This window comes from Photobacterium sp. 53610 (genome assembly GCF_036409375.1).
GTDB lineage: Bacteria > Pseudomonadota > Gammaproteobacteria > Enterobacterales > Vibrionaceae > Photobacterium.
On record NZ_JAXOFS010000001.1, the window covers coordinates 1,035,171 to 1,092,841 of the forward strand.

59 protein-coding genes and 1 riboswitch (2 of these 60 cut by a window edge) are annotated in these 57,671 nt (G+C 48.5%); of the genes, 39 read left to right on the forward strand and 20 right to left on the reverse strand.

The window, feature by feature from the left end:
• From SPK40_RS04665 to panP, 4 genes are all read left to right on the forward strand, one after another.
• A protein-coding gene (locus tag SPK40_RS04665; RefSeq protein ID WP_330959599.1) for a sodium-dependent transporter crosses the window boundary here: on the forward strand, nucleotides 1-207 show its end. It extends 1,275 nt beyond the left edge of the window; 207 of the gene's 1,482 nt are visible here — the last part of the coding sequence; the start codon falls outside the window, past its left edge; it ends in the stop codon at nucleotides 205-207.
• A 2-nt stretch (nucleotides 208-209) separates the two neighbouring features.
• The gene (locus SPK40_RS04670) at nucleotides 210-308 is read left to right on the forward strand and encodes a MetS family NSS transporter small subunit (RefSeq protein WP_211648342.1); all 99 of its coding nucleotides are present in this window, start codon (nucleotides 210-212) and stop codon (nucleotides 306-308) included.
• A gap of 251 nt (nucleotides 309-559) precedes the next feature.
• The gene (locus SPK40_RS04675) at nucleotides 560-1,072 is read left to right on the forward strand and encodes a hypothetical protein (protein WP_330959600.1); all 513 of its coding nucleotides are present in this window, start codon (nucleotides 560-562) and stop codon (nucleotides 1,070-1,072) included.
• A 124-nt stretch (nucleotides 1,073-1,196) separates the two neighbouring features.
• Complete coding sequence (panP, locus tag SPK40_RS04680; protein ID WP_330959601.1) at nucleotides 1,197-2,864, forward strand: pyridoxal-dependent aspartate 1-decarboxylase PanP; 1,668 nt, start codon at nucleotides 1,197-1,199, stop codon at nucleotides 2,862-2,864.
• Between the two features lie 77 nt (nucleotides 2,865-2,941).
• On the opposite strand, the gene hutZ is transcribed toward panP, so the two are convergent.
• Entirely contained in the window at nucleotides 2,942-3,487 is a 546-nt protein-coding gene (hutZ, locus tag SPK40_RS04685) for a heme utilization protein HutZ (protein ID WP_330959602.1), read from the reverse strand.
• A gap of 23 nt (nucleotides 3,488-3,510) precedes the next feature.
• The gene (gene hutX, locus SPK40_RS04690; RefSeq protein ID WP_442957543.1) at nucleotides 3,511-4,056 is read right to left on the reverse strand and encodes a heme utilization cystosolic carrier protein HutX; all 546 of its coding nucleotides are present in this window, start codon (nucleotides 4,054-4,056) and stop codon (nucleotides 3,511-3,513) included.
• A gap of 257 nt (nucleotides 4,057-4,313) precedes the next feature.
• Between hutX and SPK40_RS04695 the strand changes: the two genes are divergently transcribed.
• The 12 genes from SPK40_RS04695 (at nucleotide 4,314) to SPK40_RS04750 (ending at nucleotide 17,135) form a co-directional block, all read left to right on the forward strand.
• On the forward strand, nucleotides 4,314-5,150 hold the full coding sequence (locus SPK40_RS04695) for a heme/hemin ABC transporter substrate-binding protein (protein ID WP_330959603.1): 837 nt from the start codon (nucleotides 4,314-4,316) through the stop codon (nucleotides 5,148-5,150).
• Nucleotides 5,140-6,222: a FecCD family ABC transporter permease gene (locus SPK40_RS04700; RefSeq protein ID WP_442957544.1), complete on the forward strand. Its 1,083-nt coding sequence runs from the start codon at nucleotides 5,140-5,142 to the stop codon at nucleotides 6,220-6,222. The genes SPK40_RS04695 and SPK40_RS04700 overlap by 11 nt, the downstream gene beginning before the upstream one ends.
• The gene (locus tag SPK40_RS04705; RefSeq protein ID WP_330959604.1) at nucleotides 6,219-7,040 is read left to right on the forward strand and encodes a heme ABC transporter ATP-binding protein; all 822 of its coding nucleotides are present in this window, start codon (nucleotides 6,219-6,221) and stop codon (nucleotides 7,038-7,040) included. The genes SPK40_RS04700 and SPK40_RS04705 overlap by 4 nt, the downstream gene beginning before the upstream one ends.
• Before the next feature lie 345 nt (nucleotides 7,041-7,385).
• Entirely contained in the window at nucleotides 7,386-8,396 is a 1,011-nt protein-coding gene (purR, locus tag SPK40_RS04710) for an HTH-type transcriptional repressor PurR (protein ID WP_330959605.1), read from the forward strand.
• 208 nt (nucleotides 8,397-8,604) lie between these two features.
• A riboswitch (cyclic di-GMP riboswitch) is annotated at nucleotides 8,605-8,708 on the forward strand.
• Between the two features lie 131 nt (nucleotides 8,709-8,839).
• A complete protein-coding gene (locus SPK40_RS04715; protein WP_248139987.1) occupies nucleotides 8,840-9,451 on the forward strand; it encodes a TfoX/Sxy family DNA transformation protein in 612 nt (203 codons plus the stop codon).
• 189 nt (nucleotides 9,452-9,640) lie between these two features.
• Complete coding sequence (locus tag SPK40_RS04720) at nucleotides 9,641-10,033, forward strand: hypothetical protein (RefSeq protein WP_330959606.1); 393 nt, start codon at nucleotides 9,641-9,643, stop codon at nucleotides 10,031-10,033.
• Between the two features lie 90 nt (nucleotides 10,034-10,123).
• Complete coding sequence (locus SPK40_RS04725; protein ID WP_330959607.1) at nucleotides 10,124-10,735, forward strand: carboxymuconolactone decarboxylase family protein; 612 nt, start codon at nucleotides 10,124-10,126, stop codon at nucleotides 10,733-10,735.
• Entirely contained in the window at nucleotides 10,732-12,951 is a 2,220-nt protein-coding gene (locus tag SPK40_RS04730) for an FAD-dependent oxidoreductase (protein WP_330959608.1), read from the forward strand. The genes SPK40_RS04725 and SPK40_RS04730 overlap by 4 nt, the downstream gene beginning before the upstream one ends.
• Nucleotides 12,952-12,964: 13 nt before the next feature.
• Nucleotides 12,965-14,155 (forward strand): ABC transporter substrate-binding protein, encoded by a 1,191-nt coding sequence (locus tag SPK40_RS04735; protein WP_256549377.1) that lies wholly within the window; start codon nucleotides 12,965-12,967, stop codon nucleotides 14,153-14,155.
• Nucleotides 14,156-14,211: 56 nt separating this feature from the next.
• On the forward strand, nucleotides 14,212-15,906 hold the full coding sequence (locus SPK40_RS04740; protein WP_442957545.1) for an ABC transporter permease: 1,695 nt from the start codon (nucleotides 14,212-14,214) through the stop codon (nucleotides 15,904-15,906).
• On the forward strand, nucleotides 15,872-16,525 hold the full coding sequence (locus SPK40_RS04745) for an ATP-binding cassette domain-containing protein (protein WP_248139978.1): 654 nt from the start codon (nucleotides 15,872-15,874) through the stop codon (nucleotides 16,523-16,525). The genes SPK40_RS04740 and SPK40_RS04745 overlap by 35 nt, the downstream gene beginning before the upstream one ends.
• On the forward strand, nucleotides 16,518-17,135 hold the full coding sequence (locus SPK40_RS04750) for a CDP-alcohol phosphatidyltransferase family protein (protein ID WP_248139976.1): 618 nt from the start codon (nucleotides 16,518-16,520) through the stop codon (nucleotides 17,133-17,135). The genes SPK40_RS04745 and SPK40_RS04750 overlap by 8 nt, the downstream gene beginning before the upstream one ends.
• Before the next feature lie 60 nt (nucleotides 17,136-17,195).
• Here the strand turns inward: SPK40_RS04750 and SPK40_RS04755 are convergent, their stop codons facing one another.
• Together SPK40_RS04755 and punR are read right to left on the reverse strand one after the other, a co-directional pair.
• The gene (locus SPK40_RS04755; RefSeq protein WP_330959610.1) at nucleotides 17,196-17,489 is read right to left on the reverse strand and encodes a hypothetical protein; all 294 of its coding nucleotides are present in this window, start codon (nucleotides 17,487-17,489) and stop codon (nucleotides 17,196-17,198) included.
• 178 nt (nucleotides 17,490-17,667) lie between these two features.
• Complete coding sequence (gene punR, locus SPK40_RS04760) at nucleotides 17,668-18,570, reverse strand: DNA-binding transcriptional activator PunR (protein ID WP_248139972.1); 903 nt, start codon at nucleotides 18,568-18,570, stop codon at nucleotides 17,668-17,670.
• A gap of 131 nt (nucleotides 18,571-18,701) precedes the next feature.
• Between punR and punC the strand changes: the two genes are divergently transcribed.
• The 5 genes from punC to SPK40_RS04785 all read left to right on the forward strand — a co-directional run bounded on the left by punC (nucleotide 18,702) and on the right by SPK40_RS04785 (nucleotide 25,119).
• Entirely contained in the window at nucleotides 18,702-19,928 is a 1,227-nt protein-coding gene (gene punC, locus SPK40_RS04765) for a purine nucleoside transporter PunC (RefSeq protein ID WP_248139970.1), read from the forward strand.
• 217 nt (nucleotides 19,929-20,145) lie between these two features.
• Nucleotides 20,146-22,635 (forward strand): putative bifunctional diguanylate cyclase/phosphodiesterase, encoded by a 2,490-nt coding sequence (locus SPK40_RS04770; protein ID WP_248139968.1) that lies wholly within the window; start codon nucleotides 20,146-20,148, stop codon nucleotides 22,633-22,635.
• A 41-nt stretch (nucleotides 22,636-22,676) separates the two neighbouring features.
• Nucleotides 22,677-23,027, forward strand: a complete 351-nt coding sequence (locus SPK40_RS04775; protein ID WP_248139966.1) for a hypothetical protein — start codon at nucleotides 22,677-22,679, stop codon at nucleotides 23,025-23,027.
• A gap of 388 nt (nucleotides 23,028-23,415) precedes the next feature.
• Nucleotides 23,416-23,652 (forward strand): YdcH family protein, encoded by a 237-nt coding sequence (locus tag SPK40_RS04780; RefSeq protein ID WP_036752522.1) that lies wholly within the window; start codon nucleotides 23,416-23,418, stop codon nucleotides 23,650-23,652.
• Between the two features lie 237 nt (nucleotides 23,653-23,889).
• On the forward strand, nucleotides 23,890-25,119 hold the full coding sequence (locus SPK40_RS04785; RefSeq protein ID WP_330959611.1) for an L-lactate MFS transporter: 1,230 nt from the start codon (nucleotides 23,890-23,892) through the stop codon (nucleotides 25,117-25,119).
• Between the two features lie 372 nt (nucleotides 25,120-25,491).
• Here the strand turns inward: SPK40_RS04785 and SPK40_RS04790 are convergent, their stop codons facing one another.
• The 8 genes from SPK40_RS04790 to SPK40_RS04825 all read right to left on the reverse strand — a co-directional run bounded on the left by SPK40_RS04790 (nucleotide 25,492) and on the right by SPK40_RS04825 (nucleotide 32,233).
• Nucleotides 25,492-26,073, reverse strand: coding sequence for an anthranilate synthase component II (locus SPK40_RS04790; RefSeq protein WP_330959612.1), 582 nt, complete (start codon nucleotides 26,071-26,073; stop codon nucleotides 25,492-25,494).
• Nucleotides 26,054-27,553 (reverse strand): anthranilate synthase component I family protein, encoded by a 1,500-nt coding sequence (locus tag SPK40_RS04795; RefSeq protein WP_330959613.1) that lies wholly within the window; start codon nucleotides 27,551-27,553, stop codon nucleotides 26,054-26,056. The genes SPK40_RS04790 and SPK40_RS04795 overlap by 20 nt, the downstream gene beginning before the upstream one ends.
• Entirely contained in the window at nucleotides 27,537-28,190 is a 654-nt protein-coding gene (locus SPK40_RS04800) for a flavodoxin family protein (protein WP_330959614.1), read from the reverse strand. The genes SPK40_RS04795 and SPK40_RS04800 overlap by 17 nt, the downstream gene beginning before the upstream one ends.
• Nucleotides 28,191-28,304: 114 nt before the next feature.
• On the reverse strand, nucleotides 28,305-29,012 hold the full coding sequence (locus tag SPK40_RS04805; protein WP_330959615.1) for a B3/B4 domain-containing protein: 708 nt from the start codon (nucleotides 29,010-29,012) through the stop codon (nucleotides 28,305-28,307).
• Nucleotides 28,996-29,298 (reverse strand): chorismate mutase, encoded by a 303-nt coding sequence (locus tag SPK40_RS04810; RefSeq protein WP_248139954.1) that lies wholly within the window; start codon nucleotides 29,296-29,298, stop codon nucleotides 28,996-28,998. The genes SPK40_RS04805 and SPK40_RS04810 overlap by 17 nt, the downstream gene beginning before the upstream one ends.
• 9 nt (nucleotides 29,299-29,307) lie before the next feature.
• Nucleotides 29,308-30,684 carry a UbiD family decarboxylase gene (locus SPK40_RS04815; protein WP_330959616.1) on the reverse strand — a complete coding sequence of 459 codons (1,377 nt, stop codon included), beginning with the start codon at nucleotides 30,682-30,684 and terminating at the stop codon, nucleotides 29,308-29,310.
• Between the two features lies 1 nt (nucleotide 30,685).
• Entirely contained in the window at nucleotides 30,686-31,891 is a 1,206-nt protein-coding gene (gene trpB, locus SPK40_RS04820) for a tryptophan synthase subunit beta (protein ID WP_330959617.1), read from the reverse strand.
• 9 nt (nucleotides 31,892-31,900) lie between these two features.
• Complete coding sequence (locus SPK40_RS04825) at nucleotides 31,901-32,233, reverse strand: cupin domain-containing protein (protein WP_330959618.1); 333 nt, start codon at nucleotides 32,231-32,233, stop codon at nucleotides 31,901-31,903.
• 278 nt (nucleotides 32,234-32,511) lie between these two features.
• On the opposite strand from SPK40_RS04825, the gene SPK40_RS04830 reads away from it, so the two are divergent.
• Nucleotides 32,512-33,177, forward strand: coding sequence for a LysE family translocator (locus SPK40_RS04830; protein ID WP_248139946.1), 666 nt, complete (start codon nucleotides 32,512-32,514; stop codon nucleotides 33,175-33,177).
• Between the two features lie 43 nt (nucleotides 33,178-33,220).
• Here SPK40_RS04830 and fliJ read toward each other — a convergent pair whose 3' ends face one another.
• Genes fliJ through SPK40_RS04870 form a run of 8 tightly spaced genes read right to left on the reverse strand, consistent with a single transcriptional unit; the run spans nucleotide 33,221 to nucleotide 41,170 of the window.
• On the reverse strand, nucleotides 33,221-33,655 hold the full coding sequence (gene fliJ, locus SPK40_RS04835) for a flagellar export protein FliJ (RefSeq protein WP_248139943.1): 435 nt from the start codon (nucleotides 33,653-33,655) through the stop codon (nucleotides 33,221-33,223).
• A 13-nt stretch (nucleotides 33,656-33,668) separates the two neighbouring features.
• A complete protein-coding gene (gene fliI, locus SPK40_RS04840) occupies nucleotides 33,669-34,985 on the reverse strand; it encodes a flagellar protein export ATPase FliI (protein ID WP_248141627.1) in 1,317 nt (438 codons plus the stop codon).
• A gap of 19 nt (nucleotides 34,986-35,004) precedes the next feature.
• Entirely contained in the window at nucleotides 35,005-35,826 is an 822-nt protein-coding gene (gene fliH / locus SPK40_RS04845; RefSeq protein ID WP_330959619.1) for a flagellar assembly protein FliH, read from the reverse strand.
• 3 nt (nucleotides 35,827-35,829) lie between these two features.
• Complete coding sequence (locus SPK40_RS04850; protein ID WP_248139939.1) at nucleotides 35,830-36,858, reverse strand: flagellar motor switch protein FliG; 1,029 nt, start codon at nucleotides 36,856-36,858, stop codon at nucleotides 35,830-35,832.
• Nucleotides 36,836-38,545: a flagellar basal-body MS-ring/collar protein FliF gene (gene fliF / locus SPK40_RS04855; RefSeq protein WP_330959620.1), complete on the reverse strand. Its 1,710-nt coding sequence runs from the start codon at nucleotides 38,543-38,545 to the stop codon at nucleotides 36,836-36,838. Before fliF ends, SPK40_RS04850 begins: the two co-directional genes overlap by 23 nt.
• Nucleotides 38,546-38,548: 3 nt before the next feature.
• Complete coding sequence (gene fliE / locus SPK40_RS04860; protein ID WP_248139935.1) at nucleotides 38,549-38,899, reverse strand: flagellar hook-basal body complex protein FliE; 351 nt, start codon at nucleotides 38,897-38,899, stop codon at nucleotides 38,549-38,551.
• Between the two features lie 16 nt (nucleotides 38,900-38,915).
• Complete coding sequence (locus SPK40_RS04865) at nucleotides 38,916-40,280, reverse strand: sigma-54-dependent transcriptional regulator (RefSeq protein ID WP_248139933.1); 1,365 nt, start codon at nucleotides 40,278-40,280, stop codon at nucleotides 38,916-38,918.
• A complete protein-coding gene (locus tag SPK40_RS04870) occupies nucleotides 40,280-41,170 on the reverse strand; it encodes a MotY family protein (RefSeq protein WP_248139931.1) in 891 nt (296 codons plus the stop codon). The genes SPK40_RS04865 and SPK40_RS04870 overlap by 1 nt, the downstream gene beginning before the upstream one ends.
• 511 nt (nucleotides 41,171-41,681) lie before the next feature.
• Between SPK40_RS04870 and SPK40_RS04875 the strand changes: the two genes are divergently transcribed.
• The 17 genes from SPK40_RS04875 to motA all read left to right on the forward strand — a co-directional run.
• The gene (locus SPK40_RS04875; RefSeq protein ID WP_248139929.1) at nucleotides 41,682-42,497 is read left to right on the forward strand and encodes a FliM/FliN family flagellar motor switch protein; all 816 of its coding nucleotides are present in this window, start codon (nucleotides 41,682-41,684) and stop codon (nucleotides 42,495-42,497) included.
• 27 nt (nucleotides 42,498-42,524) lie between these two features.
• Nucleotides 42,525-42,926, forward strand: a complete 402-nt coding sequence (fliN, locus tag SPK40_RS04880) for a flagellar motor switch protein FliN (protein ID WP_371929400.1) — start codon at nucleotides 42,525-42,527, stop codon at nucleotides 42,924-42,926.
• Between the two features lie 122 nt (nucleotides 42,927-43,048).
• Nucleotides 43,049-43,705: a flagellar type III secretion system pore protein FliP gene (gene fliP / locus SPK40_RS04885; RefSeq protein ID WP_371929399.1), complete on the forward strand. Its 657-nt coding sequence runs from the start codon at nucleotides 43,049-43,051 to the stop codon at nucleotides 43,703-43,705.
• 10 nt (nucleotides 43,706-43,715) lie between these two features.
• The gene (gene fliQ, locus SPK40_RS04890; protein ID WP_248139922.1) at nucleotides 43,716-43,985 is read left to right on the forward strand and encodes a flagellar biosynthesis protein FliQ; all 270 of its coding nucleotides are present in this window, start codon (nucleotides 43,716-43,718) and stop codon (nucleotides 43,983-43,985) included.
• Entirely contained in the window at nucleotides 43,985-44,764 is a 780-nt protein-coding gene (gene fliR, locus SPK40_RS04895) for a flagellar biosynthetic protein FliR (RefSeq protein WP_248139920.1), read from the forward strand. The genes fliQ and fliR overlap by 1 nt, the downstream gene beginning before the upstream one ends.
• Complete coding sequence (flhB, locus tag SPK40_RS04900; RefSeq protein ID WP_248139918.1) at nucleotides 44,761-45,888, forward strand: flagellar biosynthesis protein FlhB; 1,128 nt, start codon at nucleotides 44,761-44,763, stop codon at nucleotides 45,886-45,888. Before fliR ends, flhB begins: the two co-directional genes overlap by 4 nt.
• A gap of 21 nt (nucleotides 45,889-45,909) precedes the next feature.
• Nucleotides 45,910-48,003: a flagellar biosynthesis protein FlhA gene (gene flhA, locus SPK40_RS04905; RefSeq protein WP_256549376.1), complete on the forward strand. Its 2,094-nt coding sequence runs from the start codon at nucleotides 45,910-45,912 to the stop codon at nucleotides 48,001-48,003.
• On the forward strand, nucleotides 47,996-48,802 hold the full coding sequence (locus SPK40_RS04910) for a hypothetical protein (protein WP_330959621.1): 807 nt from the start codon (nucleotides 47,996-47,998) through the stop codon (nucleotides 48,800-48,802). Before flhA ends, SPK40_RS04910 begins: the two co-directional genes overlap by 8 nt.
• Nucleotides 48,803-49,265: 463 nt before the next feature.
• Nucleotides 49,266-50,147: a lateral flagellin LafA gene (gene lafA, locus SPK40_RS04915; RefSeq protein ID WP_330959622.1), complete on the forward strand. Its 882-nt coding sequence runs from the start codon at nucleotides 49,266-49,268 to the stop codon at nucleotides 50,145-50,147.
• A gap of 344 nt (nucleotides 50,148-50,491) precedes the next feature.
• The gene (locus SPK40_RS04920) at nucleotides 50,492-52,027 is read left to right on the forward strand and encodes a M28 family metallopeptidase (RefSeq protein ID WP_248139912.1); all 1,536 of its coding nucleotides are present in this window, start codon (nucleotides 50,492-50,494) and stop codon (nucleotides 52,025-52,027) included.
• 408 nt (nucleotides 52,028-52,435) lie between these two features.
• Nucleotides 52,436-53,776 carry a flagellar filament capping protein FliD gene (gene fliD, locus SPK40_RS04925; RefSeq protein ID WP_248139910.1) on the forward strand — a complete coding sequence of 447 codons (1,341 nt, stop codon included), beginning with the start codon at nucleotides 52,436-52,438 and terminating at the stop codon, nucleotides 53,774-53,776.
• A gap of 11 nt (nucleotides 53,777-53,787) precedes the next feature.
• Nucleotides 53,788-54,177, forward strand: a complete 390-nt coding sequence (gene fliS / locus SPK40_RS04930; RefSeq protein WP_248139908.1) for a flagellar export chaperone FliS — start codon at nucleotides 53,788-53,790, stop codon at nucleotides 54,175-54,177.
• Nucleotides 54,170-54,475 carry a hypothetical protein gene (locus tag SPK40_RS04935; protein ID WP_248139906.1) on the forward strand — a complete coding sequence of 102 codons (306 nt, stop codon included), beginning with the start codon at nucleotides 54,170-54,172 and terminating at the stop codon, nucleotides 54,473-54,475. Before fliS ends, SPK40_RS04935 begins: the two co-directional genes overlap by 8 nt.
• Nucleotides 54,475-55,575, forward strand: a complete 1,101-nt coding sequence (locus SPK40_RS04940; RefSeq protein WP_330959623.1) for a flagellar hook-length control protein FliK — start codon at nucleotides 54,475-54,477, stop codon at nucleotides 55,573-55,575. The genes SPK40_RS04935 and SPK40_RS04940 overlap by 1 nt, the downstream gene beginning before the upstream one ends.
• A gap of 14 nt (nucleotides 55,576-55,589) precedes the next feature.
• Complete coding sequence (locus tag SPK40_RS04945) at nucleotides 55,590-56,063, forward strand: flagellar basal body-associated FliL family protein (RefSeq protein WP_248139902.1); 474 nt, start codon at nucleotides 55,590-55,592, stop codon at nucleotides 56,061-56,063.
• Between the two features lie 7 nt (nucleotides 56,064-56,070).
• On the forward strand, nucleotides 56,071-56,799 hold the full coding sequence (locus SPK40_RS04950) for a FliA/WhiG family RNA polymerase sigma factor (RefSeq protein ID WP_248139900.1): 729 nt from the start codon (nucleotides 56,071-56,073) through the stop codon (nucleotides 56,797-56,799).
• A 15-nt stretch (nucleotides 56,800-56,814) separates the two neighbouring features.
• Nucleotides 56,815-57,671, forward strand: the 5' portion of a protein-coding gene (motA, locus tag SPK40_RS04955; RefSeq protein ID WP_248139898.1) for a flagellar motor stator protein MotA. 1 nt of this gene lie beyond the right edge of the window; the window shows 857 of its 858 coding nt (coding positions 1-857); it begins with the start codon at nucleotides 56,815-56,817; only part of the stop codon is in view: it crosses the right edge, with 2 bases visible at nucleotides 57,670-57,671.

Consider the following 57,671-nt stretch of genomic DNA (forward strand, 5'->3'; position numbering starts at 1 on the left):
TGGTTCGAAATCTGTATCCGTTTCATCAGCCCGATCATGCTGGCGATTATTCTGGGTAAAAACCTGTTGAACACAGTCGACCAGGGCTACGGCGGTTATGCAATGTCTGATCTGCTGATCCTGGGTTGGGGCCTGGTTGCAGCTATGTTCGTTGTTGCCGTTATCATCAATGTGAGCTCTAAACCACAAAACGGAAGTGAGGTGTAAGTATGACAGCTGGTGCTATTATCATGATGCTGTTTGGCCTGGGGATCACCTGGGGAGGCGCAGCCTACTGCATCTCCGTTGCCATGAAAAATAAAGCATAACCATGACAAGAGGCCTTCGGGCCTCTTTTTGTTTTACCCGCCTGCGGACCCGAACTTTTTGACACTTTTAACTTTAAGAACAAAGAATTGAGTCATGTTTCATACTCTTTACACTCGGGTCATGTTTCCTTGTAAGATTTCTTTCCTTTCGCTTGCTTCTGCCGCTACAATTTGACAAATAATCCTGATGTCACGGTACTTTATGTCAATTGTGCCGGTATGTATTACTAAAAATCATTCAAGGAAAAACCATGAAGTATTCAGCTCTTGCTCTTTCATTAGCCCTATTACCCGCTTCTGTACTCGCCGCCACAGAAAGTTGTGAAAGCGAGAAATACCACAAGTATGTTGATGCTTCTCTGAACTGGTATCAAAACCTTGTTCAGCTTGCCGTACAAAAAGATCCGAACCTGCAAGAGGTCGGTGACTGGTTTCTTGAAGGCAGAACGCATCACTTTGAACTGAAACGTGAGGCTGTAGACTGGTATCTGACCCATGATGAAAGCCATCTTGATTTGTCTCAGTCGATCGAATCGTGGCTGAAGCTGAGCCAGCAAGATATTAAAACGCTTTCAGAACAGAAAGGTGCTCTGGGAGATTACGCCAAAAAAGTTTTTGAAGATCGCCAGGGCGCACCTCATCCCAAAAATTACGAACTGCGCAGTGCATTTGCTGAGTTACTTACACACCCTGATGACATTGATAAGCCTCTGAAAGAATACAACCAACAAATGAGCGCTATTGCCTCGACTGAGTGTAAATAGTCGATTTTTCCTCACGCCGGGCGATCCTCGTCCGGTGTCGTTTTCGAATTTTCCCAAGACAATTACGCACATTTCCAGTACATTAGCTGGATTTGCCGACGTTAACTAAAAGTAACAATTCATTATGGCAGTGGAAAACAGACAAGCTGAAGCATCTCTTGAGACCCTGCACCGTATCTTTACCGTGCCAGAAGCACCTGATTCGACTCTGGGCCGGATCGAAAAAGAGATCTCCGAAAACCTCAATGCCTTTTTGCAAACGCACATTGCTGCGCAGGAAAAGCCGCTGACAGAAATTGAAAAGGATTTTTCCTCCGCCTCAGTGCCGGAAAAGCCCTGCTTTGTATCAGATCACACGCATTTTCTGCTGAATAAACTGGTTGCACAGTCTGTGCATACTTCAGCACCAACCTTCATCGGTCACATGACGTCGGCACTGCCCTACTTCCTGATGCCACTCTCTAAGATCATGATTGGTCTGAACCAGAATCTGGTGAAAATTGAAACTTCCAAAGCATTTACGCCACTGGAGCGTCAGGTATTAGGTATCCTCCATAACCTGATTTATGGTGAAACCGATGCCTTCTATCAACGCTGGATGCACAGCGCTGAACACTCTTTAGGTGCCTTTTGTTCAGGTGGAACCATCGCAAACATCACTGCGTTATGGGTTGCCCGTAATAATTTACTGAAACCTGATGGCGATTTCAGAGGTGTTGCTCAGGAAGGTTTGTTCCGGGCCATGAAACACTACGGTTATGATGATCTGGCAATTCTGGTTTCAGAACGCGGCCATTATTCACTGAAAAAAGCGGCCGATGTTCTGGGTATTGGCCGGGAATGTCTAGTGGCGATCAAAACCGACGAGAACAACAAAATTTGCACCGATGATCTGAAAGCCAAAATCGAATCTCTGAAAGCCAGAAATATCAAACCATTTGCGATTATTGGCGTTGCCGGCACAACAGAAACCGGTAATATCGATCCGTTAGACGAACTGGCTGATATTGCGCTGGCGCACAACTGTCATTTTCACGTTGATGCTGCCTGGGGTGGCGCCACGTTGATGTCAAACAAATACCGGACGCTCCTGAAAGGAATTGAACGCGCCGACTCTGTCACCATTGACGCTCACAAACAATTGTACATCCCTATGGGTGCAGGCATGGTGATTTTCAAAAATCCGGCCCTGATGTCCGCGATTGAACATCATGCTGAATACATTCTCCGGAAAGGTTCCAAAGACCTCGGCAGCCACACGCTGGAAGGTTCCCGAAGCGGTATGGCAATGTTGCTGTTTGCCAGCCTGAATATCATCAGCCGTCAGGGTTACGAACTGTTAATTAATAACAGCATTGAAAAAGCATGTTATTTTGCTGAGCTCATTCAGGCCGATGCCGATTTTGAACTGATTTCGGAACCGGAACTTTGCCTGCTGACCTACCGGTATGTGCCTCAGGAAACCCAGAAAGCACTGGCAATTGCGAATGACGAAGACAAACAGGCCATTCATGAGGCGCTGAACGATTTAACCCAGTACATTCAAAAACGTCAGCGCGAATCCGGAAAATCATTTGTCTCTCGGACCCGCCTCATGCCCGAACAGTGGGACCGACGCATCACCACGGTCTTCCGCGTCGTGCTGGCCAATCCGCTGACGACGGCGGATATCCTGAAAGATGTTCTGGAAGAACAGAAACAACTGGCTCAAACCAGCCTGCAAAGCCTGCCGAAAGTCAGAGCGATCACAGCCCGGATTCTGGCTCAGTCATCTGAAGAGATCCGCGATTAAATCTGCGTGCTGACAGGAAGCAAACATAAAAAAACCGGACATTTGAATGCCCGGTTTTTTTATTACTTCAGAACGAATTAAGCGGATTTCACATCCTGGTCCTCATTCATCCGTCGGTGACCTTCTGTCAGATGAACAAAATCGACCAGGTCATCTCCTGACACCTGGAAAGCCTGACCAAAACCTTTCACGAACAACCCTTGTGTCGGCTCCAGACGGAACAGATTAAAATCTTCCAGCCCACTCAGCCCATCCACAATCTCACCAAACCGGGCTTTCAGTGCTTCAATACCAGCCTGCCAGCGCTCAGTGTGACGTTCAACCAGCACCACATCCGCTTCAAATGTTAGTCTCATCCGTGCAAAAATGGCTTTTGATTCTGCTTCATCTTCGATCATCATCAGCGAAACCTGTGGGTTTTCAAGCAGGTTACGCGCATGACGTGCAATACGGGAAATCAGGATATAGTAACCATCTTCAAGAAGAGCGAATGGCGCATAACTGACATTCGGCTTGCCGTCTGCATCGACCGTTGCCAATTGCAGTGTCTGGCAAGTTTCACGAAATTCCTGGATCTGTGGGCCCAGGCGATTTTGCAGTCGTTCTTGTTTCTCTTGGCTCATGACGCTTCTACTCCAACAAAAGCTTATCCAACAAAAGCTTGCTTTAATGCATTAAACTTCTCGACCTGCTGAGGGATGAGCTGACGTTTCTCATCACGGCCAAGATAAATCTTAAAAATACATTCACCGTTTTCGGCCAGAAAACCAATGAAGTAACTTTCATTTCCGCGCATCGGTTTACTCACCAATACGACATCTGATACCCAGTCCAGTTTCAGATGACCATGCATCTCACCTGGTTTTCCCATCAGATTGTAAAAACCACGGGCTTCTTTACCTTTCGGAAATGGCGCCTTCACTTCAAAGATAGACCCCATTGAATGCACAATTGTCGTCATTACGCCCCACTCCGGAAGCATTTCCAGAATTGACTGTGCGTGATTTCCGCTGATTCGCGTGACAAGTTCATCAGGTAACGCCATGATGATCTCGCCTTCCGTCACTTCCAGTGTTTCAGCCATCAATACCGCATGCAGATTTGGATTTTCTTCCAGCATAGTGCCGACTTTCGTTTTCAATTCCGCAAGACTGAATTTTTCAAACACGCGCTGCGCTCCTTCCTGATCCATCACTTTCTATAGTGATGAATGAGAATTAATCTTATTTCATGAAATGATAAGGAGAGATTTGCTCTTTTGCAAATGATAATTGATATTATTTGAAAGCCATGGATAATATGCTCAAGCGATAATAATTATCACTTCCTATAATGCAATAACTTGTTTGGGAAGGCGAAGACTGTCTTTTCTACGCAATGAATATTGTTCGTTTTAGTTCATCCGGTGATAACACTGGAATTTCCCAAAATAAAAAACAAGGAGTTATCATGAGACGAGCGGCACTTTCTGCTGTTTTTCTTCTGACTGCCGCGACTGCCTGGGCAGGCGATCGACTGATTAGTGCGGGTTCAGGCATTACGGAGCTCGTTTATGCGATGGGGGCAGAAGATCAACTTGTCGCTGTTGATATAACCAGCAAGTCCTATGTTCATGATGACATACCAAAGTTGGGATATCATCGGCAGCTCTCTGCCGAAAGTATCATTGCCCTTGCCCCTGATCACCTTTTGGGCTCCGAAGAAATGGGCCCGGAGTCAGCACTTTCTCTGTTACGTCAGGCCGGCATTCAGGTCGATATTCTGAACTCAGGTGAAACCATTGCTGATCTGATGCAACGGATTCAACAAGTCGGTCAGCTGACCGGAAAAACACAAAACGCAGAAGTGTTAGCCGCTGAGGTTCAACATCGAATTTCTGTGATTGAGCAGCGACTTGCAAACCAGAAAAGCAGAAAACGTATCCTGTTTCTGACCATTCACGGCGGAAGAGCGCCAATGGTCGGTGGCAGCAACACAACGGCAAATACCCTGATTCAGCTCGCAGGCGGTTTAAATCCAGCCGCGATCCAAATTGATGCTTATAAGCCACTGTCATCAGAAGCAATGGTTGAAATGCAACCCGATGTGATCCTGCTCAGCACGCATACCAGTCAGTCAATTGGCGGCAAAGATGGCTTGCTGAAAACACTGCCGCTGCTTGCTGCAACACCTGCCGGCCAAAACAAAGCCATTATCACAGTGGATGGTACCGCACTCATCGGCGGGTTAAACCTCAAAACTCTCGAAGAAGCAGAGCGGCTGAATCAGACACTGTATGGCCAGTAAACTTATGACAACAACTTTGAACCGCAGCCGTACCTTTACCAGACAGCGTTTGCCAGCCACTGCCTTACTGCCCGCCGTTTTTGCCATGCTGTTATTTGCCATTGCCTCTTCCATCGTTGTCGGCCCCATGTCGATCAGTTACGCCGATGTCTGGCTGTCACTGCTTCCGGGACAGGATCATGTCGCAACGCACATTGCGCTCATCATTCAGCAAGTCCGTTTACCACGCACACTGCTGTGTATCGCGATTGGTGCAGTTCTGGCGCTCTGTGGCACGGTCATGCAGGGACTGTTTCGCAACCCGCTGGCCGATCCGGGCATTATCGGAGTCGCTGGCGGTGCAAGCCTTGGTGCCGCTTCGGCGATTGTTCTGTTCAGCTCAATGGCTGCATCTTTTCCATTACTTTTAACGCTGGGGACAGTACCGGTTTTTGCTTTTCTTGGCGGCGCCCTGACAACCTGGATCGTATACGCCCTTGGCACAGATAAGACCGGCACTTCCGTGACGGTGATGCTGCTGGCAGGTGTTGCAATCAGTGCACTCTCAGGTGCGGCACTGGGACTGCTGAATTTCTTTGCGGACGATCAGGCGCTGCGCGACCTGTCACTCTGGTCCATGGGTTCTCTGGCGGGAGCTACCTGGCCGGGCATCACGCTGGCATTTTCTGCCCTGGCGTTCCTGTTCTGGCAATTTGATCGCAGATCCAATGCACTCAACGCTTTATTACTGGGCGAAGCAGAAGCAAAACATCTCGGCATTCAGGTCCAGTCTTTAAAACGATTGCTGATTTTATTTTGCGCGGCTGGTGTGGGTGTCGCTGTATCCTTATCCGGCGTGATTGGCTTCGTCGGTCTGATTGTGCCGCATCTCGGCCGTATGCTGGCTGGCCCGAATCACAAAACATTATTGCCACTCTCGGCTTTACTGGGGGCACTTATCTTGCTGGTTGCCGACATGCTGGCCCGTGTTATTGCCGCACCAGCCGAACTGCCGGTCGGTATCATCACCGCTTTACTGGGAGCACCGTTCTTTATAGCTCTGCTACTGAAACAAAAAGGCCGTTTACAATGATTCATCATATCGTTCGCCCCCTTCGCCCCCGGCACGAAAAACAGCAATCACCGGTGCTTTCAGCCGAGGGTTTATCACTGCAACTTGGCGGTAAAACGTTACTGGATCAGCTGAACATCAGTTTCCGCAGCGGAGAGTTAACAGCTTTACTCGGCCCGAATGGTGCCGGTAAAAGTACTTTACTCAAAGTGCTTTGCGGTGAAATTGGTGCCAAAGGTGATGTGTACTATTTTGGTCAAAAGCACAGCGACTGGCAGCCATCCCTGCTGGCCAAACACTTGGGTGTACTTCCTCAGCACAGCAGCCTGTCTTTTGGTTTTACTGCGCAGGAGGTCGTTGAACTTGGCTGTATGCCACTTGGCCTGAAGCGCACAGATTGTCTCCGAATTACCCGGGAATGCATGACGGCTGTTGGGATCAGTCACCTGAGCCAGCGTCAGTACCCCACTCTTTCCGGCGGCGAGAAACAACGTGTTCATTTTGCCCGTGTACTGGCTCAGCTCAGCAATGCGGAAGACCAGTGCATTTTAATGCTGGATGAACCGACCTCAGCTTTAGACCTTGCCCATCAGCACAGTTGCCTGAAACTGGCAAAAGATATGGCCCGTAAAGGAGCCGCCGTCATCCTGGTCATTCATGACCTCAATCTTGCAGCTGAATACGCAGACAGACTGGTATTGCTGAATAAGGGGAAGATACAAGCAGACGGTGATGCCTGGCATACCCTGACCACTGAGAATATCAGTTCCGTTTATGGTTCCCCGGTGATCATCGAATCTCACCCCCGCGGGCACTTTCCGATCGTCCTTTCAGCCTGAACCTCCTGCAAGGGCATCGCTGAGCCGTTGCCCTTGCACAGTACTTACAATGTAAAGACTGAAACAACTTTCAAGTTGCCAGTATTCTTGAGCTGCATCAAGATTCCCCCCACATTTCAAGAGAAACGTTGCACTGTGCGTGAGTCCTTGTAGAATGTGAGCGCAAGCGATTAACCGATGAAATAAATAGCAATAGAAAGTCAGACTTCATATCGGTGTAAGGTATTGTTACCACTCGGCCTGAGCCACTCATTTCCCGCCGCTATCCTCGCAGAGAAGCGGCGTTTTAGCGTCTGGCAAATATGAAAAGACCCTGATCAGGGCCTGAAGACTAGAAGAACAATTATGGCAACCATTAAAGATGTTGCACGTATGGCAGGTGTATCTACTACCACAGTCTCACACGTGATCAACAAAACCCGCTTCGTAGCGGAAGCAACACAGAAAAAAGTGTTGGCGGCAGTTGAAGAATTGAACTACGCGCCAAGCGCCGTCGCGCGCAGCCTGAAATGTAATACAACCAGCACCATCGGCATGCTGGTGACAAAATCGACCAACCCATTCTTTGCCGAGTTGGTGCATGGCGTTGAAGAGTACTGCTATAAATCCGGTTATACGCTGATTTTATGCAACACCGAAGGTAATCTGGCCAAACAGAAGGATTACCTGCGCATGCTTTCTGAAAAGCGTGTGGATGGTCTGCTGGTGATGTGTTCTGATCTGGATGATCAACTGCTGGAACAGTTAGAGCGGCAGCCTGATCTGCCCATGGTTATCATGGACTGGGGTCCTGCACGCCCAAAAACAGATAATATTCAGGATAATGCAGAACTTGGCGGTTATCTTGCCACTCGTCATTTTATTGACAATGGACACAGTAAAATTGGTTGTCTTTCCGGCCAGAAAGATAAATCTACCTGTCGTGAGCGGCTGAAAGGTTTCCATAAAGCCATGAGCGAAGCTGGTCTGACGGTCAATGAAAACTGGATCATTGAAGGTGATTTCGAATGTGAATCTGCCGTAGATGCAGCCAATGCTTTTATTGCCATGAAAGAGCGTCCAACTGCTATTTTCTGCTTCAATGACATTATGGCAATGGCCTTAATCAGTACATTTGAACAAGCAGGGATCAATGTACCAAATGATATTTCAATTATTGGTTATGACAATATTGATCTGGCCCCGTACTTTTCACCACCTCTGACAACAATCCACCAGCCAAAACGCCGTTTAGGCAAGACTGCTGTGGAAATCCTGATGGAACGTGTGAAAGATAAAAACCATGAATTTCAGACTTTTGAGATCAATCCTGAGCTCGTGGTTCGCCGTTCCGTCAAAAAAATAACACATCCATAAAAAACGATATTAACCTACATATATTGATAAACAGCCGATATAAACACCCATATCGGCTATGTTTATATGGAATATTACTACGCTACAGAGGAATTGATGGGATAATCAGTTAGTTTCTGTAAAATTTATACGATTTTTATTGCGAAGAGTATCACAATTTTTTGTGCGATCGATATCAAATTTGTCTTATTGATATATGATTAAACAGTCACGAACAAGGCAAACCATCTGAAAGGATGGGACGCAAAGCTTCCGGCCTAAAAGCAATGACTTAGTGATAAAGTTATTACTCATGGTAGCGGGGTTGCCGATGGATGAAGTGAAGTTTATGGGACACTTTTGTCATTCTTATGACAAAAGACTCATAATCTTATGCACAATTGAATCCTCGCTCCGTTGTTTGGTGACTTCTTTTGTTGAAATTCCTAACCGAGAAAAGAAGCATGGACAAACCACTACTGAAAGATTCAATTCGTTTATTTGAGAAATTTGGCCAGATTAAATCTCGCTCAATGTTTGGCGGTTTTGGCATTTTCGCAGGTGAAACGATGTTTGCTCTGGTTGTTAGCGACAAGCTGCATCTGCGCGCTAACGCGAAAAATGAAGAAACCTTTAAACAAGCTGGCCTCAAACCGTACGTTTATCAAAAACGCGGTTTTCCTGTCGTCACAAAACACTATGCCATTCCGGAAAACTGGTGGGAAACCCCAGAAGTCATTCTGGAGCACGCTGAAGTTTCTCTCAATGCAGCTCAGGCTGACAAAGAGAAAAAAATGCAGGCTAGCCCTAACCGCATTAAAGATCTGCCAAATCTTCGCCTTGCCAATGAGCGTATGCTCAAGAAAGCAGGCATCAACTCTGTAGATCAGCTGTTTGAAGTTGGTGCTATCGGTGCTTTTCAGGCGCTGCAGGAATCTCATCACGAGTCATTGAGTCTGGATTTGCTTTGGGCGTTAGAAGGCGCAGTCAGTGGAAAACACTGGTCTGTGATTACCCCACAACGTCGAAATGAGCTCCTGTCCAAACTAGAAGTCAATTCTGGCGCTCATCACTAAGTATTCAGATTATTTTGCCAGTGCAGCGATTTGCACTGGCTTTAAATAATCTGCTTTAGCCCTGGCACCCTGTCAGGGCTGTGTAAAAAACAGACAAACCTCACAAACATTAATAACAATTCCATCAGTTAACTTTTCTTCAGCTTCGCCGCCTTTAGAATGTATGTTTTGCATCAGAAAGGAGGTCATATGCGCTCATCTACGCCGTTTCCGGGCCAGACTGACACAATTTTCAAAGATAAATTCCACAAATGGCCAAAACTGATGCGCTACCTGGTCTTTATCAGTTTGCTTCCTTCTGCCGTTCTGCTCATCTTTGCGCACACACCAACCGGCACGGAAAGTAACCTGCTTCCCTCTTGCCTGGTTGCCTCTGTAATCAACATTCTGCTGATTAGCTGGGGCCTGATCCTGAAAATCAAAGCCCGTAAATACTGGTATCGAAACTATCACATTGGCAAAACCATCCTGCTTGCCCTGTTGCCGCTCATCGCCAGTACATATCTGGTGCTGGATACCAATACTCGCAGCTCACTCACCAATCAGCCTGTTGCGCGTACTGTACAACTTTCAATCAACTGATCACAAAAGCTAAATCAATACCCCCATTTCTGAAATTTGTCCGGATCTGAACGGTCGGTATGATAAACCGCTTTCTCCGGAGAACTTCCAGTGCGTGTACCGGCAAAAAAACGCTACTCCATTTTAATCCGTCCCCTGCTCTGGCTGCAAAAACGCCATTTCGGACAGCCGCTGAATCCGGCTTTACTTTGGGGACGCCGACCCGTCTTGTTTTACCTCGTGGCCAGTTTCTTTGGTTACTTAGACAGAAAACGATCACCGTTGTCTGATGTGATGCGATCCCTTGTCTGCGTCCGTGTTTCTCAGCTCAACGACTGCGCGTTTTGTGTCGATGCCAATGGCATGAGACTGGCGCAACGCTGCCAATCAGTCGAAAAAATACAAGCCCTGACTCAATGGCAGGAAAGTCCGCTGTTTGATACTCAGGAAAAAGCAGTACTGGCCTATACCGAAGCAATGACAGTCACCGGTAATCGTGTAACTCAGCAGATGGTTGATAATCTGAAACAATGGTATGACGAAGATGCTCTGGTCGAGCTGACAGCGTTAGTCAGTTTCCAAAACCTGTCTGCAAAGTTTAATACCGCTTTGGATGTCCCTTCGCAGGCATTCTGCTCGATTCCTCTGAATCAGCAACCGGCACCGAAACAAAACGATACCAAACGCGATCAGCTCACTCACCAAGCAGATAAGCACCGATGAACCGATTCAAAAAACCTTTGTTACTGGCTTTCATTGCCGCCGCCTTTATCGCCTGGTTCGCTTTCGATCTGGGCAACTATTTCACGCTTGAACAAGCAAAAGCCTACCAGCATTCCCTGCAGGCCAGCATTATTGAGCACCCCTTATTGTCGAGTACGCTATTTTTCGCAGTTTATGTTGTACTGGCTGCCCTTTCCTTCCCGGGCGCTGCGGTCATGACTTTACTGGGTGCGGCGCTGTTTGGTTTCTGGTGGAGTTTGCTGGTCGTTTCATTTGCCAGCTCGCTGGGTGCGACACTGGCATTTCTGGCGAGCCGCTTCCTGCTGCATGACTGGGTACAACACAAGTTTGGACGACGCCTGTCTGCTGTGAACCGGGGTGTCGAAAAAGATGGTCCCTTTTATCTATTTACACTGCGTTTAATTCCCGTCTTTCCGTTCTTTCTGGTCAACCTGCTGATGGGCCTGACTCCGATGCGTGGCCATACTTTCTATTGGGTCAGCCAGTTGGGGATGCTACCCGGAACCATGGTTTACCTCAACGCGGGTACCCAGTTAGGAGAAATTGAATCTCTGTCCGGCCTGATTTCACTGCCGGTCCTGATCTCTCTGGTGCTGTTGGGGATTTTTCCATTCATTGCGAAAGGTATCATGGGTGTCATTCAGCAACGCCGCATCTATCAGCACTGGCAGCGTCCGACGCAATTCGACCAGAATATGGTGGTGATCGGTGCTGGCGCCGGCGGTCTGGTCAGCGCCTATATCGCTGCAGCCGTGAAAGCAAAAGTTACACTCATTGAAAAACACCGGATGGGCGGCGACTGCCTGAATACAGGCTGTGTCCCCTCAAAAGCCCTGATCCGCGCGGCTCACACCATGCACACCATCACCCGGGCGCCCGAGTTTGGCATTCAGACAAACACACCTCAGATCGATTTCACTGCGGTGATGCAACGTGTACATCAAGTTATCCGACACATCGAACCGCACGATTCTGAAGAACGCTACAGCAAGCTCGGCGTGAACTGCATTCAGGGAGAAGCACAAATTTTGTCGCCGTGGGAAGTGGAAGTAAACGGCGAACGCATGACCACCCGAAACATTGTCATCGCCACCGGAGCCCGCCCTGTTGTTCCGCCAATTGAAGGTATTGAACACATTAACTATCTGACGTCAGATACCCTCTGGTCAATCAGGGAACAACCCAAACAGCTTCTGGTCCTGGGGGGCGGCCCGATTGGGTGTGAACTGGCACAAAGTTTTCAGCGACTGGGCAGTCAGGTCACACTGGTTGAAATGACCGATCAATTGCTGATTCGTGAAGATGCTGATGCCGCGGCTCTGGTACATCAAAGCCTGATCAAGGATGGCGTCGAGATCAGACTGAAACAAAAAGCCACCAAATTTGGGACCAGAAAAACGGCTCAGGGAGAAACGACACAGTTTGTCATCCTGGAAGGCCCCCTGGATGAACGTCATGAAATCACGTTTGACACCGTGATTCTCGCCTTAGGCCGGGTCGCGAATGTCAGTGGATTTGGGCTGGAAACACTGGGTATCGGCGTTAACGAACGCGGAACCGTCGCAGTCAATGAGTATCTGCAGACGCAATATCCCAATATTTATGCTGTGGGTGATGTCGCCGGTCCATTTCAGCTGACCCATGCCGCTGGCCATCAGGCATGGTATGTGGCTGTCAATGGCCTTTTTGGCAAGCTGAAAAAATTCAAGGCTGATTATCGCGTGATGCCCGCCGTCACCTATACCTCCCCCGAAGTTGCGCGCGTAGGGCTCAATGAGAAAGAAGCAGCCAATCAGGGCACAGAAGTCGAAGTGACCTGCTACGGGATTGATGATTTAGATCGCGCAATTGCCGACGGAGAAGACTATGGTTTTATTAAGGTATTGACCCCGAAAGGGAAAGATACCATTCTCGGCGCGACCATCGTCGGGAACCAGGCCGGTGAGCTGCTTGCAGAGTTTACGCTGGCGATGAAGTATGGCCTGGGTCTGAACAAAATTCTGGGGACCGTCCACCCTTATCCGACGATGAGCGAAGCGAACAAATATACAGCCGGGGTATGGAAACAGGCGAACAAACCAGAACGCATCTTGGCATGGCTGGAGAAGTATCATCGCTGGCAGCGAGGTGGCTCTGCCCATGATAAGAAAAAAACAGACATTGCTGATCATCCGACGAACTTGCAGGAAAAATAAGGAAATAATCATCATGAAATTAACATGGATGGCGCTTTGCCTGACGTTGGCAGCGTCCCCGCTGATGGCAAGCGAAGCTCAGAATCAACCTGCAATGAGTGACATGAGCTGGAAAGACATTCAGCAGCGTGCACGCGGACAAACCGTATTTTTCAATGCCTGGGGCGGGAGCCAGCCTATCAACAGTTACCTGCGCTGGGTTGCCCGTGAGGTTAAAAGCCGCTATGACATTACGCTGAATCACGTCAAAGTCGCCGACATTGCCGAGACATCCCAACGCTTACTTGCGGAAAAAACTGCCGGAAAAAATACAGGCGGTAGTGTCGATATGGTTTGGATCAATGGCGAAAACTTCCGCACGATGAAAACCAACGAACTTCTGGATGGTCCGTTTGTGGCTCAGCTTCCGAACTGGAAGCTGGTCGATAAACGCTTGCCTGTTTATGAAGATTTTACGGAAAGCACTGATGGCCTGGAAGCGCCCTGGGGAGTCGGTCAGCTGGTGTTCATTCATGACAGTCAGACCCTGAGCAATCCGCCCGCAAGCTTTGCAGAACTACTAAGTCTCGCAAAAGCATTCCCGGGGAAAGTCACTTACCCGCAGCCACCAGCATTTCATGGCACCAGTTTCCTGAAAGCGGCACTCATTGAGCTGACCAATGCTGCCCCTGCCCTTTATGAACCGATCGATCCGGAAAAAGAGAAGGCAAAATTTGATCAAATCACGGCGCCGCTGTGGCGATATCTGGACCAGCTGCATCCGGTTGCCTGGCAACAGGGGAAACGTTTCCCGGGCAGTGCTACTGAAATGATGCAGCTGCTGGATGACCGGCAGCTTCTGGTCGCAATCACTTTCAATCCGAACGAAGCAAAAGCGGCTATCGAACGGGGGGATTTACCGGCCACTGCCAAAGCTTTTGCTTTTGAACAGGGCGCATTGTCGAACATTCACTTTCTGGCGATTCCATGGAATGCGAGTGCCAAAGAAGCCGCCCGTGTCGTGATTAATTTTCTGATGAGCCCGGAAGCACAGGCCCGCAAGTCCAATATTCAAATTTGGGGTGACCCGGCCATTCTGACCCCGGAAGCCTTGGGTTCTGAAGAAGAAACTCAGGGCTTCCAGCTTTATCAGGCCATTGCCGAGCCTCATCCAAGCTGGCAAACCGCGCTGGAGGCTGCATGGCAGCAGCGCTATGGACACTAATTGTGGCCAGAACCTGACTGTACATCATCGTGTTTTTGAATAAGTGACGTCGCAATATGTTGTATTTGTTGTTTATTGCTTCGCTGATCATCTGCTGTTTGCCCCTGGTGCCGGGATTGGTGGGAATTTTATTACCTGCCCTGTCCTGGCTGCCGATGGCAGGGCTGAATGAACCCGGTTTTCAGGCTTTTGGGCAGGCGTTTTCCTGGCCGGGTATTCAGTCATCGGTCTGGCTGACGTTGTTTACCGGCGTCCTCAGTACGTTGTTGGCTTTAATTTTCACGTTCCTGATCCTGCAAAAAAGCTGGGGCTCCCGCCGATGGCATACCGTTGAGTCCTGGTTATCACCCATTCTGGCTATCCCGCATGTGGCGTTCGCGATTGGGTTCGCCTTCACCTTCTCTTCAACCGGAATGATCGCCCGTCTCATCACATCACTGGGTGGCGATCCGGGCCAGTTTTCACTGCTGCAGGATCCTTATGGTCTGGGCCTGACACTGGCTTTAGCCATTAAAGAGACACCCTTTCTGCTGTTAATGAGTCTTTCCGTCCTGCAGCAGCTCAATGTCAGTCGCTTAATGGCTGTCGGCAGCGGACTGGGCTATAACCACGCGGCAACCTGGATCAGCGTGATCCTGCCGCAGTGGCTGCCCAGGATTCGGCTGCCTATTTTCGCAGTGCTGGCATACGGTATCTCTGTCGTCGATATGGCCATGATTCTTGGCCCCACCCGCCCGCCGACATTCGCCGTTCTGGTCTGGCAGTGGTTCAATGATCCGGACATCAACCTGATGCCGAGAGCTGCGGTTGGCGCTCTGCTGCTGTTATTGCTGGGTCTGGCACTGCTGGCACTGTTTCGCGTATTTGAATGGCTCATCTGCCGGGGCTGGCAGCAATGGCAGTACGCCGGACATCGTCAGCATCACCTGCCGGGCCGCCATCTTCACTGGCCGCTGATACTGGTGCCGATGATGGTCATTCCGGTGTTAATCACCTGGTCTGTTGCCCTGCGGTGGCGCTTTCCGGACTTACTTCCCAGCCGTTTCAGCCTGCAATTCTGGCAACAGGAAACAGCTTTCGTGGCAGAGCTGATTGCCACCAGCCTGCTGATCGCAGCCATCAGTACGCTGATCGCGCTGATTCTGACGATTGGATGTCTCGAGTACCGGGAAAAAACGGGGATCGGCCTCCCCGGCTGGCTCATTGCAATGCCAATGGTATTGCCACAGGTCTCATTACTTTTCGGAATTCAGGTCACCACCTATCTGATGCCGGGCCAGCATCATCTGCTCTGGGTGGTCTGGAGCCATGTGCTATTTGTGTTTCCGTATCTTTATCTGGCGTTGGATGGTCCCTGGCGCAGTTTTGACCGCCGCTATACCCAGACAGCCAGCAGTCTGGGCCTGTCTGCACTGGAAGCCTGGTGGCGAGTGAAGCGCCCCATGTTAATGCCCGCAATGTGTCTGGCAATCGCCGTCGGCTGCAGCGTGAGTCTGGCACAGTACCTGCCAACCCTCAGCCTGGGTGCTGGACGGGTGAGTTCGCTGACCACAGAAGCCGTTGCCCTGGCCAGTGGTCAGGACAGACGGGTCAGCGCCATATATGGCCTGCTGCAGGGACTGGTACCTTTCCTGCTCTTTATCATCGCAATGCTGGCAAGCCGCTATTATCAAACGAAAATGACCGCTGAAAAAACAACAAGGAATTCCGAGCCACATGTGCTTATCCGTGAAAAACCTCACTATAAATAACGGGGACCAGAGATTACTGACATCGCTGAGCTTCTCGGCAGCACGCGGGGAAATACTCACCATCATGGGCCCCAGCGGCTGCGGTAAATCGACGCTGCTGGGTGTGATTGCCGGTCACACTGCACCTGACTGTCACTATCAGGGCCAGATCAGTCTGAATGATCACCCGATTGATACTCTCGAACCGGACAAAAGGCGGATTGGCCTGCTGTTTCAGGACGACCTGCTCTTTCCTCATCTGAACGTCTGGCAAAATCTGGCCTTTGGTTTACCATCGTCAGTGAAGAAAAGTGAACGCAAAAAACGCGCTTACGAAACACTGGCAGCATTAGGCCTGACGGATCTGGCCTGCCAGAGTCCCGGTCAGATCTCCGGCGGACAGCGTGCTCGGATCAGTCTCATGCGCAGCCTGCTGGCAGAACCGGATGCAATTTTGCTGGATGAACCGTTCAGCAAGCTCGACAAAGACCTTCGGATACAGTTCCGGGACTTTGTTTTCAGCCAGATCCGACAGCAGAATATTCCGGCCTTAATGGTCACCCATGATCAGGACGATGTCCCGCCTGGCGGACAACTCCTGTTGTGGCCTGAACCACCGGGGGAGACCAGCGATGCTTGACCGTTATGCCATTCAGTTGCTCAAGGCCCCTGTCAATGGCCTTGGACGGCTTCTGGAAAAATCCCCTTTCAGTGCCAACCAAATGACCGTCACCGGTTTCATCATTGGCCTGCTGACTTTGCCCGCACTGATCTATAACCACTATCTGCTGGCATTGTTATTTATTGTATTCAACCGGATATTTGACGGCCTGGATGGTGCACTCGCCCGCCGAAGAGGCATCACAGACTGCGGGGGATTTCTCGATATCACGCTGGATTTTCTATTTTATTCGCTGGTGCCTTTCGGATTTGTGCTGGCTCAGCCGGATCAAAACGCCGTTGCCGGTGCATTTCTGATATTTGCCTTTGTCGGAACAGGCTCCAGCTTTCTTGCTTTTGCCATCATGGCAGGGAAACGGCAGATCGATAACCCGGTATATCAGCACAAGTCACTGTTTTATCTGGGAGGACTGACGGAAGGGACTGAAACGATTGCCTGTTTTGTACTTTTCTGTCTGTTCCCGGAGCACTTTGCCCTCATCGCCTGGATATTCGGATCCTTATGCTGGATCACGACTGCGACCAGAATATGGGCCGGTTACCAAACCCTGAAAACAACAGATTACTGACACAACACGTCAAATTGACCTTAAAAAAACAGCTGCTCAATTGAGCAGCTGAGGGTTCAGTTAACTGAATACCGGCAACTGTTGATTCTGTTTATCCAGCCGGCTGTGGAACTTATTAATTTCAATTTCAATTGCGTTGTAACTGCTGCTCATCAATTCCCCTAAAAAAGCAGGGGTATCCGGATGCTGACTTTGTAAAAACGCAGCCAGCAATTTGACATCATCCGGTCTGGGGCGATAGCTCAGATTAGGGAACGCGTTATAGATATAGTCGATAGCACTAGCCAACATGCCATGATTGCCTTGCTTAGTCTGTTGAGTCTGAGACAACTGATTATTCTGATTCATCATCATTGGATTACGTTGTATTGAATTTGACGACAGGCATCCTAAAGATTCTGAATGAAAGAATTATGACTTCGCACAGTGTTTATGTTGATTTTCATACCACTGCACGCATTTCAAACGACTTTGAGACTGCCCGCTCGTTTCTCCCCCTTGTAAGCGAACAATACGCTGTCAGCATTAAGTATTACCGCATCCATTCTCTGTGAAGTTGCTCACTATCTCCCAAATAATCTAATAACCAGCTCAGCGCCGGATTTAAACTCGCTTTATTCCAGGCCAGGCAACAGGGACTGACCGGTGTCGGCGTTGCCAGCGCGCGGGTGATTAATCTGCCGCTGTTTAGTTTTGGCGTGGCCATATGTTCTGGCACCACCCCGATGCCTAAGCCAGCTTCCAGGCACTGAAAAGCGCTGGACCAGTCCGGCACCATAATCCGCCGCTGATTGTTCATCAGCCAGGTGGTTCGCTTTGGCAATGCCCGGGAAGTATCTTCCAGGCAGATCGCGGGGTACCTGGCCAACGACGTTTCTTCCAGAGTAAGGTCGTGATTTGAAAGCGGATGACCCGGCGACATCACAAACAACCAGTTCAGACTGCCCATATCCCGGTAATCAAAATCCCCACTGACCGGTATTGCTGCGGTTGCACCAATCACCAGATCAGCCCGACCATCAGCCAGCGCATCCCAAACACCGTTATAAACTTCCATAGTCAGATGCAGCTCTACATCCGGAAATGCCTGATAAAAATCCCGAACCATGGTACTCACACGGCTTTGCCTGACCACTGTATCCAGGGCGACAGATACATTTTTCGCCCAGCCATTGGCCACGCGCTGGGTCTGAAGCTTGATCTGATCCATTTGCTTCAGCAGCTGACGCGCTTCTTCAACAAAATACTCCCCTGCCCGCGTCAGCGTCACCTGACGGTGCTGTCGTTCAAAAAGCTCCACCGCGAGTTTTTCTTCGATCGACCGAACGGTATAGCTGATTGCACTGGGCACCTTGTGTAATTCTTCGGCAGCTGAAGAAAAACTTCCCCGACGAGCGACGACGTCAATCACCTGTAAATCATTAAAAGAGAACATAAAAACCCCAATTTTGATGAAAAATAACTCACATCAAATTTTTTGAAACCAGCATTGAAATTTTAGCGTTTCACAGCATAAATCACCACGATTACAATATGAAACTTGAATTATTTACTGGTTATCCAACAATGACGACAAAACCAACAACAATGACGCTTGTGTGGTTTGCATTTCTCAGCATGCTGGGCTTTCTGGCAACAGATATGTACCTGCCTGCTTTTACCGCAATGCAAAATGACTTGAACACATCTTCAGGCCTGATCGGCATGACTTTGAGTATCTTCCTGCTGGGTATGGCGATCGGACAGCTGATTTACGGACCCCTGTCCGATCGGCTGGGCAGAAAAAAAGTCCTGCTGGGCGCCATGCTGTTGTTCAGTCTGGCAACGCTTGGCTGTGCCATGGCACCGAGTGTAGAAGTTCTGCTCACCTTCCGTTTTCTTCAGGCTTTAGGTGCCTGTAGTGCAACCGTTTTGTGGCAGGCCATTGTAATTGACCGTTATCAGGGAAAAGTCGCTGAGAAAGTTTTCGCCACCATTATGCCGCTGGTCGCGCTCTCACCAGCCCTGGCACCATTGGTTGGCGCAGCGATTCAGTCCCATTTCGGCTGGCGGACAATTTTCCTGAGCCTGATTGCCCTTGGGGCTGTGCTGGCTGTGATGACAGCCTGTCAGCCGGAAAGTGCTGCTCAGCAAAAAAATCAGGAAGACGACTCCCAAAATATGCTGACTGAAATGGCCGTGAATTACCGGCAGTTGCTCAAGTCAAAAAAATTCATCGGTAATATGATGATCTTTGCCGCGTGTTCCGCCGCATTTTTTGCCTATCTGACCGGCTCACCTTTTGTCATGTCAGCGATGGGTTATTCAAGTGAAGACATTGGCCTGAGCTATATCCCTCAAACCATCGCATTTCTGGTGGGTGGTTATGGCTGCCGTGCATTATTGGAACGGACAGAGGGCAGAAAACTTCTGCCATGGCTGCTCAAGCTTTTCATTTGCAGTGCGCTGGTCATTCTGGTCGTCACTATCCAGACGCAGCCGGATAATATCTGGCCGATCCTCATCCCGTTCTGTTTTATTGCCGTTGCAAACGGTGCGATTTACCCGATTGTGATCAGCAAAGCGCTGGAAGATTTCAAACATTGCAGCGCAACGGCTGCCGGTTTACTCAACTTCCTGCAAACACTGGGCTGTTTTGCAGCCAGCTCGCTGGTTGCCGCTTTTGCAGACCAAGGATTAGAGATCGTAGCTTACGGTATTGCCGGAACCTGTCTCTTTGTCCTGGCTGGTTTCGCACTGGTTGTGAAAAGCAAACATTCAGAGCCTGCCGTCGCCGCTTCATCAGCAAACTGACTTTGTCATCTGGTCTGAACTCATCAGACTCAGATTGCGCCGCTGAAATACAGGCAATTCCTGAGAATTGCCTGTATTTTTTTCCTATTGCGAAAAATCGTCTATTGTCATCCGTAATATCAAGAAATTCCTAATATGAATGAACAGTTGGCTATGCATGCCCAGAAACTCGTCACTATACTGAATATCTGGGGAGTCGCTCAGTCATGGATGATTTATGAAGAGAAACCTGATCCGTTCGTGGAAATTGCTGACTGTATTGCTGCCCGTATTCCTGATTGTCAGCCTCCTGATGACTTCTGACCTTTCCTTTTGGGGTGATACAGAGAACACCACAGCGACACCACCAGCATCTCAGCAAACCAACACCGACGCTCCCCTCCCGGCAAATGCACCAGGCCTCTCAACAACCGAGTTTCAGCACATTGCCGAACGCTGGGAAAGCGCAAATTATTTACACTCGCTACTCAGCCACCTCAGTATTAATCACTTTATCTTTAACAACCTGTACACCCTCGATAAGCTGGAAAAGTTCACGCTGTTTTCACTGGTGACATTTGGCTTACTGATCGGGTGTCTGGTTCTGGCCTGGCATCTGCATAAATTGCTCAGACATGAGCAGCGATTAAAGTCTGAATTGCACGATATGGTGAAAAAATATAGTCACGTGCTGAAACATGCCCCGGACGGTATGGTCGTTCTCAGGCAGGACAACACCATTATCGGACTGAATCAGTCCGCTTGTCAGATTCTCAATACCACGGCGGAAGAAGCCCAGACACGTCTTATTGCTGATTTAGTCGTTTATGACCAAGCCAGAGATGAACTGTCGGAATTGCTTGAACAGGTGCATACCTCGATGAGCCAGGGGGAAAGTCAGCCGATGAGCATACTCATCACCAACAAAGTTGAACCGCCTCAGCATCTGGAAATCATTGCGACGGAAACCGCTTACAATGATGGCAATGAAGTTTTACTCAACATCCGGGATGTCACCAACTGGGTCGAAAGAGAAGAGAAACTCAAAAGTTTGTCCCGTGCTTTAGAACAGAGTGATGACTCCATCATCATTACCAATGACCGGGGTATTATCGAGTACGTTAATCACAGCTTTGAAGAATTTAACGACATGAATGCCAATGATCTGATTGGCAGTGATGCCGCACATCTGATTCTGGCGACGCTGCAAAATCCTGCCGAACTGGAAAAACTGCAACACCAGCTGAGACGCGGTCACACCGTCAATCGCATCATTTCGCACCGTAAAAAAGATAACAGTCTGATGTATATGGAGAAACGGATTTCTCCGATTCGAAACAGCCGGGGAAAAATCAGCCACTATATTACGACCGGCAAAGACATCACGGAGAGAGTGCTTTTTGAAAGCAAACTCAAGCGCCTCGCTCATTTTGATATGCTGACCCAATTGCCAAATCGGCTGATGCTGCAACAGCAGATCGAGCTTTTTCTGAAGCAATCCCCGCGTCCTGAGCTGGGTTTAATGACGCTGAATTTAGACAGATTCAAACAAATCAATGATTCTCTCGGACATGATACCGGCGATCAGGTGCTCATTGCGGTCAGCAAGCGATTACAGCAAATCCTGCGTGAAAATGACATTCTGGCCCGGCTCGGCAATGATGAGTTCGCAATTTTAGTGGTTTCGGACAACCGGCTGCCCGTCCTCGAAGATCTGGCTGAACGCATTCTTCGTCATCTGAGTCATCCAATCGCTCTGGATAACAAAGAAGTTGTGGTCAGTGCCAGTATCGGGATTACTTACTGCGGAGAAGAAGAATCCACCAGCGAAGCACTGCTCCGCCAGGCCGATATCGCCTTATACAAAGCGAAAGACAATGGTCAGCAGCAACAATACCGGGTCTACAACCGGCAAATGGGGGTCAACAGCGTTAAACGCCTGGAAATGGAAGCTCAGCTCAGACAGAGTTTTGGGTCAGACCGCTATCAATTTTTCTATCAGGGTCGTTTTGAAGCCCGTACGCGAAAACTCTGTGGCGTGGAAGCACTGTTACGATGGTATGACGATGACGGTGTCCTCCAGTCGCCTTCAGAATTTGTCCCAATTCTTGAGACAACCGGCCTCATCATTGATATCGGTGAGCGGATGATTCGAAAAGCCTGCCAGCAGCTGCGCCAATGGCAGCTTCAGGGACACAAACTTCACTTTGCCATCAATATCTCGGCCCGGCAGCTGCTTAACTCTGATATCGTCAATACGGTTCAGCAAGCCATCCAAAGCAGCCATTGCGACCCAAGCTTCCTCGAGCTTGAAATTACGGAAAGCGTTGTCATGTCTGATGTGAAGCTGGCACTGAACCGGTTACGCCAGCTCAATGCACTGGGGGTCAGGATTGCCATTGACGACTTCGGTACCGGCTATTCTTCTCTGGCCTATCTGAGCCGTTTCCCGATTCAGATTCTGAAAGTCGATCAGGAATTTGTCCGTGACCTGCCGGTCAACAAAGAATCGGTCACCATCACCAATGCCATCGTTGAACTGGCCCATAATCTGAATATTCGGGTGGTGGCCGAGGGCGTCGAAAACCAGGCCCAGGCTGATTTTCTGAGCAGCATTGGTGTAGAGGAATTTCAGGGATTCCTGTATTGTAAGCCCCTGTCTATCTCTGATTTCGAATCTGCATTTTTACATTCAGAGATTGATATCAAACGCCAGTCAATGCGATGACACTGTAACAACGTCCCGTCAATCTATGTGAGGAAACCAAGATGGACTTTAGTGATTACCTGGATAACGTCCTCAAGCAGCGTCAGCAGCAGGCAAGCCAACCCGCAAAACAAAAACAACAGCCCCACTGGCTGCAACAACGCCAGGAAGACAAAACCAGCCAGAGTCTTGCGCGTGATGCCATGGCAAAAGCGCAGGAAGACGCAGCTTTACGTGCTGAACATGAAACCAAAGCGCAGCACATCAGAATGAATGGCCGCTACATGACAGAAGAAGAAGCCCAGGCAAAAGTCCAGTTACAAACTGCGGCTGCCCCTGCAAATCCTGATCGAATCGCTTACATTCAGAGCCTCAAAAAATCATTACGCAGCAAAAAGTATCGGGCATCGTAAAACAGTCCATCTGAGTGCTTTGCACCACCCGCACCGTGACAACGTCACACATGGTTTATGCTGCTCGTAGCATTTTCGCTGTCCCCCTGCTTGAAAATCACAACATTCGACTATGCTTAAACAAGGGTCAGTTGACCTTTGTGGTTCATATTTGTCCGGAATGAAAGCATTTTTACCTGGCTGCAGGACACGCCAATTCGGGCTCAGAATACATTGCCCGCAATACAGAAATGCACTTTTCACCGGAAGACATCTGATGCCACGCTTCAAACTGCCGGAAGCGCAGAATGCAGTACCGCTCTCCATACAATAAAATCCGTACAGCGTGATAGAACAACAGGAGAAAAAAGCAGGGCTTTCATTCACGTAAACCTATGGAGTGACAGATATGTTAGGTGAAAATCACGCACTCTTCATTGAGTTCCCCGAAATGCACGACAAAATCAAAGAGTTGAAGTCACAAGACGAAAACTTCAAGGCGATGACAGACAGGTACCATGAATTAGATCACAAAATACGGGGATTAGAATGTAACAACATTCCAACCGAAGACCTACACTTCACCCAACTGAAAATGGAACGATTGCAGCTCAAAGACAAAATACACAGTATCCTGATGAACTGATGGTAAAGCCACGATGATTGGCTCCCCCTCCCACAGTTCTGAGGATGGAGCCAATCACTGCCAGCAGGCTCTCGACTCCCTCTTCACCATCCATTTGTAACAAAGTTTTTCCTCACGATATTTCTTAAAAATTTATTGATAGAATCCGCGCCCTCCATAAGAAGTGCATCTTTTTTTGATTCAGATTAAGAAAAGTTTAAAAAACAAATCAAGACCGCTACGGTGTTAGAGAGGCGTATGAAAACATTCGATCGTGCTAAGCAAATCTTGCTGGCTGGCTTTTGTATAAACTTGTGTATGGGCATTCTGTATGCCTGGAGCGTCTTCAAGAAAGCGCTGGTTGTTGATCTGGGGTGGTCTAATGCTGATGCATCCCTGCCCTACACGGTCGCTATCATTACCTTTTCACTGTCTCTGTTACTGGCCGGTATTCTTCAGGATAAAATCGGTCCGCGTAAAGTCCTGCTGTTAGGAACGACGATGGTTGGGCTGGGGATGATCATTTCCAGCTTTGCAACCAGCCCGCTGCTTTTGGTCCTTACTTTCGGCGTACTGACAGGCAGCGGCATTGGCTTTGGATATGCCTGTCTGAGCCCATCGGCGATGAAATGGTTTCACCCATCTAAAAAAGGAATGGTGAATGGTTTGATTGCAGCTGGTTTCGGTCTGGCGGCGGTTTATCTTGCCCCTCTGACTGCATCTCTGATTGCTGACTTCGGGATCAATCAAAGTTTTCTGATTCTTGGCATCGCAGTTCTGGTGGTCGCTGTTCCGCTGGCATGCACTATCACAAACCCGCCGGAAGACTATGTGCCAGCCGCGCCCACTGCAACGACCGCAAAAGCTGCGCAAACACCGAGTGTTGATGTCAGCTGGCGTGTGATGATCCAGACCCCGCAGTTTTATTCGCTGTGGATCATGTACGCGTTCGCTTCAGCTGCCGGTCTGATGATCATCGGGAACATTACTTCAATCGCAGCCACACAGGCTAATTTATCTGACGCCGCTTTCCTTGTGGTGATTCTGGCTGTCTTTAACTCGGGTGGCCGGGTCGTCGCAGGAATGCTCTCCGATAAGATCGGCGGCGTGAAAACTCTACTGATAGCCTTCGTCATGCAAGCCATCAACATGGTGATGTTTGCAACTTTCGACAATGAATTCAGTCTGATGGTCGGTGCCGCAGTTGCAGGTGTCGGCTATGGCACACTGCTGGCCGTTTTCCCGTCGATTACTGCTGACTTCTACGGCCTGAAAAATTATGGTGCCAACTACGGTGTCCTGTATACAGCCTGGGGAATCAGTGGCTTCATCGGCCCTGTCGTTGCTGCTGTCGCAGTTGATATGACCGGCACATACACATTGGCGTATACGCTGTGTTCCGTAATGCTGGGAGTCGCCGTTTTGCTTGCCTTCATGACCAAGCCCGTCAATATTCAGGCACTTCAGAACAAGCTGGCAAACGCCTGATTTCAGCACGCCAGTCAAGAATAAAAGCACAGCTTTCCGCTGTGCTTTTTCATGTTCAGTACATAAAAAAAACCCGATAGCAAAAAGATACCGGGTAAACAAATAGTGGTGAAAATGTTCCTAATGGGAACAGGATATGCGCTATTGCGTACCGCTTGGGAAGACTGTGTGATTGGCTTAACAACAACCTTCACGGTACTCAGGTAGCAATAAATTAAAGCGTCCGTATTTTTACTGATATTAAATCTATGTATAAAAATATTCAGTATTGTCTGCCCCGTAAACATACCAATTGCATATTAGAATTTAATAGGAAACAAGTCTGATAAATGCATTCAGCAAATACATGAAAAGGCACAAATCATACACATATTAATTGTATAGTCCTGCATGCTTAAAGAAGTTGATTAATATGTCTGCACCCCGTTCAGTCGATATGCTTTCAGGATGAAACTGAACCCCTTCGATCGCAAACGCTTTATGTCGAATACCCATGATGTAGTTGTCATCAATAGATTCAGAGGTAATGACTAATTCCGAATCCGATTTAATATCGTCTCTTGATGCAATCAGTGAATGATATCGGGTGACTTTTAAGGGTGACTTCAATTGCTGGAAGCAGCCCATTTGATCATGTTCAATCAAACTCACCTTTCCATGAACACGGTTTCCAGCCGGTTTCACTGAAACACCATAAAACTCCGCAATCGATTGCATTCCAAGGCAAATACCAAAAATCGGAATTTTTCCTTCCACCCGCCTGATGATATCCAGGTAACCACTCTCACATGGGTGTCCGGGCCCAGGCCCCAGAATAATAGCATGATAGTTATTCAACGATTCAAGATTGACTTTATCACACCGAACGACATCAGTTTGAAAGCCAATCACTTCAATATAATTTTTGACGATATAAACAAAGCTGTCATACGCATCAATTAACAAAATCTTCACTGATTAAATCCTTGTTGGTGATTGCAAAATAAGTCGAACTGAGTTTGCTGATTGTTTCAGACCACTCGCCATGGCTCAGGGAATCTTCAACGATCCCTCCGGAAGCACGAATCGTATAGACACCATTTTTGTAAACTGCCGTCCGAATACAAAGTGCAGACAAAATTGTGTCATTAAACCCTAAATACCCCACACACCCTGCATAAATGCCTCTTGAGGTCCTCTCCGTGTCCTCAATAATTTCCGTTGCCTTTATTTTTGGTGTTCCCGTCATCGTGCCTGCAGGAAACGTAGCGGCTAAAGCATCGTATTTATCAAATTTTTCTGAAATCTTCCCAATAACATTAGAAACAATATGAATCACGTGTGAGTATTCTTCTGTAATCATCAATTCATCAACAAATAGTGAAACAGGTTCACAAATTCTGGAGATATCATTTCGACAGAGATCAACCAGCATCAAATGCTCTGCATTTTCTTTTTCATCCGAGAGCAGCTTATGAATATTTGACTTTTTCTCATCTGGATCAGACGAGTTTCTGATTGTACCCGCAATTGGTCTCATCACAATTTCACGGTCATTGGTTAAAGTCACAAACATTTCCGGACTTGCTCCAATCACATGAAATCCATCAGATGTTTTAAAATAATACATATAGGGTGATGGGTTAAATTGACGCAATCGCAAGTAAACATCAAATGGAATTATTTCTGACGTTATATTTATTTCATGCCCCAATTGGATTTGATATATATCACCAATATCGATATGACTTTTGGCTTTATCAAACCAGGTCGTATACATCTCTTTATCGACAGTGGGAGATGAAATACTATGACTGGAAAAATTGTGGTTAAACTCATAATGAAATGGCGTCTTAATGAGATTTTTCACTAATGAAAGATCAAAACTTTGAAAATAATTGCTCTGATTTCGGGTTAAATGTATGGTGTGACTATTGATATCAATATTGATGACGCCTGAAAATATAGTCAGATTAATCGTAGATAAATTTTTATCTCTGGATATTTTTCTCTCGATATCCTCTATGAGAAAAATAGTATCGTATCCAAAGTAACCCCAGAATCCGAAGTTTGTACTTGTACTCACCCCTTCATCAACGACATGAAATAATGACTCAATACTTCTTAAGAGTGAAATCAGATCGTTAAACGTCTGAACCTGAATGGAGTACTCATCCAGGAACTCAAAAGATGATAATTTATCACTCACTCTCATCAAACCAAGAATATCTTCATTCCCAGATAAAGACAGGACATTATCATTGAGTTTCAAGTTAAAAATAGGTTCAAACGCAATGATTGTATTTTTGCAATCTTTTTCTGGACCAGTCATTGACTCGAGCAGAAACAACTCATCTTCATGATATTTCTTTCGCAACTGGTTATAAATACAGATCGAGTCATTGTCTGAGATGACTTTTTCAGTATGGCTGATAACTTCAATTAACCCTTTCACTATCTTTCTCCATGATTTCTTTTAGCTTTCTTTCATTTGGATGATTAAAATTTAATGCATTCACATTCACAGAACTTCGGATTTCAACTAATCTGTCAACCATTTGCTCCAAAGCAACGCTCTCCTCAATGTCTGTAATTCCCTTCGTTTTTTCACAGCCATGGATAAGCACTGGAAATCCAGCACCAGGAATAATCATTCGATTTAATAGCATGTTATTTATGATTTGATCATGTGCACTGCCTAAACTATATTTCCTCCCAACAATGACGCAGCCACCAATTTTATTCACAAGAGGCCGATCAAACCTCAGATATCCGACACCAGCTCTTTCAAGAAAGATCTGCATTAAGTGACTAATCCCGAAAGCATGAACTGGACATGTATAAATAATAATATCTGACTCGCACATCATTTTAATAATATGTGGCATGTCATCATATTTTTCACAGGGAGACTGTCTATAGTTGCAACCATTGTCACCACCACAGCCATCACAAGCAGATATTTTCTGATCGCACAGATATATAACACTTACATGGACATTTTTCTCATACAACTTATCCTGAATAAGTTCAGAAACATAAGCGGTAACACCATTTCTTCTTTCTGAACCTGATATGATTACAGCTTTCATTTTGACCTCAACATGAAAAAACTCAACAATTTGAGAAATTATGTGGGCCAACAAGTAAAACTTTTTGAATACCTAAATAGACATCAGCCAATAAAGAATTGGTTAAGATAAATTTTAATAATTCGAGATAAGCATATTTGAATCTCTGATACTACACTCAGCGATTGAACCAGGCCAATACTTGTCAATCAAACTTTTCAACTCTTCAATAACTGGCAAACTCTCATTATTTTGGAGTGGAGATAAAGCCTCTATAATAATAATTGCATTTTTGGTGCTGTTCCTAACGACAGATAAACCACTTTGCTTATGAGACCACTTTCTGGCATGCGCATTATTTTTCTCATCGATAAATGAAACTTCATTCGAGGGCATTAAAATTTCATTCCCATTAAAATCTAAATAACGCTCACCTCCCTTTGTATAGGAAACCCATAAATTTCCGTTGATTTCATCTGTATCCAGCACAGCAATAGGTAAACAATGCTTAACTGACAATGCATTACAAATTAAAACTAACGGGTGTAATGTTTCAGGTAAATTACCTTGCTTTCTGAGCCGTCTCAGTAATGATTCAGCTGCCATTCGAAATTTTGTCGGCTCTATCCCTGCTTTTCTGTAAGCTCGACGCCAGTGACTGATAGAGTCAATTGCGCTTTCTGTCTGCAACTTATCGATTGTTTGCTTTGCAAAGACAATATTTTTATTCACAGAATCTGTCACATCAACACGATCATGAAGATTCTCAATTCGAAGACAGCAAACATGCAGTTCAGGTAAAAGGTCAACGATATCTTTTGAGTAATTAACCATTGATGTCATGATTGATAAGTCCCTTTTTGATCAGCTGCATTTGTGTTAGCTCATGAATGATTACCTTATAGACAGATTCAATAAACTTATCATCCCCGTGAAAATTCAACGCTAATTCTCTCACTTTACTTAAAACGATCTCTACTCGTCCTTTTGCTTCTACGACATCAACACTATTCCGCTTTTGATCTGCTATCTGTAATGCAACATTCGCTCTTTTTACCAGTAGTTCTACAAGCTGAACATCTATCTGATTGATTTCTTCACGAAGAATTTCTAACTGATTAATTTCCATGATTCACCTTTATAATATTTGCTGATACCGAACAAAGTTGTTTGATATTTTCAATGGCTTGGTTAAGTCATATAATGTCAAATCACTTTCTGGATCTTTTGAATTCATATAACCGGTGTATTGAGACGGGTCCATGATAAAGCCCGGCACTTTTCTCAAGTAAGTATCTTGCGACACCTGAAACCTGGTTGTCATTGCCCATAAAAAATCCTCACTTGACAAGTGATCGATGTCGTCATCAACAACATATACATGCTTACAAAGCGGATGGTGCTCGTAAATAAAATCTCTTAATTCTGAAAATGGAATGAAATGTGACTTTCTCCGGATACTTAAGATGACTGACAGCTGCCCGCCACCATAACTGGGACAATACACATCCATTAAATCAAAAAATTGATCGAATTCTTTCCTGACAACTTCTTTCAAAGAGATCTCAGTCGGAATCGCAAGCAGCTCTGACTGTTCTTTTCCCGGACCTAAAAATGTTTGATAGATCGGATTTTCTCTGTGGAAGATGCCTGTGATTTTAACGAGCGGAAGGTTTTCTTTTGCCTCCCCCATGTAGCCAAGAAACTCCGGCATTGAGTATGCCTCTGCTTTTCTATTGCTTTCATTACAAGTTGTCGTTGTCATTTCCCCTTCAATGACAATCTCACTGTCTGCGTAACAATAAGCTGCATTTGTAACGTTTTTCGCAATTCGAATGGCCTGGCCAAGTACTTTACTCATCTCTTTCAGTTTGCAGATACCTGATGAGAATCTGGCTGTCGATAATGAAGTAAGCAAATAGTATACAGGGGGTATACCAATACAAATCGAGATTGGCAGAGTTTTATTTTGTCTCAAAGCTTCCTGATAACAGCTGAAAAGCCCACTCCCAGGTCGTAGGGCTAAAGTCACATGACTTTTATCTACAACTTTCAATCGATGAATAGAACTGGTATAGGCACCGGTTTTATGGTGCCTTGCACAAACGACACCTGATGTAAAAAATGCGCCTGCATCCTGTGGTGTTACTTTAAGAGCAGGTAATGAGAGCAAATCTAATTGAGAATGACTTTCCTGACAGACAGGCTTATCAACCCATACCGGACTTAAATCCTTACGGTGTAAACTGTCATCTCTGAAACAACTTTCGGACAGAATCTTTCGATTGATTTCACTATTCCCAAATAACCCCATTAACACCGGAAATTGAGTGCCGTTATTGGTGTATATGTAAGCTTGCTCATGACCTGTTTTTCCTGAACCAGGTACGGTTGCTGCGTTATTCATATAATGGCCAGGTATCTCATAAGTTGGTGACATGAAATCACCAACCGTCTTGATGCTGACACCTGAGTCTTCCAATTGATTCAGCACAGCCCGCAGATCGAAACTCATTTCACAACCCAATTTTATGAAGCACAAAATCGATATCTTTATCACCTCTTCCTGAAAGATTCACCAGGATGGATTCTTTAGACGATAAATTTTTAGCTTCTTTTGTTGCCCATGCAATCGCATGAGAACTTTCTAATGCGGGGATGATTCCTTCATATTTGGACAAAGTTAAAAAGGCTTCAATACATTCATCATCTGTAATTGAATGATACTCAACCCGCTGAGCATCTCTTAAATAACAATGTTGTGGACCGACACCGGGATAATCTAATCCTGAAGCGATGGAATGGGCATCCATCGGAGTACCATCCTCTTCTTGCAGGTACAAACATTTAAATCCGTGCATTGTTCCGAATTTACCTGCTGTTAGGGTCGCGGCATGTTCTCCTGAATCTAATCCTTTACCCGCAGCTTCAACTCCCACTAACTTCACGTTTTCATCTGACAGAAAACCGCTGAATAAGCCTAATGCATTTGAGCCGCCACCGACACAAGCCGCAACGATTGTCGGTTGTTCATTTGTCATCTCCAGAAACTGGGCAGATGCCTCTCTTCCAATGACAGATTGAAAATATTGCACCATCTCCGGGTAAGGCGCTGGACCGACAACGGAGCCAATAGCAAAAAAGTTATTCTGCATATCATCCAGATATGCCGAAAATGCACTATCGACTGCTTCTTTTAAAGTCGCCTTACCCGAAGTTACAGGAACAATTTTGCATCCCAGCAATTTCATTTTATTCACATTAGGGCGTTCTTTTTCAATATCGACCTGCCCCATATGGATTTCACATGCCATGCCCATCAAAGCACAAACAGTCGCAAGAGCAACACCATGCTGTCCTGCACCCGTTTCAGCTAATATTTTTTTCTTGCCCATTTTCTTTGCAAGCAGAACTTCACCAATACAGTGGTTAATTTTATGGGCACCCGTGTGATTTAAATCTTCACGTTTCAGGTATATCTTTGCTCCGCCAATTCTCTCAGAAAGGTTCTTTGCAAAGTAAATGGGACTTGGTCGTCCGATATAGGTTTTACGTAACCGTGTCATTTCTTCATTGAATAAGTCATCTTGAATGATGTGATAGAATGCTTCTCTGACCTCATTCATCGCTGACTTTAATTCTGAATTTTCGGCTTCACCGCCGTAGACGCCAAACATTCCATTTTGATCTGGGATTAAATTGGCAAAAGCAGGGTTTTTCATCTGTCGCTCCTATTGAATATCATCAACAACGAAAACTGTCGTCACTTCATTCTCATCCCCTTTCGAACGGTGAGGCACACCATCCGGGATTGAGAAAAAATCACCTGGGTGACATTTATTTTCGGTACCCTCAACAAAAATAGTGAAACTTCCGGTCAGAACATATCCCTGATGACCAATCTCACAAAGATGGTGCTCATCAAACCCAGCTGGCAATTCAAGCATTCTTAAGCGCTTTCCGTTTGAATTGAAAATTTTCACCCGGCCATCAGCGCCCGGCTTTGACCATTTTTCCCAATCTTGATTTGCCGCTTGATATACAACCTCGTCATAGGTCTTCATCTTTTTTCCTCTCAAATTCCATTCAATACAGAGTAATGTGATGACGAACACAACTCGTGTTTCACGTTCTGCGGAATACGCTGACGTCTGCCAGCAGATGTGAAAACAAAATCAATGTTGTGAGACTCATCGAATTAAAACTAGCGAACTAGTTCACTAGTTTGATTTGCGTTCATAGTAGGGATATCATCGTTGCCGTGTCAAGAATTTTATGCAACCATGCGCTATGCGTTTGATTTGTTAAACTTTGACTCAATTTGATGCCTGACATTGCATAAATGATTCAAATTCACTTGGAGTATTCTTCCACCATGGTCAGTACATTACTTCTATATTGCATCGCTTCATTTACCGTGACCGTCATTCCGGGACCGACCATGCTGTTGTCTCTGTCGAACGGTGTGAGTAAAAACAAGAAAATTGTACTTTATGGCATTTTAGGGGCTGCTCTGTCTGACGCGATTCTGATCAGTGCTGCCGGACTGGGACTGGGGGCATTAATGGCGGCTTCTGAAACCCTCTTTCTGACCGTCAAATATTGTGGCGTTGCTTACCTGCTGTGGCTGGCATACCAGTTGTGGCGCAGTACACCTTCAGCCAGTGCGTTGACGGCAGACAAACTCAAAAGCGCACAAGTACACAGCCCTGCAGCAGCGTTCCGGCGCAGCCTGTTCGCGGCCCTGTCTAATCCTAAGGGGCTCCTGTTCTTCGGCGCTTTTCTGCCTCAGTTTCTGGATTTAACCGCGCCGGTTTTGATGCAATACGTTCTTTTCGCAATTGCTACCATCGTGATTGATGTCGCTGTGATGCTGGTTTACGCAACTGCAGGTTTCCAGGCGGCAAAGTATTTATCGGTCAGCCGCCTGAAATCGCTCAACAAAACCTGTGCTTCCGTGTTGGTCGCGATGGCGTCGGGGTTAGCATTCTATAAAGAAGCGGCCTGAGGTTTTTTCACTTCAAAAAAACAAAAGCGCCCGAGGGCGCTTTTTAGATGGATGGACGTTTGTATCTGGCGTTGATCAAATCTTCAATAAACTTTTGCTCTTTTCTGGCCTGCTCATACCGTTGTTTGGCTTTCCAGCGTTCCATGACGGTTTCCAGACCTTTTACTTTGATCTGGCTTTGCTCCAGCGCTTTTTTGGTCCGCTGACTTTCTGCATGCATCAGCGCCATTTCGTGCTGCTGATGAGCGATCAGGCGATTGAGCATCGCATTCACCTGTGTGGTGTTTTGCAATGCAATCGGGTTGACCCCGCCGACTCCTTCCGGAAGACTGCCGGATTTTAAGTCAGCCAGTGCTTCCAGCTGTTGAGCAAAGAAACCAACCTGCTCTTGCTGACGGGCTAAATCCTGGCCCTGACGGTCTCGCTGCTGCTCAGCAATTTGCTGAAGCTGGCTGACAGCTTTCAGTTTTCCTTTCATTGCCCGCTCCTTGTCAGCCTTGCTGTGTCTGGGTAAATAATTCGGCCAGACGAACCAGCGACTGCTGGTAATCCGTCACTTCATCCACCTGTTGAACCAAAAAGTCTTTCAGTAACGGGAACATCCGCACCGACAGATCCAGCTCTGGATCCTGTCCTGGCTGATAACCACCCAGCGGCAGCAATTCTTTCACCTGAAGATAATTCGCATTCAGCTGTCGAAAACGGTTTGCCACCGTAACATGCGAAGTTTCGGTACAACTGCTCATACAGCGACTGATCGATGCATTAATATCAATCGCCGGATAGTGCCCCTGCTCTGCCAGTGAACGCGACAACACCACATGGCCATCCAGAATAGCCCGGGCAGAGTCGACCACAGGATCCTGCTGATCATCCCCGTCCGCCAGAACGGTATAAATAGCCGTCAGACTGCCGTCCGGGTGTTCACCGTTACCGGCACGTTCCAGTAATTGCGGTAACTGACCAAACACTGAAGGCGGATAACCCCGGGAAGCCGGTGGTTCGCCCAGAGACAAAGCAATTTCACGCTGCGCCATGGCATAACGGGTCAGTGAATCCATCAACAACAGGACGTCTTTCCCTTTATCCCGGAAATATTCGGCAACACGATGGCAAAGCTTGGTCGCGCGCAGGCGCATCAGAGGAGATTCATCCGCAGGTGCAGCAATCACCACCGCACGCCTCATCCCTTCTTCACCCAGGTTCCGCTCAATAAACTCGCGAACCTCACGACCCCGTTCACCAATCAGTCCGACCACGACAATGTCAGCTTTGGTGTTTTTGGTGATCATGCCCATCAGCACACTCTTACCCACACCACTGCCGGCCATCAGACCGATGCGCTGACCTTTACCCAGCGTCAGCAGGCCGTTCATGGCGCGAATACCCACATCTAAGGGGGTATCGACCATCCGGCGCTTCATCGGGTTTATCGGCTGAGGATTGAGAGAAACTTTCTCGCCCCCTTTCAGCGGGCCCAGATCGTCAAAAGGCTCGCCAAGGCCATTCACGACCCTGCCGAGCCAATGCTCGCCCAATGCAACTGTACTGTCGCCATCAAGCGGAATGACTTTGGCGCCGGCATATAAACCGCCCAGCTGGCGTACCGGCATCAGATATGCGACATCCCGGTCAAAACCAACGACCTGAGCTTCGATTGCTTCTCCGTCATCGGTTTCGACCAGGCAGCGTTGTTCCAGTCTGAATTTGCAGCCAACGGCCTGAAGCATCAGACCGTTGACTTTCACCAACCGCCCGGTCACCCGGGCAATCGGTATGGATGACATCGACGCAATCGCATCATTCATACGTTCATGAAATGCGCTGTCACTCACTGACTTCCTCCACACGCTCTGTGGCAGATACCTCTTCTGACTTCACATCGGTCACTAATTGCGAACCATTTGTGGATTCCAGAAGATGTTCACGGAGGGTTTCCATACAGGCTTCCAGCCGTGCATCGCTGCTGGCGTCTGCTTCAGCCTGGTCAGTCACCAGCTGCACACCGCCGATCGGCATTTCTTTATCCGCTACCAGTTTCCAGCTCGGATGCAGCTTCGGATTCAGGTTGTTGATCCGCTCCAGATCCTGCGGGTTCAGGTGCACAATCACCTTGTCCGTGTTTCCGGGCATGCTATCGAGCGTCTCATCGACCAGCGCCAGGATCTGCTGCGGCATTAGTGTCAGCTCGGCACGAATGACCTGCTGAGCGACTTTCTGAACCAGGGAGCAAATCTGCTCACGCTGTGCGTGCTCACGCTCGTCCTGCCATTGCTGAATATGCGCCTGCAGCGCATGCAGCGGGGCCATCACAGATTCATACTTTTCACGGCCCTGGCTTTCACCTTTGGCATAACCTTGCTGAAAGCCATCCTGCTGCCCCAGATTGAAACCCTGCTGGCGGCCCTGCTCCACGCCCTGACGAAGACCTTCTTCATGACCCTGCTGCAACCCCTGCTGGAAACCATCTTCCAGACGTTTCTGCAACGCAGCCTGATGCTCCTGGGCATTAAACTGAGGCTCTTCAGCCAGATGATTCAGGTCCTGAGATTCATCATCGGTGCCCTGAATCATTGGCTTGACCATCGGAGGAAAACGATGAGAGCGGTATTCACCCGGATTCAGGCGCATCACTTTAACTGAACGCATCGCTTACTCCACTGTTTGTTCCTGGTACAGACTCAGTTCGATTTCACCGGCATCAGCCAGTTCACGGACGATCTGCATGATCTCCTGACGAGCCTTCTCAACACGGGAGAGCGGCATGGCACCACGCATGGCCATTTCGTCGTCCAGCGAGTTTGCCATCCGTTGTGGCATCGACTGTTTGATCGCCATCTGCAGTTTGAGATCTGCACCTTTGAGTGCGGTTGCCCACATATCGATAGAAATTTCCTGAACCAGACGGTCCATGGTTGCTTCGCGCTGACGGGCAAGAATCACGAAGTCGAACATGTTCTCTTCGATCTCGCTGACCACTTTCTCGTCGTGCAGCTTCAGCATTTCCATCAACTGAGCACGATCACCTTCAAAGCGGTTGATAATGTCGGCAGCCTGCTTGGCACCCATCACCGACGCACCATGTCCGCCAGACACCTGCTGGATACAACGGTCGATCAGCTGATGCAGATCCTGCGCGATTTCATGATCAATCTCATTCAGGCGTGCCACCCGGTAAATCAGCTCATCATGCTGCTCCGACGGCAGTTTCGCCAGTACTTCAGACGATGTTTCCGGCGGCAGATAAGCCAGGAAAATGGCCTGCATCTGCGGGTGTTCCTGACTGATGAACTTCGCAATGACGTCAGTGTCGACCCACTGCAGACGCTGCATATTGTTCCGCAGTTCATCGCCATAAATACTGTTCAGTACACCTTTTGCCAGATCATTCCCCAACGCTTTCGACAGGGTATTCGACAGATAATCTTTCGAAGCACCCCGGATACCACTGTGGGCACGAAAATCATCAAAAAAGCGCTGAATTACAACTTTGGCATTTTCACTTTTAATCCCGGTCAGTTTGGCCATTGAACGGGTGACGCGTTGTACTTCTTCGCGGGAGAAGTAACGCAGCACCTGCGCGGCTGCGTCCTCTCCCATACCCAGCAGAACCAGTGCTGTTTTATCCACACTGCTCAGGGTTTGCATGTCTGCCGGATTAGTTGTCTCGGTTTTGCTCATTTCCATTCACCCATTGTTTGAGGACTTCAGCAACACGCTGTGGCTCTTCGCTGGCAATCAGTGTCAGGTGCTTCAGCTGGATGTGCAGAGGCGAACCAGAAGGCGGCAACATCATTTCAGCATCAGCGTCCAGACCATTGGTGGTGTGGCTCAACCCTCGGTCAGACAGACGACGGTTCAGCTCATTTTCCTGTGCCTTCTCATCCAGTTCTTTACTCAGGATGTCATCCGGCAGGCTGGCAATTTCCATTTCACGGCGTGCTTTATCCACACCCGTCAGATGACGGATTAACGGACGCAGGACAAAGAAGATCATTGCCAGTCCCAGCAGACCGCCGATGATGTAACGCAGCGGTTGTTGCAGCGCGGTATCCTGCCACCAAGGCATTGGCGCAACCGGGTCGATACTCAGCGGCTTAAAGTTAAAGCTCATCAGGCTCAGGCTGTCACCACGGACATTATTCAGACCCACGGCTTCAGAAATCATCTGGCTGATTTCAGCCTTCTGGGCATCATTCCAGGCCTTTTGATCTGGAGCCACTTTATCGTTCAGCAGCACAGAAACATTCAGTTTTTTGATTTGTCCCTGCTGGAACTGGGTATGACGCACGCTGCTGCCAAGGGCATACTGACGATTCACTTCAGAGCGCTCACTGGTATTTTTCGGCGAGTCTGTTTTTTTATCGTCTTCAACCGTTGGCGGCTGATTGCTCAGAGAGCCTGGTACACCCAGCGCAATTTTATCGACCGAGTTATTTTCGATACTGTGTTCAGAGCGTACAACCGGATTGTTATCAACCATTTCACGGGTTTCTTCAATACGGTTGAAATCCAGATCCGCAGCGACCTGAATCCGGAAGTTGCTCGGACCCAGCAATGGGGTCAGCATGTCAGAAGCACGCTGGATAATTTGTTTCTCCAGGTTTTTCTGATATTCCAGATACTTGGTGTTCATGCGGCCATTGGTCTCAGAACCAATGTCTGCACTCAGCAGACGACCGAACTGATCAACCACTGAAACCTGATCGGCGGCCATCCCCGTCACACTGCCAGACACCAGATTCACGATGGCTTCCACCTGCTCCGGCTTGAGATCCTCACCGGTTTTCAGTTCAACCATGACGGAAGCCGTTGGCTTTTCACCGTTCTGACGAACAAACAGAGTCTGACGCGGAATCGCCAGATGAACGCGGGCGTTGTTCACGGCATTCATAGAAATGATGGTACGAGCCAGCTCACCTTCCAGTCCGTGACGGTAACGTGCCGTTTCCATAAACTGGCTGGTTCCCAGAGAAGAATCTGTCTGCAGTGACTCCAATCCGGTTGGCAGTTTGGCTTTGACACCTTTCGCTGCCAGCAGCATCCGCACTTCAGCAACTTTTCCGTCTTCAACCAGCACCTGACCGTTTGTTTCCTGTAAACGGTATGGAATGCCTTCAGCTTCAAGCACTGAAATAATTTCGCTTGTATCAAAACGCTCTTGCTGACTGTAGAGCGGACGATAGCTTTGTGTTGAGGTCCACAAAGCAACCACAATAATGGCTGCAACAACTGCGGCCAGAGCCGCAGACAGCACCAGATTTCGCTGACTGCTGTACCAGGCTTGTTTCACCCGGTTCAGCAAAGAGTTTTCAGAACGGTCAGATGCGGTCAGTTCAGCTGCCGTTGCTTGAGTAATCATGGTCATAACTTACACCGGCATCTTCATTACATCTTCAAACGCACCGACCACCTTGTTTCTCACCTGCATCAGTGCAGAGAAAGACAGACTGGCCTTCTGACTGGCAATCATCGCACCAACCAGATCATCACTTTTGCCGGTTTCAACCGCAGTCATTTTTGCGCTGGCAACCGCCTGATGACCATTCACCAGGTCAAGCACTTCAGTCATCGCTGAAGAAAAAGAAAGCGGCTTGACTTGCTGGTCTAAAGGGTTGGCTTTCACAGTCACATCCTGCCCGGCCTGAGCTTGCATGAGCTGCATTTTTTCCAGCATGAGTTGCTGGGCTGTTGTTGTCTGCGTCATATTCGTCGCAAGCATGTGTGTCTCCTAATCGTTATGCTGCTGAGCCAATTTGTGAAATATCAATGCCTTGCTCACGCATTGCCGCTAATTTGTATCGCAGTGCCCGGGTCGTTACACCCAGTGCTTTTGCTGTCATGGTTCTGTTGCCTTCATGCTGTTTCAGTACATCGAGCACATACTGAAATTCAGCCTGTTTTTTTGCACCAATATGCCCTTGCTCAGTCCCCATCGCGACTGGCGCAACCGGCATGTATTCAGGTTTAATAGCCTGAACCTTGCTGGTGTCGACAGGCAGCATCAGATCCTGAGCTGTGATAAAATCACCGTGCCGCATTACCAGTGCACGCTGAATAATGTTTTCCAGTTCACGAATATTGCCGGGCCAGTGGTACTGCAACATCATTTGCTGCGCATCTGATGACATCTGACAGGCACTGCCCTGCTGATATTTACTGATAAAGAAATTTGCTAAAGGAAGAATATCTTCAGGACGTTCACGCAGCGGCGGCCAGTGGAGCGGCAATACATCCAGACGGTAGTAAAGGTCTTCACGGAAAGTGCCATCCTGAACGGCCAGACGCAGGTCTTTATTGGTTGCTGCAATCACCCGGATATCCAGCTTGATTGTCTTATGGCTGCCGACCCGTTCAACCTCACGTTCCTGCAGTACCCGCAGGAGTTTGGCCTGAAGCGCAGGAGACATTTCTGCAATTTCATCCAGCAGAATGGTGCCGCCGTTTGCTTCTTCAAACTTACCGCTCTGACTGCCGGTCGCACCGGTAAATGCGCCTTTCACATGACCGAACAACACCGCTTCAAGCATGGATTCAGGAATGGCTGCGCAGTTCACCGCAACAAAAGGCATTTTGCTGCGCGGTGACTGCTGATGAACGTAACGAGCCAGCACTTCTTTCCCTGTACCGGATTCTCCGGTAATCAGAACACTGGCATGGGTGCAGGCTGCGCGGTGAGCCAGTTGCAGAATCTGTTTACTGCGCCAGGACTCCGCCACAATATCTGACATGGGTTTCTGTAAAGCTTCAACGCGGGCGATCAGACTCAGCAATTGTGCAGGTTCAAAAGGTTTCAGAAGATAATCTGTCGCACCGGCTTTCATGGCTTCAGCAGCCAGCAAGCCTTCATGCTGATCAACAATTGCGATGGCAATCCGGCGCTGCTGAGGATCAGCAACGGTCTGGCTGAAGCGAACCCACTCGGTCAATGCCATATCTGGTAAAGCGGAGCTGACCAGAGTGATAGCAGCACGGTGAGATTGCAATCCGGCTTTGCCGGAAGTCAGATAATCTACCTGATAACCAGCCTGCTCCAGCACCTGTATGACTTGCTGAGCCTGCTGCCTGTCCGGTTCAATGAGCTGAATCGTTTTCGTTAACATTACTGAACCCTGCTTTTATCATTGTTATCAGCACGCAAAACCCTCACCGTTACCCTGCGGTTCAACGCCTGGCCCTGTGCTGTCTTGTTGTTCGCAATCGGATAACGCGCGCCATGTGCCCTGATCTGAATCAGATTATTTTTGACACCGGCTTCACGAAGAAAACTCGCGATATCATCCGCACGTACTTTCGAAACCTGAATATTGCCAAGGTTGGAACCCACAATGTCGCTGTGCCCGTCAATCAGCACTTTACTGACAGATTTATCCAGGCGAATGTATTCGGCCAGCTTAGTCAGGGTTTCCTTTTGTTCCGGGGATACGGTGCGTTGTCCCATCTCGTACTGGAACACCATATCTCTTGCCTGACGGTACGACATTGCAGGTAAGCGGGAACGGCAGGCACTGAATTCAGCTAATGCATCTGACATATTGACGCTGGACAGCATCAGATCGACCGGCGAATTGGTGTTCTGGTAAGTTAAAGCGATTCTTGCCCACTGCCCCGCGGTCATGCCATCCAGCAATGTGTCAACGGCACCGGTACCGGTAAATCTCACTTCCGTCGGATCCACCTGCTTACCCGGGCTCAGGGAAGTCTGCTTAGGTGTTTCAACCCAAGGGCCATCCTGAAGGTATAAACCTGCGCGGTCGAACTGAGCGAGAGGACGCATCGGTTTCACTTTAAGAATCAGATTTTCGCCCGCGTCTGCCACGAAACTGACTTCACCGAAGTTTTGCACCTGCTGATTTAATGAGCAGTGAAACGTACCGCCCCGGTATTTCCATTCGACAAGATCCATTGGCGTAGAAACAACTTTTGCTTCAACAGAACCCGCCGCAAGAGCAATTAATAAGAATGTGTATTTCTTGTTGAATGAAATTAACATTTTACCCTTCTCAGATTTTTGGTGATACCAAAATTCAATTATGTCCGAGGAACCAACTTAGCCAAAATTATTAAACAACCAAATTGCTTTTTTATTTCTATATATCTTTTCCTTGCTCAAAATCACTTTAATTCGATTAAGGTGATCTCGATTCAATTTATATTTGACGCACCAATGACACTAAATTGACACAGACATGACATTGCTCCCACTGTTTGATTTAACTTGATATAGCTTCAAAAACAGCAACTTGAGAGCAATATCAAATGAATAAAATAGTGCGTCTTTTTAAAGCGGGCATAAAAGTCTCATCAATTCATATATAAGAAAACCCTGTATATGAAGTTATAATCAACATGTGGACTAACATCACAAATTTAAAATCAATAACTAAAACACAAGAATTAGCTCAGGCTAGACTTAGCGGAACTAATAGTGGTTAAAGCCAATTCGAAGTAAATAACAATCGCAACCTTAATTTGTTGCATATGAGTTCTGACGGATATGCCATATGAAAAAAATTGAGTTAAACAGTGCTCAACATTTCCCCAAACTGAATGTTGAACATTTAGGGCGCCCTATTCATGTCATTCGGGAAGAATTACAAAAAACTTTCTCGCAGGCAGATTCGTCAATCACTCAGGATCTACAACGCTGGGTGAAAGACAAAAACCTGAGCTTCAGACTATCGGATATTCAGCTGGCCAGCAGACAACCAGCCGATCTTGATGAGCACGCTTCTGTCATCCGCCATCAGACTGGCGGCATGGTTCAGGCTCAGTTGGATATCAGTATGCTTCTGGCGCTGTCGGACAAGTTCTATAACGCCGATATCGACCGCAGTCATATCAGCGATGCTTCAAACAAACTGACTGCCAGTGACCTGCGTTTACAGCAGCGACTGCTGGAACGTCTGTGTGCACTGATTGCAGAGAGCGGGCAATGGACAATGACAGATGATGCGATGCGTCATGGCATTGGGCTGCTGGCCACCTTCACAGTCAGTTACCGTAAAAAATCCGCTGACTTTACCCTCTACCTGGATGAAACCATGTTGCAGTCTCTGATGGATGACATGGCCATTCATACCAATGACCAGTTAGACGAAGGTTTCCGCAAAGTACTGGAAAGCACGCCGGTGACTCTTCACGCCACCCTTTGCCAGAAAAAAATGCCTTTAGACGATGTACTCAAACTGCGTCCTGATGACGTATTGAATATCGATCTGCTCACTAATGTTCCGGTTCGTATTGGCCAGGAGCATTTATTTAACGGATGCGTGGCCGACAAAGATGGCCAACTCGTTCTGATTCTAAATGATAAATAAACTACACAGGACCCCAAAATGACCGATTTGAATGAGATGACTGACGTAAACGCATTCAGCGAAGACGATCTGAACTTTGATGATCTGGATCTGGATCAGCTGGATGATGACGTTGAAGCCAGTCAGGAATCCGGTACTGCCTCCCCTTTCATCCCTTACGATGAAGTACCGTCCAGAGATATTAATTTCTTCAAGAAAATTCCTGTCACGGTCACACTGGAAGTTTCCAGCACCGAAGTCTCTCTCGGCGAACTGATGAAAGCCGGTGAAGGCAGCGTGATTGAACTGGACAAGCTCAATGGTGAACCACTGGACGTCAAAGTGAACGGTTCTCTGATGGGCCACGCTGAAGTCGTTGTGGTCAATGACAAATACGGCCTGCGTCTGATTGATATCGTGGACTCACCGCTTAACTCCGTGGAATCCTGATAATGCTCCGCAGTCTCTGTCGTGTTTTAGCCCGCGCCGGCGGGCTATCCTTAGCCGGTTTTCTGATATTGACGCTTTCTTCACACCCGGCATTCGCTTCTGATACGGGTGGCCTGACGCTGATGACAGTTTCAGACGGCACCTCTAATCAGGAATACAGTGTCAAGCTTCAAGTGCTGCTCCTGATGACGGCACTGAGTTTACTGCCTGCATTTCTGCTGATGGCAACCAGCTTTACTCGCATCATTATTGTACTGGCCATTCTGCGTCAGGCCCTCGGCCTGCAGCAGAGTCCGCCAAACCGGGTACTGGTGGGGATTGCGCTGGCGCTGACGCTACTCATTATGCGTCCGGTATGGACTGATGTGTATGAACATGCCTTCAAGCCCTATGACGCAGGTCAGATCACGCTGATGGAAGCTTTCTCTGTGGCAGAAAAACCCGTCAAGGATTTCATGCTCAGACAAACCCAGCAAACGTCTCTTGAGCAGATGCTGCATATTGCAAACGAGCCTCTGGATCAGAAAGCAGAAGATCTGTCCTTTGCCGTGGTGCTGCCGGCCTTTGTAATCAGCGAGCTGAAAACAGCCTTTCAGATTGGTTTTATGCTGTTCATTCCGTTTCTCATCATCGACCTGGTTGTGGCCAGTGTGCTGATGGCCATGGGGATGATGATGCTTTCACCACTGATTATTTCGCTGCCTTTTAAACTGGTCGTATTTGTTCTGGCCGATGGCTGGACCATGACAGTCGGCACACTGTCGGCAAGTTTCGGCTAGGAGAAAAACCATGACACCGGAACTCGTCGTCACCCTGTTTTCAAATGCTGTCTGGATGATCATTACCATTGTGATGGTGCTGGTCGTGCCCGGCCTGCTGGTTGGTCTGGTCATTGCGGTCTTTCAGGCCGCGACCCAAATCAATGAACAGACCCTCAGCTTTCTGCCCCGCTTGCTGGTCACTCTGCTGATGGTCATTTTTGCCGGTCACTGGATGCTCAGAAAACTGATTGACCTGTTTACGCAGTTGTTTCACAACATTCCGGGAATGATTGGCTGATGGATGTCACTTTCGCGCAAATCACAGCCTGGCTCGGGCAAGTCTGGTGGCCATTTTTCCGTCTGGGGGCCGCATTTGTTGCCATGCCTTTCTTCGGCGATGGCGCCATTCCGCTTTGGGTGCGTCTGCTGTTTGCCCTGTCCATCAGTATCCTGATTGCGCCTCTCATGCCGGCGATGCCTGCAGTCGATCCCCTGTCACTCAAAGCACTGGTACTGGCGTTTGAACAAGCGATCTGGGGGGTCTTTTTCGGCTTTATCCTGCATCTGCTCTTCACCACCATGACCATGCTGGGCCAGATTGTTTCCATGCAGATGGGCCTGAGTATGGCCATCATGAATGATCCGGTAAACGGCATGTCTGTTGCGCTGCTGGGCCGGATGTTCCTGATGTTCAGCACCCTGCTGTTTCTGGCCCTGGACGGTCATTTAGTGGTGATTGATATTCTGGTTCAGAGTTTCCATGTCTGGCCGGTCGGCTCCGGGATTAGTGAAGCCACACTTCAACAGGTCATTTCCATGGCCAGCTGGATGTTTGCTTCCGCGCTGGCACTGGCATTACCGGCCATTATTTCGATGCTGCTGGCAAACATCAGCTTTGGTGTGATGAACCGTGCCGCACCGAGCCTGAACGTTTACGCGCTGGGCTTCCCGATGACGATGTTACTGGGTCTGTTCAGCATGCTGATTGCAATCAGCGGCGTCCCGACACGATACACCCAATTTGTTCATACCACTTTGCAGGCACTGACCAGCTACGTCGCAGGAAACGGCATATGAGTGATCAGAGTACTCAGGACAAAACAGAAAAGGCCACGCCCCAGAAAATCCGCAAAGCACGGGAGCAGGGGCAAATTCCCCGTGCGAAAGATCTGACTGCTGCGGTGATTTTCCTGGTTGTGGTCTATTTCTTTTCAATTCAGATCAGCACCATCTGGGACGCCATGAGCGGCGTCTTCCGTTTCAATATGCAGCTGACCCGTGATGATCTGCAGTCGCCCTGGCAGGGAATTGAACACGTGGGCCAGAGTCTGGCCATTGTGATCGAGTTGCTGCTGCCGCTGTTCATGGTGATTCTACTGGCCGCGATAGGCGGCAGCCTGCTCCTGGGCGGCTGGCTGTTTTATCCGGCAGGCGTGATGCCTAAGCTTTCAAAAATCAGTCCGCTGTCAGGTATCAAGCGTATGTTTTCAACCCGCTCGCTGGTTGAGCTGCTGAAATCGTCGCTGAAAGTCACTGTGCTGCTGATGCTGCTTTATCTGTATCTGGATGCTCATCTGGCTGAGCTGCTGGCCATGCAAAACCAGCCGCTGCGTCAGGGCGTGGTCGCCATTATGCAAATCCTGTTCGACGGCGTTCTTATCATGGGTGTTGCCCTGCTTGTCTTCGGTCTGCTGGATGTTCCCTATCAACGCTGGGAGCACATGAAGCAACTGAAAATGACCAAGCAGGAGATCAAAGAAGAATTTAAAAACAGCGAAGGCCGCCCGGAGGTAAAACAACGGATTCGTCAGATTCAGCAGCAGTTCGCCCGGCGAAAAGTGGAGAAGACGGTGCCGCAGGCCGATGTCGTCATCACCAACCCGACGCACTACGCCGTTGCTATCAAATACGATCCGGCAATGTATGACGCGCCCTTTGTTGTCGCGAAGGGGGTTGATGAAATGGCCCAGCATATTCAGCGCATCGCCCGTGAAAACAATGTCGAAGTGCTGAACTCGCCTCCGTTAACACGGGCCATTTACCATACCACGCAGCTGGAACAGGCCGTGCCGAGCCAGTTGTATATCGCCGTGGCACATATTCTGACTTATGTCATGCAGCTGAAAGCCTTCCGTACCGGCAAAGGCGGGCAGCCACAGCCATTACCGACTTTTGTTATCCCACGCCACTTACAGTATTAAGGCAGGAGAGAGATCAAACCCATGCTAAACCGGCTACCTCAACTGAACCATTTTAAGCGCAGCTATATCAGCATTCCTGCTGCGCTGCTCATGATACTGGCGATGGTCATGTTGCCTTTGCCGCCCATGCTGCTGGACGCCATGTTTACGTTCAACATTGTGCTGGCAATCATGGTGCTGCTGGTCAGCACCACGGCAAAACGACCGCTGGATTTCTCCGTATTTCCGACCATTCTCCTGGTTGCCACCCTGCTCCGCCTGACACTGAACGTTGCGTCGACCCGCGTCGTCCTGCTGGAAGGTCATCAGGGCGGCGATGCTGCCGGTAAGGTCATTCAGGCCTTCGGTGAAGTCGTGATCGGCGGTAACTATGTCGTCGGTATGGTTGTGTTCGTCATCCTGATGATCATTAACTTTGTCGTGATTACCAAAGGTGGCGAACGAATTTCCGAAGTGGCCGCTCGCTTTACACTGGACGCCCTGCCCGGTAAGCAGATGGCCATCGATGCCGATCTCAACGCCGGTCTGATCGATCAGGAACGCGCCAAGCTGCGCCGGAAAGAAGTCGCCAACGAAGCCGACTTCTACGGCTCAATGGACGGTGCATCCAAATTCGTCCGGGGTGATGCGATTGCCGGCCTGCTGATTCTGTTCATCAATATTATTGGTGGTGTCAGCATCGGCGTGTTCGAATACGACATGACCGCAGCCGAAGCGTTTAAAACTTTTGCCCTGCTGACCATCGGTGACGGTCTGGTTGCTCAGATCCCATCTCTGTTGCTGGCAACCTCTGCAGCCATCATCGTTACCCGTATCAATGACAGTGATGATGACATGGCAGATGCCATGCGCAACCAGCTGTTGGCTACACCTGCAACCCTCTTTATCGCTGCAGCCATTATGGCAATTGTCGGCAGTGTACCGGGCATGCCGCATCTGGCGTTTTACGCGTTCGCCGCAGTCCTCGGCTATGCCGGATGGCGTCAGGCCAAATCGCCGCAGCATGATGAGCAACTCGATCAGGTCGAGCAGTTAAGCCATGCGATGCGCCGTGAAAGTGAGCAGGCACTTGGCTGGGAAGACATCCCGCACATTCACAGTCTGTCACTGCAGCTGGGCTTCCGTCTGGTCCACCTGGTCAATAAAGATCAGGGCGCACCACTGACCCAGCGCATCCGTGGGATCCGGAAAACCCTGTCAGAACAGGTGGGTTACCTGCTGCCTGAAGTCAGTATTCAGGATAATCTCAGCCTTCGTCCGAATCAGTACACCATTGCAGTCCACGGTGAAATTATTGAGCAGGGTGAAATCGAGCCGGATCGTCTGATGGCGATTGCCGTCGGTGAAACCTACGGTGAGATTGATGGTATTCTGGGTACCGATCCGGCTTACCAGCTGCCGGCCGTCTGGATTGAACCAAGCGACAAGGCTAAAGCCCTGAACATGGGATATCAGGTGATTGACGATGCAACCGTGATCGCAACTCACCTGAGCAAGATCATGAAGAACAATCTCGCTGATCTGTTTACGCATGATGATGTAGAAAACATGATGCAGCGTCTGGCGTCACAAGCACCGAAACTGGCTGAAGCTCTGGGCAATGCCATTACTCCGGCACAGCAATTAAAAGTGTTCCGCCACTTACTGCAGGATCAGGTGCCGGTGAAAGACATCCGCACCATTGCGAATACCATGCTGGACAGCGTTGAAAACACCAAAGACCCGATTCTGCTGGCTGCCGATGTTCGTTGCAGCCTGCGCCGGACGCTGGTGAACCTGATTAATGGTGACCGGAAAGATCTGAACGTCTATACACTGGCTGATGATCTTGAACAAATCCTGCTGCAATCCCTGCAGCAAGCACAGGCAAATGGCCAGGTCGTTCTGGACAGTTTCCCGGTGGAGCCAAATATTCTCCAGCAATTCCAGCAGAATCTGCCACTGGTGAAACAACAGCTGAAGCAACAGAATATGCCGCCTGTTTTGCTTGTTATGCCGCAACTTCGTCCACTTCTGTCACGTTATGCGCGTACATTTGCGCAAGGTCTGGCTGTCTTGTCATATAATGAGATTCCAGAGCATAAGCAAATCAACGTGGTAGGAAACCTTGGCTAAGCTGTTTACCGACACCGCCTTAGGCGAACATACAAGAGGGCTGCTGATTCAGGCAGCCCGGACTCCGGATGATTTCATTCTGTTAGAGGCGATGCAGCATAATGATATTCGCCATGCCTGCCAGCCCATCCGACATACCGAATCCAATGAAGTGACTTTTCAGCACCTCACCCTGCGTTTCGGCAGTAACAATGAGCAAAGCGTCTACCGTTTCGATTTGTCTGATGAGATGCGCTACGCCCTGGATCTGTTTGGCCTGCTTCTGGCGATCAGACATATCAAATTTCAGCAGGAAACCATTCTCCCCAGCCTGATTAACCCGTTGGTTGTGCCACTGCAGGCGGAAACACTGCTGAACTGGGAGCCGGGTCATCAGTTTCTTGCCGCGCTGTATGATTACCATGGCTCAGCCATGCGCGATATCGTTCCCTGTATTCAGCTGTTTCAGCCCGATTTAAACCAAACGCGGCTCAATGAGTTACTCAGCTGGCTGCATGATGCCAGCACAGCCGTCTGGGTTGATCTGCGGTTACCGACCCCCTATTTGCCTTTGCTGGAAAAAACGTCACCGGCGGCCATTAAAGTGGCCCAGATGAATGAAGACACCAGTTTCAAGCAGGGTCTGTTACCCGTCATCCGCTTCCTCCGGCATAACGACATCGATTTTGTGGCGGGTCGCGTTGCCACTCAGCATGACCTGATCCGGTTCAGACGATTAGGTGCCGGATATTATTTTGGTTATATCAGTGATATTCCGACTTCCTTTTCTGCCCCCCGGAAACTAAAACTTGTAAAATAATCAATTCAAATTAAATAAAAAAACGCCAGCCACACCAGCTGGCGTTTTTTATTTATCTCGCCAAAACATAATTTTTTATAAATCCGCGGTTTTACAGAACGAAACTGCCTGTCTGATCGGATAAAAATGTCGGTCAATAACTCATCAATCCAAAAAATTCAGATTCACTCTAGAGACAATTTTCCCTGATTCAGGTCATTTTATTATTTTTTTCACCTGATACTTTAGAACTTTAGAAATCAATCAAGTGATTGTTTCTAAATGACTTATCTCAGAAAAAACGCCAGTGAAGACATCCGACCAATGTGAAAATATCATTTTTTTTCACTTCGATGATTAATCTTTTCAGAGCCTTTTCCGCCTCATATTAGCGAGTAGGAATGACAGCCATACGGAACAACATACGAAATTGTGTGGCGTCAGAAAAAACCAACATGAAGATGTATAACTAAGGAGAACTTTCATGGCTCTATCAATGCACACCAACTACGCATCTCTGGTAACGCAAAACACCCTGAACGGCACAGGTAACATGCTGAACAAAGCCATGGAGCGTCTGGCGACTGGCTACCGCATCAACTCTGCTGCTGACGATGCAGCTGGTCTGCAAATCTCTAGCCGCCTGGAAGCACAAACTCGTGGCATGTCAGTTGCAATGCGCAACTCACAAGACGGCATCTCTATGATGCAAACTGTTGAAGGTGCACTGGACGAAACTGCAAACATCCTGTACCGCATGAACGACCTGGCAACTCAGGCTGCGAACGGTACAAACTCAGTAAACGACCAGGAAGCTCTGTACGCAGAATTCACTGAACTGACCAGCGAGCTGGGCAGCGTAATGGCAAACACTAAGTATGCTGGTGAGACTGTATTCGACGCAGCTGGTGTGAAAGGCGGCGGTATCGTTCTGCAAATCGGTGGTTCTTCTGCTGAGCAGCTGGACTTCGCAACTTCTATCGATACTAAAATTGGTGCAGCGGTAACTGCTCTGCAAGCAGGTGGTACTATCGCATCTCTGACGACTTTCGGTGACACTGGTGCAACAGTAGCAACGAACCAAACCAATGCTCGTGCAGCAATGGACGCGATTACTGCATCTCTGGACACCATCGGTGGCGCTCGTGCAGCACTGGGTGCGAACATGAACCGTCTGGAGCACACCATCACTAACCTGGGTAACATGGTTGAGAACACCACTGCTGCGAAAGGCCGTATCACTGATACCGACTTTGCTGTAGAAACTTCAAACATGACTAAGAACCAGATGCTGATGCAAGCCGGTACGAACGTACTGTCTCAAACGAACCAGCTGTCTGGCATGGCAATGTCTCTGCTGCGCTAATCCCCGGATTAGACTCAGAAACATCGACCTAAGTCACTCCAATTTAAAAAGCCCCGGTTTCGGGGCTTTTTTTTCGTTATAGCTCGCAAAAACAGAAGTTCGTTGATCATTTCCTCCCCTATTTCTTTCCACCTTAATTAATCATTTTAGCTATAGATAACTCTGAAAATTCAGGATTCAGCAGTTTTAAGTGGCGAAAAAACAGACACCGCAAATTAATTACCACCCTATTGATAACTTTGTGACAACTTTTCATTACGCATTGAATACAAAGAAGAATTTCGCTTTTCTCTGGAACTGACTTAAGTTTTGTTGATTTAACAAAAAAATAACAGGGAGAACATATGAAAAACACAACAACGGCTCTGGCACTGATCATTTCTGCGGTATGCACACAAGCCTATGCAGCCGAAGAAGATAAGGTCTGGATTTCGATTGGTTCTGATGCCACCCAAACGCTGAAGTCGGTGATGCAGTCACAGGCACAATCAATCCTGCCGGATTCACTGGCGAGCAACGGCAAAGCATGGGTCGGTCAAGTCAATTACAAACAATTAGCCGAGTTAACACACCAGATGCACGAAGATCATCACCGTTGCGGCGGGTATATGGTGCATTCTTCAGCAGAAAGTGCGATGGCAGCCAGCATCATGCCTGAAACACTTGCAGCATTTCCGATTCCGGATATCACACAGCAGGATAAAGTGAATGCCTGGTTACCTCAGGTCAGCGCATCAGAGATTACCGGCACCATCAGCTCGCTATCCAGTTTCATCAACCGTTTCTACACCACCACTTCTGGTGCTCAGGCATCCGACTGGCTGGCAAATGAATGGCGCTCACTCACGAATTCTCTGCCCAATGCAGATGTCCAGCAAGTTTCACACGCTGGCTATAACCAAAAATCAGTCGTTCTGACAATCACAGGCTCCGAAAAACCGGATGAGTGGGTAGTGATCGGCGGCCACCTGGATTCAACCATCGGATCAAACACAGGTGAAAACAGTGTTGCACCCGGCGCGGATGACGATGCATCAGGGATTGCCAGTGTCACCGAAATTATCCGGGTCCTGTCTGAAAATAACTTCAAACCCAAACGCAGTATTGCTTTCATGGCCTATGCCGCAGAAGAAGTGGGTCTGCGTGGTTCTCAGGATCTGGCCAACAAGTATAAATCAGAAGGAAAAAATGTCGTTTCAGCCCTGCAGCTGGACATGACCAACTACAATGGTTCTCCAGAAGATATCGTCTTTATGACCGATTATACCGACAGCAATCTGACCACTTTCCTGGCCCGTCTGGTGGATGAATACATTCCGTCGATCTCGTATGGGTTCGACCGCTGTGGTTACGCCTGTTCTGACCACGCTTCCTGGCATAACGCTGGCTTCCCTGCTGCCATGCCATTTGAATCGAAGTTCAACGATTACAACCCCAGAATCCACAGCACACAAGACACCCTGGAAAATTCCGATCCGACTGGCGCACATGCGGTGAAATTCTCCAAACTTGGACTGGCCTATGCCATTGAAACGGCGAACGCAACCGGCGGCACCACCCCACCGCCAACAGGAAATGTACTCAAAGATGGTGTCCCTGTGACAGGCTTGTCAGGTGCAACGGGCAGCCAGGTTCGTTACAGTTTTGAACTTCCGGCTCAGAAAACACTGCAAATCAGCACCAGCGGCGGCAGCGGCGATGTCGATCTGTATGTCTCTTTCGGTTCTGAAGCCACGAAGCAAAACTGGGACTGCAGACCTTACCGTTACGGTAACAATGAAGTCTGTACTTTCTCTGGTGCCACACCCGGTACCTACTCCATTCTGCTGGACGGCTATTCTCAGTACAGTGGCGTCACTCTGAAAGCCTCAACACAATAATCCGCCGCAACTGGCTGGCTTGCTCAATGCCGGCCAGTTACTTTTCTGCAACAAACCGGGAACTGAAAGGTTTCCGGTTTTTCTTTTGAAACATGCGCTTCAGCCCGTCATTCCCCAAATTACCTTAATGCCCTCTGCCAATATGCCGCCCTAATTCGTTGGGATGTTACATAGTCGATACAAACCGCTGTGCAATAAATCCTAAGGGAATATATATCGATTCCAGCTGATACGGTCTGGTTTTCCGCACTGGAAACGAAGCTGGAGAGCCGGAAGGTCAAGCGGAAACCTGATCGGAAACACCGTTTCCGCCAATCGGAGCCTGAACAGATAAATCCCTTTAAACTCAACAAATTAACTTAATGGCACACTATTTGCTTTAGTAGCAATAAATAAAGGAGTTTTTCCATGAGTTCCATTGATCCGATCAGTATGGCGCAACAGCTTGCCACCTATGAGGTACAGCCATTCCAGAATCGTTATCAGACTCAGTCTGATAAGTATCAGAGCCAGATTACTGCCTACGGCAAAATCGAGTCAGCCCTGCGTGCGTTCCGTACTGCTGTGGAAGACATGAATGGCCTGAATGACAGTGTTGTTAAAAACAGCGCGACCTTCTCTCAGGAAGGAAACCTGAGTGCAAGCGTGAACGGTAATGCACTGGCGGGTGAATATCAGGTCTTCGTTGAGCAGGTTGCGACCGCGCATCAGATGAGTGTTGATCTGGGTGCAGGCACAACGTCATCATCACCGGTTCCGGCAACGGGCACCATGATGATCACGATGGATGGCAAAACCCTGAACCTGGATCTGGCCACTGTTGATACCGACAGCGACGGCACAGCAACCGTTCAGGAACTGGTTAATGCCATCAATAATGATGAAAACAACCCGGGTGTGAACGCCACACTGGTCCGCGCAAATGGCGAAACGCACTTTATGCTGTCCGGTAAAGAAACTGGCTCAGCCAACACTATCTCTGTCAGCGCAACGGGTACCGGTGATGCAAACTTTGAAAATGCATTCGCTACCGCGACCGACATCAGCACTCCTCAGGATGCGATCATCTGGCTGGGTGCTCAGAACACGGGCCTGAAACTGACAAACGCTTCAAACACTTTTGAAGGCGTGATTGACGGGGTCGACCTGACTGTCACCAAAGCACAGCAAAGCGGCGACCAGCCGGTTGGCATGTCTGTGGGTGCTGATAAAGAATCAACCAAAGAACAGCTGAACAAGCTGGTTGAAAGCTATAACGCCCTGATGTCTGAAATCGACAAATACACCAAAGTCGGTTCAGAAGATGAAAAACGCGGCGTTCTGGCTGGTGACGGTACCCTGCGCTCACTGGAAAGCCAGATCAGTTCTCTTTTCCGTCAGAACTACAACGGCCAGAGCCTGTACTCCGTGGGTGTCAGCATCGACCGCCACGGCAAGCTGACCGTCGATAACGAGAAGTTCGAAGCGGCACAAGCCAGTAACCCTGCAGCGCTGGGCGAGATGTTCAACGGTACAGATCAACTGTTCGATTCACTTGAAGCGACAGTGAAACCTTACTTGTCCTTCTCAGACGGCGTATTCAAGAGCCGTAAAGACAGCCTTCAGCAAAACATCAGCCGGATCGACGACAAACTGTCGGGCCTGGAGCGTAAATATCAGATGTCTTATGACCGTTATCTTGCGCAATTCACCCAGATGAACCAGCTGATGACACAAATGAACCAAACGAGCGGATTATTCTCGATTTAAAGGAGCGACTCATGCTAATGCAAAACTCGGGCTTTGATTCTTATCAGAGCGTTGATCTGGATGCCCAGGCCGCATCGGCAAACCCACATCAGCTAGTACTGATGCTGATCGATGGTCTGTTGGATGAACTCATCCGGGTCAAAGGTCACATCGAATCCAAGCGTTTGGAAGCCAAAAGTAAAGGGATCAGTAAGTGCATGAACATCCTGATTGGCCTGGACAGCGCACTGGATATCGAAGCAGGTGGCGAACTTGCTGCCAACCTGCATGACCTTTACGAGTTTTGCATTGGCGAGCTCTTCAAAGCGAGCTCTCAGAACAAAGCTGAACATCTCGATTCAGTTGAAAAAGTCATGACAAACGTTCGGGAAGGCTGGGAAGGATTCGGACAGCATGCCTAACATCACAGTCACTCAACTCCTGAACCTGAAGCAGAATATTGACCGGGCAGTTGCAGAGCAAGACTGGAACCGTTTGCAGCAGCTGGACCAGACGCTGCAAAAGGTACTGCTGAGTTTACAGAAAGAAACATTCAGCGATGAGCAGATTCAGGCTTTAAGTCACCTGAAAAGCAGCCATCTTGCTGCAATCAGCGCCGTCAGAGAAAACAAAGACAAACTACAGCAAGAAATGAATGCCGTCAGTGAAGGAAAAGAAGGACTTTTGGCATATCAGATGGCCATGAACATGGAGCTTTAATGAATACTATCGTCTCAAATTCCAAACTGGCTAACAGCAACAGTGAAACCGGGGACATCGGCAGCGGTATTGTGAAACCGTCTCAGGATGATAAAGCCTCCAGTTTCACCGACTCGCTGCAGAGCAAAACGCCGCGGGGCAATGCGGGAACTGAGCGCGCCCGATCGGCGGATGAGCCAAATGATATCGCAGCATCAAGTGCACAGACTGAACAGGATGACAACACTCTGACGCCTGCAGTCGCAGCGGACATCATCGCAAACCTGCTGGCTCAGGCTGAAAAACAGCTGGGAACAGGCGCTGCCCTTCCGGGCACCTCAACAGCAGAACAGATGGCGATTGGCGCAGCCGGAAAAGCGGGCATGCAGGCTAACGCCGCATCCGTCCGTGACGCACAGCTGATGCAATCCGGTGCAGTCGCTGCCAATGGCGAGCGTCAGACTACGGCTGCAACGTCTGCAGACAATGCCCGCCTTTCAGTACTGATGCAGCAAACCCAGTCTGGTGTGCAGCAGGAAACCACGCTATCCGGCCTCGGCGAAAACCGTCTGGCAAACAGCACCGCTTCTTTACAGACACTTATCAATGGCCTGTCGGCAGAGAACACAGGTCCGGCACACGCTCAATCGGCTTCCGCACCAGCCTCTGCTTCCTCAACCTCTCAGGTTGAGTGGGCCAGTGTCAAGCTGCCTCAGGGGCAGCAAAGCAAATGGGGCGAACAAATGATGCAGGTCTTGCAGGACAGAGTGCAGTTACAGGCCAGCCAGAATCTCCAGGAAGCCCGCATCCGTCTGGACCCGCCTGATCTGGGCAAACTGGATTTAATCGTTCGCATGGACGGGGATCGCCTCAGTGTTCAGATTCATGCGAATCAGGCTGCTGTCCGGGATGCGCTGGTTCAGGTTTCTGAACGTCTGCGTGCCGAACTGCAGGATCAAAATTTTGTTCATGTTGATGTAAACGTCGGCGACGGCCGTCAGGGACAACAACAGGAACATTCAGAAGAAGACTCACAACCTGTCATCTTTGCCAATCAACACACAGATGACCACCAAAATACAACAACAGATTCAGGCCATTGGCTGTCAACCAGAGCCTGATAGGAGCTATTTTCATGACCCAGCGTAATCTCGTCCTGATCATTATCATCATGCTGATCACCAGCGTACTGGTCGCTGCAGCCAGTGTTGGCGGTACCCTCTGGTACGTTAAGAGCCATCAGGGCCAAGGCGGTAACAGCATTAGCCTCCCCTTCAGCCAGCCGGATAATTTAGACCCTGTATTCCATCCGCTGGAAAAACTGGTGCTTTCTGTGAAAGGCGAACGCCAGACACATTTCATCATGATGGAACTGGCACTGGAAACCCGTCGTCCGGAAGCGATTGAAGGCATTGATAACTTCATGCCTGTTGTTCGAAATGCGCTGCTGAAACTGTTCAGTAACAAAACTTACGAAGAGCTTCAGAACCAGCGCACGATTGATGAGCTGCAGGAAGAAGTCAAAAGCACCCTGTTGGATGCATTTGGCAAAACCCGTTATGCCCACGCTATCGACAACGTATTGCTGACCAAATACGTCATTCAGTGAGGCGCTTATGCTTGATATCAACCCGACTGAACATTACGACAGCGAACAGGAAACCGGGCGAAACAGCCCGGTCATCAACGAAGATAAGCTGATCCGTGATCACCTTGTATTAGTAAAACGTGTTGTCAATCAACTCCGCAGTCATGTCAGCACCCATTGCAGTCTGGAAGATATGCAGCAAATCGGTCTGATGGGACTGCTGGAAGCCGGTCGCCGTTACGGCAATGTCGAAGACCCGAATTTTCCGTCTTTCGCAGTCTGCCGTATCCGCGGCTCGATTCTGGATGAGCTTCGCCGTCTTGACTGGCGTTCACGCCAGACCCGTCAACAGGCGCATGAGCTGAATGACGTCACCCGCGATTTAATGAAAAAGCTCGGCAGACAGCCGACGGAAGCTGAAATTATTGAAGCGCTGGGAACCGACCAGGCGGACTATCTGCAACGCCTGAATGCTTCCATGGCCAGCGAAATGCAAAGCCTGGATCAACTTCTGGAAAGTGGCAACGATTTCTCAATGACGAATGACGGCGGTGAATCTGTCCGTCATGAGCATATCCGCCGCACCCTGGGTGTGGCACTGGGTAAGCTGAAAGCTCGTGAACAGCTGCTGCTTACTCTGTTCTATCAACATGATATGAACCTGCATGAGATTGCACTGGTGCTCAACCTGACACCGCCACGCGTGTGCCAGCTTCATAAGCAGGCCCTGAAACAACTGAATCAATATCTTTGCTGATAGGAGCAAACTGAAATGCAAAAATTTACCGGCGCAATCGTCATTTTGTTATGTGTTTTCGGCGGTTTCAAATGGGCTGGTGGCGACATTTCTGCCATCTGGCAGCCTGCTGAAATTCTGATTATTGTTGGTGCAGCACTGGGATCCATCATTGTCGGCAACCCGCCCCATGTGATCCGTGAAATGCGCATCCAGCTTCGCCATATCGTCAAGCCGCGTAAAAATGAGCAAGAGTATTACATGCAGCTGATGGGCCTGATGCAACTGCTGCTGGAAACTATCCGAAACGGCGGTTTCAAATCCCTCGACAGCCATATTGAAGATCCGCAGAACAGTGAGCTCTTTGAACGTTATCCGCTGATCAAAGAAGACAGCCACTTAGTGGCTTACATTACCGATAACCTGCGCCTGATGGCGATGGGTCAGATGTCACCACATGAACTGGATGCCATGCTGGAGCAGGAAATCATGGCGATTGAAGACGATCTGCTGCTGCCTTCCCGCTCACTTCACCGGACGGCCGAAGCGCTGCCTGGCTTTGGTATTCTGGCCGCTGTTATGGGGATCATCATCACGATGCAATTCCTTGATAAAGGTATCGGTCTGATTGGTGTAAAAATTGCTGCTGCGCTGGTCGGTACTTTCCTGGGCATTTTCGGCTGTTACTGTGTATTAGACCCAGCGAGTAATGCCATGTCTCAACGCGTGAAGCGTGATATGTCTGCGTTTGAATGTGTTCGCGCAACACTGGTCGCTTATGTGGCGAAGAAACCAACCCTGCTGGCGATTGATGCCGGCCGTAAGAACATTCAGTTAGACATCAAGCCAAGCTTCAACGACATGGAAAAATGGCTGTCTGAACAGGAGGCATG

Coding starts and splice junctions, on each gene's coding strand:
- SPK40_RS04670 (WP_211648342.1), top strand. CDS start 210: ATGACAGCTGGTGCTATTATCATGATGCTGTTTGGCCTGGGGATCACC.
- SPK40_RS04675 (WP_330959600.1), top strand. CDS start 560: ATGAAGTATTCAGCTCTTGCTCTTTCATTAGCCCTATTACCCGCTTCT.
- panP (WP_330959601.1), top strand. CDS start 1,197: ATGGCAGTGGAAAACAGACAAGCTGAAGCATCTCTTGAGACCCTGCAC.
- hutZ (WP_330959602.1), bottom strand. CDS start 3,487: ATGAGCCAAGAGAAACAAGAACGACTGCAAAATCGCCTGGGCCCACAG.
- hutX (WP_442957543.1), bottom strand. CDS start 4,056: ATGGATCAGGAAGGAGCGCAGCGCGTGTTTGAAAAATTCAGTCTTGCG.
- SPK40_RS04695 (WP_330959603.1), top strand. CDS start 4,314: ATGAGACGAGCGGCACTTTCTGCTGTTTTTCTTCTGACTGCCGCGACT.
- SPK40_RS04700 (WP_442957544.1), top strand. CDS start 5,140: ATGGCCAGTAAACTTATGACAACAACTTTGAACCGCAGCCGTACCTTT.
- SPK40_RS04705 (WP_330959604.1), top strand. CDS start 6,219: ATGATTCATCATATCGTTCGCCCCCTTCGCCCCCGGCACGAAAAACAG.
- purR (WP_330959605.1), top strand. CDS start 7,386: ATGGCAACCATTAAAGATGTTGCACGTATGGCAGGTGTATCTACTACC.
- SPK40_RS04715 (WP_248139987.1), top strand. CDS start 8,840: ATGGACAAACCACTACTGAAAGATTCAATTCGTTTATTTGAGAAATTT.
- SPK40_RS04720 (WP_330959606.1), top strand. CDS start 9,641: ATGCGCTCATCTACGCCGTTTCCGGGCCAGACTGACACAATTTTCAAA.
- SPK40_RS04730 (WP_330959608.1), top strand. CDS start 10,732: ATGAACCGATTCAAAAAACCTTTGTTACTGGCTTTCATTGCCGCCGCC.
- SPK40_RS04735 (WP_256549377.1), top strand. CDS start 12,965: ATGAAATTAACATGGATGGCGCTTTGCCTGACGTTGGCAGCGTCCCCG.
- SPK40_RS04740 (WP_442957545.1), top strand. CDS start 14,212: ATGTTGTATTTGTTGTTTATTGCTTCGCTGATCATCTGCTGTTTGCCC.
- SPK40_RS04745 (WP_248139978.1), top strand. CDS start 15,872: ATGTGCTTATCCGTGAAAAACCTCACTATAAATAACGGGGACCAGAGA.
- SPK40_RS04750 (WP_248139976.1), top strand. CDS start 16,518: ATGCTTGACCGTTATGCCATTCAGTTGCTCAAGGCCCCTGTCAATGGC.
- SPK40_RS04755 (WP_330959610.1), bottom strand. CDS start 17,489: ATGATGATGAATCAGAATAATCAGTTGTCTCAGACTCAACAGACTAAG.
- punR (WP_248139972.1), bottom strand. CDS start 18,570: ATGTTCTCTTTTAATGATTTACAGGTGATTGACGTCGTCGCTCGTCGG.
- punC (WP_248139970.1), top strand. CDS start 18,702: ATGACGACAAAACCAACAACAATGACGCTTGTGTGGTTTGCATTTCTC.
- SPK40_RS04770 (WP_248139968.1), top strand. CDS start 20,146: ATGAAGAGAAACCTGATCCGTTCGTGGAAATTGCTGACTGTATTGCTG.
- SPK40_RS04775 (WP_248139966.1), top strand. CDS start 22,677: ATGGACTTTAGTGATTACCTGGATAACGTCCTCAAGCAGCGTCAGCAG.
- SPK40_RS04780 (WP_036752522.1), top strand. CDS start 23,416: ATGTTAGGTGAAAATCACGCACTCTTCATTGAGTTCCCCGAAATGCAC.
- SPK40_RS04785 (WP_330959611.1), top strand. CDS start 23,890: ATGAAAACATTCGATCGTGCTAAGCAAATCTTGCTGGCTGGCTTTTGT.
- SPK40_RS04800 (WP_330959614.1), bottom strand. CDS start 28,190: ATGAAAGCTGTAATCATATCAGGTTCAGAAAGAAGAAATGGTGTTACC.
- SPK40_RS04805 (WP_330959615.1), bottom strand. CDS start 29,012: ATGACATCAATGGTTAATTACTCAAAAGATATCGTTGACCTTTTACCT.
- SPK40_RS04810 (WP_248139954.1), bottom strand. CDS start 29,298: ATGGAAATTAATCAGTTAGAAATTCTTCGTGAAGAAATCAATCAGATA.
- SPK40_RS04815 (WP_330959616.1), bottom strand. CDS start 30,684: ATGAGTTTCGATCTGCGGGCTGTGCTGAATCAATTGGAAGACTCAGGT.
- trpB (WP_330959617.1), bottom strand. CDS start 31,891: ATGAAAAACCCTGCTTTTGCCAATTTAATCCCAGATCAAAATGGAATG.
- SPK40_RS04825 (WP_330959618.1), bottom strand. CDS start 32,233: ATGAAGACCTATGACGAGGTTGTATATCAAGCGGCAAATCAAGATTGG.
- SPK40_RS04830 (WP_248139946.1), top strand. CDS start 32,512: ATGATTCAAATTCACTTGGAGTATTCTTCCACCATGGTCAGTACATTA.
- fliJ (WP_248139943.1), bottom strand. CDS start 33,655: ATGAAAGGAAAACTGAAAGCTGTCAGCCAGCTTCAGCAAATTGCTGAG.
- fliI (WP_248141627.1), bottom strand. CDS start 34,985: ATGAATGATGCGATTGCGTCGATGTCATCCATACCGATTGCCCGGGTG.
- fliH (WP_330959619.1), bottom strand. CDS start 35,826: ATGCGTTCAGTTAAAGTGATGCGCCTGAATCCGGGTGAATACCGCTCT.
- SPK40_RS04850 (WP_248139939.1), bottom strand. CDS start 36,858: ATGAGCAAAACCGAGACAACTAATCCGGCAGACATGCAAACCCTGAGC.
- fliF (WP_330959620.1), bottom strand. CDS start 38,545: ATGACCATGATTACTCAAGCAACGGCAGCTGAACTGACCGCATCTGAC.
- fliE (WP_248139935.1), bottom strand. CDS start 38,899: ATGCTTGCGACGAATATGACGCAGACAACAACAGCCCAGCAACTCATG.
- SPK40_RS04865 (WP_248139933.1), bottom strand. CDS start 40,280: ATGTTAACGAAAACGATTCAGCTCATTGAACCGGACAGGCAGCAGGCT.
- SPK40_RS04870 (WP_248139931.1), bottom strand. CDS start 41,170: ATGTTAATTTCATTCAACAAGAAATACACATTCTTATTAATTGCTCTT.
- SPK40_RS04875 (WP_248139929.1), top strand. CDS start 41,682: ATGAAAAAAATTGAGTTAAACAGTGCTCAACATTTCCCCAAACTGAAT.
- fliP (WP_371929399.1), top strand. CDS start 43,049: ATGACAGTTTCAGACGGCACCTCTAATCAGGAATACAGTGTCAAGCTT.
- fliQ (WP_248139922.1), top strand. CDS start 43,716: ATGACACCGGAACTCGTCGTCACCCTGTTTTCAAATGCTGTCTGGATG.
- fliR (WP_248139920.1), top strand. CDS start 43,985: ATGGATGTCACTTTCGCGCAAATCACAGCCTGGCTCGGGCAAGTCTGG.
- flhB (WP_248139918.1), top strand. CDS start 44,761: ATGAGTGATCAGAGTACTCAGGACAAAACAGAAAAGGCCACGCCCCAG.
- flhA (WP_256549376.1), top strand. CDS start 45,910: ATGCTAAACCGGCTACCTCAACTGAACCATTTTAAGCGCAGCTATATC.
- lafA (WP_330959622.1), top strand. CDS start 49,266: ATGGCTCTATCAATGCACACCAACTACGCATCTCTGGTAACGCAAAAC.
- SPK40_RS04920 (WP_248139912.1), top strand. CDS start 50,492: ATGAAAAACACAACAACGGCTCTGGCACTGATCATTTCTGCGGTATGC.
- fliD (WP_248139910.1), top strand. CDS start 52,436: ATGAGTTCCATTGATCCGATCAGTATGGCGCAACAGCTTGCCACCTAT.
- fliS (WP_248139908.1), top strand. CDS start 53,788: ATGCTAATGCAAAACTCGGGCTTTGATTCTTATCAGAGCGTTGATCTG.
- SPK40_RS04935 (WP_248139906.1), top strand. CDS start 54,170: ATGCCTAACATCACAGTCACTCAACTCCTGAACCTGAAGCAGAATATT.
- SPK40_RS04940 (WP_330959623.1), top strand. CDS start 54,475: ATGAATACTATCGTCTCAAATTCCAAACTGGCTAACAGCAACAGTGAA.
- SPK40_RS04945 (WP_248139902.1), top strand. CDS start 55,590: ATGACCCAGCGTAATCTCGTCCTGATCATTATCATCATGCTGATCACC.
- SPK40_RS04950 (WP_248139900.1), top strand. CDS start 56,071: ATGCTTGATATCAACCCGACTGAACATTACGACAGCGAACAGGAAACC.